43 protein-coding genes (1 of these 43 cut by a window edge) are annotated in these 46,706 nt (G+C 63.4%); 19 read left to right on the top strand and 24 right to left on the bottom strand.

Going from position 1 to position 46,706, the window contains the following annotated elements:
- From ACODSK_RS13855 to ACODSK_RS13845, 3 genes are all read left to right on the top strand, one after another.
- On the top strand, positions 1-184 hold a 184-nt coding region (locus tag ACODSK_RS13855; RefSeq protein ID WP_489016791.1), incomplete at its 5' end, for a hypothetical protein.
- 134 nt (positions 185-318) lie between these two features.
- On the top strand, positions 319-1,395 hold the full coding sequence (locus tag ACODSK_RS13850; RefSeq protein ID WP_489016789.1) for a diguanylate cyclase: 1,077 nt from the start codon (positions 319-321) through the stop codon (positions 1,393-1,395).
- Positions 1,396-1,449: 54 nt separating this feature from the next.
- Complete coding sequence (locus tag ACODSK_RS13845) at positions 1,450-4,008, top strand: bifunctional diguanylate cyclase/phosphodiesterase (RefSeq protein ID WP_489016787.1); 2,559 nt, start codon at positions 1,450-1,452, stop codon at positions 4,006-4,008.
- A 3-nt stretch (positions 4,009-4,011) separates the two neighbouring features.
- Here the strand turns inward: ACODSK_RS13845 and ACODSK_RS13840 are convergent, their stop codons facing one another.
- Positions 4,012-4,335 (bottom strand): DUF2025 family protein, encoded by a 324-nt coding sequence (locus tag ACODSK_RS13840; protein WP_489016785.1) that lies wholly within the window; start codon positions 4,333-4,335, stop codon positions 4,012-4,014.
- Positions 4,336-4,536: 201 nt separating this feature from the next.
- Here ACODSK_RS13840 and ACODSK_RS13835 point away from each other — a divergent pair, with 201 nt between their 5' ends.
- Positions 4,537-5,751, top strand: coding sequence for a GAF domain-containing sensor histidine kinase (locus ACODSK_RS13835; protein WP_489016783.1), 1,215 nt, complete (start codon positions 4,537-4,539; stop codon positions 5,749-5,751).
- On the opposite strand, the gene ACODSK_RS13830 is transcribed toward ACODSK_RS13835, so the two are convergent.
- Positions 5,690-6,607: a LysR family transcriptional regulator gene (locus ACODSK_RS13830; RefSeq protein ID WP_489016781.1), complete on the bottom strand. Its 918-nt coding sequence runs from the start codon at positions 6,605-6,607 to the stop codon at positions 5,690-5,692. The genes ACODSK_RS13835 and ACODSK_RS13830 overlap by 62 nt on opposite strands.
- A 122-nt stretch (positions 6,608-6,729) precedes the next feature.
- Here ACODSK_RS13830 and ACODSK_RS13825 point away from each other — a divergent pair, with 122 nt between their 5' ends.
- The gene (locus ACODSK_RS13825; protein WP_489016780.1) at positions 6,730-7,488 is read left to right on the top strand and encodes an SDR family NAD(P)-dependent oxidoreductase; all 759 of its coding nucleotides are present in this window, start codon (positions 6,730-6,732) and stop codon (positions 7,486-7,488) included.
- Here the strand turns inward: ACODSK_RS13825 and ACODSK_RS13820 are convergent.
- Positions 7,485-8,276, bottom strand: a complete 792-nt coding sequence (locus ACODSK_RS13820; protein WP_489016778.1) for a LysR family transcriptional regulator — start codon at positions 8,274-8,276, stop codon at positions 7,485-7,487. The genes ACODSK_RS13825 and ACODSK_RS13820 overlap by 4 nt on opposite strands.
- 100 nt (positions 8,277-8,376) lie before the next feature.
- Here ACODSK_RS13820 and ACODSK_RS13815 point away from each other — a divergent pair, with 100 nt between their 5' ends.
- Positions 8,377-9,105, top strand: coding sequence for an SDR family oxidoreductase (locus ACODSK_RS13815; protein ID WP_489016776.1), 729 nt, complete (start codon positions 8,377-8,379; stop codon positions 9,103-9,105).
- Here ACODSK_RS13815 and ACODSK_RS13810 read toward each other — a convergent pair.
- From ACODSK_RS13810 to ACODSK_RS13785, 6 genes are all read right to left on the bottom strand, one after another.
- On the bottom strand, positions 9,102-9,965 hold the full coding sequence (locus ACODSK_RS13810; protein WP_489016774.1) for an efflux RND transporter periplasmic adaptor subunit: 864 nt from the start codon (positions 9,963-9,965) through the stop codon (positions 9,102-9,104). The two genes, ACODSK_RS13815 and ACODSK_RS13810, sit on opposite strands and share 4 nt — an antisense overlap.
- Before the next feature lie 11 nt (positions 9,966-9,976).
- Positions 9,977-10,174, bottom strand: a complete 198-nt coding sequence (locus tag ACODSK_RS13805) for a DUF1656 domain-containing protein (RefSeq protein ID WP_489016773.1) — start codon at positions 10,172-10,174, stop codon at positions 9,977-9,979.
- Positions 10,161-12,149: an FUSC family protein gene (locus tag ACODSK_RS13800; RefSeq protein ID WP_489016771.1), complete on the bottom strand. Its 1,989-nt coding sequence runs from the start codon at positions 12,147-12,149 to the stop codon at positions 10,161-10,163. The genes ACODSK_RS13805 and ACODSK_RS13800 overlap by 14 nt, the downstream gene beginning before the upstream one ends.
- A 210-nt stretch (positions 12,150-12,359) precedes the next feature.
- Positions 12,360-12,476, bottom strand: a complete 117-nt coding sequence (gene ccoM, locus ACODSK_RS13795) for a cytochrome c oxidase subunit CcoM (protein WP_489016769.1) — start codon at positions 12,474-12,476, stop codon at positions 12,360-12,362.
- Between the two features lie 134 nt (positions 12,477-12,610).
- Complete coding sequence (locus ACODSK_RS13790) at positions 12,611-12,781, bottom strand: hypothetical protein (protein ID WP_489016768.1); 171 nt, start codon at positions 12,779-12,781, stop codon at positions 12,611-12,613.
- Positions 12,782-12,851: 70 nt separating this feature from the next.
- Positions 12,852-13,196, bottom strand: a complete 345-nt coding sequence (locus ACODSK_RS13785) for an aspartate-semialdehyde dehydrogenase (protein ID WP_489016766.1) — start codon at positions 13,194-13,196, stop codon at positions 12,852-12,854.
- Positions 13,197-13,406: 210 nt separating this feature from the next.
- Here ACODSK_RS13785 and rapA point away from each other — a divergent pair, with 210 nt between their 5' ends.
- Complete coding sequence (gene rapA / locus ACODSK_RS13780) at positions 13,407-16,256, top strand: RNA polymerase-associated protein RapA (RefSeq protein WP_489016764.1); 2,850 nt, start codon at positions 13,407-13,409, stop codon at positions 16,254-16,256.
- 114 nt (positions 16,257-16,370) lie between these two features.
- On the opposite strand, the gene ACODSK_RS13775 is transcribed toward rapA, so the two are convergent.
- A complete protein-coding gene (locus tag ACODSK_RS13775; protein WP_489016762.1) occupies positions 16,371-17,726 on the bottom strand; it encodes a spinster family MFS transporter in 1,356 nt (451 codons plus the stop codon).
- A 280-nt stretch (positions 17,727-18,006) separates the two neighbouring features.
- Between ACODSK_RS13775 and ACODSK_RS13770 the strand changes: the two genes are divergently transcribed.
- A complete protein-coding gene (locus ACODSK_RS13770; RefSeq protein ID WP_489016760.1) occupies positions 18,007-20,265 on the top strand; it encodes a putative bifunctional diguanylate cyclase/phosphodiesterase in 2,259 nt (752 codons plus the stop codon).
- Here the strand turns inward: ACODSK_RS13770 and ACODSK_RS13765 are convergent.
- Positions 20,165-21,055 (bottom strand): NAD(P)-dependent oxidoreductase, encoded by an 891-nt coding sequence (locus ACODSK_RS13765; protein WP_489016759.1) that lies wholly within the window; start codon positions 21,053-21,055, stop codon positions 20,165-20,167. The two genes, ACODSK_RS13770 and ACODSK_RS13765, sit on opposite strands and share 101 nt — an antisense overlap.
- A gap of 195 nt (positions 21,056-21,250) precedes the next feature.
- Between ACODSK_RS13765 and ACODSK_RS13760 the strand changes: the two genes are divergently transcribed.
- Positions 21,251-23,434 (top strand): hypothetical protein, encoded by a 2,184-nt coding sequence (locus tag ACODSK_RS13760; protein ID WP_489016758.1) that lies wholly within the window; start codon positions 21,251-21,253, stop codon positions 23,432-23,434.
- A gap of 190 nt (positions 23,435-23,624) precedes the next feature.
- Here ACODSK_RS13760 and ACODSK_RS13755 read toward each other — a convergent pair whose 3' ends face one another.
- Entirely contained in the window at positions 23,625-23,930 is a 306-nt protein-coding gene (locus ACODSK_RS13755; protein WP_489016756.1) for a DUF2288 domain-containing protein, read from the bottom strand.
- Between the two features lie 364 nt (positions 23,931-24,294).
- On the opposite strand from ACODSK_RS13755, the gene ACODSK_RS13750 reads away from it, so the two are divergent.
- The 5 genes from ACODSK_RS13750 (at position 24,295) to ACODSK_RS13730 (ending at position 29,281) form a co-directional block, all read left to right on the top strand.
- On the top strand, positions 24,295-25,410 hold the full coding sequence (locus tag ACODSK_RS13750) for a branched-chain amino acid ABC transporter substrate-binding protein (RefSeq protein ID WP_489016755.1): 1,116 nt from the start codon (positions 24,295-24,297) through the stop codon (positions 25,408-25,410).
- Between the two features lie 228 nt (positions 25,411-25,638).
- Positions 25,639-26,562, top strand: coding sequence for a high-affinity branched-chain amino acid ABC transporter permease LivH (livH, locus tag ACODSK_RS13745; protein ID WP_075804495.1), 924 nt, complete (start codon positions 25,639-25,641; stop codon positions 26,560-26,562).
- Positions 26,559-27,815 carry a high-affinity branched-chain amino acid ABC transporter permease LivM gene (locus ACODSK_RS13740; RefSeq protein WP_489016753.1) on the top strand — a complete coding sequence of 419 codons (1,257 nt, stop codon included), beginning with the start codon at positions 26,559-26,561 and terminating at the stop codon, positions 27,813-27,815. The genes livH and ACODSK_RS13740 overlap by 4 nt, the downstream gene beginning before the upstream one ends.
- Positions 27,812-28,579, top strand: a complete 768-nt coding sequence (gene livG, locus ACODSK_RS13735) for a high-affinity branched-chain amino acid ABC transporter ATP-binding protein LivG (protein ID WP_489016751.1) — start codon at positions 27,812-27,814, stop codon at positions 28,577-28,579. Before ACODSK_RS13740 ends, livG begins: the two co-directional genes overlap by 4 nt.
- On the top strand, positions 28,580-29,281 hold the full coding sequence (locus ACODSK_RS13730; RefSeq protein WP_489016749.1) for an ABC transporter ATP-binding protein: 702 nt from the start codon (positions 28,580-28,582) through the stop codon (positions 29,279-29,281).
- Positions 29,282-29,320: 39 nt separating this feature from the next.
- On the opposite strand, the gene ACODSK_RS13725 is transcribed toward ACODSK_RS13730, so the two are convergent.
- Positions 29,321-30,208, bottom strand: coding sequence for a halovibrin HvnA (locus tag ACODSK_RS13725; RefSeq protein ID WP_489016748.1), 888 nt, complete (start codon positions 30,206-30,208; stop codon positions 29,321-29,323).
- Between the two features lie 221 nt (positions 30,209-30,429).
- On the opposite strand from ACODSK_RS13725, the gene ACODSK_RS13720 reads away from it, so the two are divergent.
- Together ACODSK_RS13720 and ACODSK_RS13715 are read left to right on the top strand one after the other, a co-directional pair.
- Entirely contained in the window at positions 30,430-31,110 is a 681-nt protein-coding gene (locus tag ACODSK_RS13720) for a COG3650 family protein (RefSeq protein WP_489016746.1), read from the top strand.
- Between the two features lie 106 nt (positions 31,111-31,216).
- On the top strand, positions 31,217-32,833 hold the full coding sequence (locus ACODSK_RS13715; RefSeq protein ID WP_489016745.1) for an NAD(P)/FAD-dependent oxidoreductase: 1,617 nt from the start codon (positions 31,217-31,219) through the stop codon (positions 32,831-32,833).
- Positions 32,834-32,944: 111 nt separating this feature from the next.
- Here ACODSK_RS13715 and ACODSK_RS13710 read toward each other — a convergent pair whose 3' ends face one another.
- The gene (locus ACODSK_RS13710) at positions 32,945-34,039 is read right to left on the bottom strand and encodes a PLP-dependent cysteine synthase family protein (RefSeq protein ID WP_489016743.1); all 1,095 of its coding nucleotides are present in this window, start codon (positions 34,037-34,039) and stop codon (positions 32,945-32,947) included.
- Between the two features lie 206 nt (positions 34,040-34,245).
- Between ACODSK_RS13710 and nhaA the strand changes: the two genes are divergently transcribed.
- Complete coding sequence (nhaA, locus tag ACODSK_RS13705; RefSeq protein WP_489016742.1) at positions 34,246-35,430, top strand: Na+/H+ antiporter NhaA; 1,185 nt, start codon at positions 34,246-34,248, stop codon at positions 35,428-35,430.
- 62 nt (positions 35,431-35,492) lie between these two features.
- Here the strand turns inward: nhaA and ACODSK_RS13700 are convergent, their stop codons facing one another.
- Positions 35,493-35,957 (bottom strand): outer membrane lipoprotein, encoded by a 465-nt coding sequence (locus tag ACODSK_RS13700; protein WP_489016740.1) that lies wholly within the window; start codon positions 35,955-35,957, stop codon positions 35,493-35,495.
- 146 nt (positions 35,958-36,103) lie between these two features.
- Here ACODSK_RS13700 and ACODSK_RS13695 point away from each other — a divergent pair, with 146 nt between their 5' ends.
- Positions 36,104-36,340 carry a hypothetical protein gene (locus tag ACODSK_RS13695; RefSeq protein WP_489016738.1) on the top strand — a complete coding sequence of 79 codons (237 nt, stop codon included), beginning with the start codon at positions 36,104-36,106 and terminating at the stop codon, positions 36,338-36,340.
- On the opposite strand, the gene pdxH is transcribed toward ACODSK_RS13695, so the two are convergent.
- The 5 genes from pdxH to dinG form a co-directional block, all read right to left on the bottom strand.
- A complete protein-coding gene (pdxH, locus tag ACODSK_RS13690; protein ID WP_489016736.1) occupies positions 36,337-36,984 on the bottom strand; it encodes a pyridoxamine 5'-phosphate oxidase in 648 nt (215 codons plus the stop codon). The genes ACODSK_RS13695 and pdxH overlap by 4 nt on opposite strands.
- Before the next feature lie 19 nt (positions 36,985-37,003).
- Positions 37,004-38,008 carry an OmpA family protein gene (locus ACODSK_RS13685; protein ID WP_489016734.1) on the bottom strand — a complete coding sequence of 335 codons (1,005 nt, stop codon included), beginning with the start codon at positions 38,006-38,008 and terminating at the stop codon, positions 37,004-37,006.
- 87 nt (positions 38,009-38,095) lie between these two features.
- Positions 38,096-39,241, bottom strand: a complete 1,146-nt coding sequence (locus tag ACODSK_RS13680) for a serine hydrolase domain-containing protein (protein WP_489016731.1) — start codon at positions 39,239-39,241, stop codon at positions 38,096-38,098.
- Positions 39,242-39,486: 245 nt separating this feature from the next.
- Positions 39,487-41,730, bottom strand: a complete 2,244-nt coding sequence (locus tag ACODSK_RS13675; RefSeq protein ID WP_489016729.1) for a beta-galactosidase — start codon at positions 41,728-41,730, stop codon at positions 39,487-39,489.
- 169 nt (positions 41,731-41,899) lie between these two features.
- Positions 41,900-44,044, bottom strand: a complete 2,145-nt coding sequence (gene dinG, locus ACODSK_RS13670) for an ATP-dependent DNA helicase DinG (RefSeq protein ID WP_489016728.1) — start codon at positions 44,042-44,044, stop codon at positions 41,900-41,902.
- 99 nt (positions 44,045-44,143) lie between these two features.
- On the opposite strand from dinG, the gene ACODSK_RS13665 reads away from it, so the two are divergent.
- Entirely contained in the window at positions 44,144-44,608 is a 465-nt protein-coding gene (locus ACODSK_RS13665; RefSeq protein ID WP_489016726.1) for a CopD family protein, read from the top strand.
- An 86-nt stretch (positions 44,609-44,694) separates the two neighbouring features.
- Here ACODSK_RS13665 and ACODSK_RS13660 read toward each other — a convergent pair whose 3' ends face one another.
- The 4 genes from ACODSK_RS13660 to ACODSK_RS13645 form a co-directional block, all read right to left on the bottom strand.
- Positions 44,695-45,453, bottom strand: a complete 759-nt coding sequence (locus ACODSK_RS13660) for a collagen-like protein (protein WP_489016725.1) — start codon at positions 45,451-45,453, stop codon at positions 44,695-44,697.
- A complete protein-coding gene (locus tag ACODSK_RS13655; protein ID WP_489016723.1) occupies positions 45,446-45,721 on the bottom strand; it encodes a DUF1145 domain-containing protein in 276 nt (91 codons plus the stop codon). Before ACODSK_RS13655 ends, ACODSK_RS13660 begins: the two co-directional genes overlap by 8 nt.
- 55 nt (positions 45,722-45,776) lie before the next feature.
- The gene (locus ACODSK_RS13650) at positions 45,777-46,496 is read right to left on the bottom strand and encodes a PA1041 family peptidoglycan-binding anchor lipoprotein (RefSeq protein WP_489016722.1); all 720 of its coding nucleotides are present in this window, start codon (positions 46,494-46,496) and stop codon (positions 45,777-45,779) included.
- Positions 46,497-46,586: 90 nt separating this feature from the next.
- Positions 46,587-46,706 carry the 3' portion of a PA1041 family peptidoglycan-binding anchor lipoprotein gene (locus tag ACODSK_RS13645; protein WP_489016721.1) on the bottom strand. It continues 582 nt past the right edge of the window, so only the last 120 of its 702 coding nucleotides appear in the window; its start codon lies beyond the right edge, outside the window; its stop codon occupies positions 46,587-46,589.

The following is a 46,706-nucleotide window of genomic DNA, read 5'->3' as shown; positions in this document are numbered from 1 at the left end:
GTCAAGCGTTTATTTTGAAGTCTTTCAGAATTTCTCGTTCAACTTCAAACACTTGCTTCAGCTACATCAGCGTTTGCTCGCTGTGTGGGGGCGCATTCTACAGAACCAAAAACACCCGTCAAGCGAATATTTCGAAAATTTTCAAAAGCTTGCCACTTTCGTTCCCGGCACCTTCTCTGCATGAAAAACCCTTCTTTATAAGCAAGCGTCCGGATCACCCATCAAATGGCTCGCAAGGTCATTCTTGAGAACTGTGCGATTGCTCAACAATACTCACCGTTTTATGCGATAAACGGCGCCCCTGGAAAAACGAACACCATGATGGATAACAAACGAGGCAAGGGACTTTCATTCGTCAGGAGGATCCATGCGCCACGCACCATTGGCATGGGCATCGGCTTGCTTGGCGTTTACGCGGGCATGCTGCCTCTCGATCCACCCACCTGGGTGTGGATCGTCATGTTCTTCAACGGCCTGGCTTGGCCCCACGTCGCCTATCTCATCGGACTCCGTTCCCGCTCGCCCTACCAGACCGAGCAACGCAGCCTGCTGATCGATTCCATCACCGGCGGTTTCTGGGCCGCCGCCATGCAGTTCAACCCGCTGCCGAGCATCACCATCCTGTCGATGATGACCATGAACAACGTCACCGCTGGCGGCCAGCGCCTGTTCCTGCGTGGCTTGCTTGCCCAGATCAGCGGCATCCTGCTCGGCATGGCGGTATTCGGCCCGGGCTTGCAGTTGGTCAGCACCACCCAGCAGGTCTACGCCTGCCTGCCCATGCTGACCCTTTACCCCCTGGCTCTGGGCTGGGTCTGCTATCGCCTGGCCATCCAGCTCTCCGAACACAAGCGCAGCCTCAGTGCCCTGAGCCGTACCGACAGCCTGACCGGCCTACTCAACCACGGTTCCTGGAAGGACCTGCTGCAACTCAAGTTCCAGACCTGCCAGCAACAACGTCGCAGTGCGGTGATCGCGATCATCGATGTCGATCACTTCAAGCGCATCAACGATACCTACGGTCACGTGGTTGGCGACGCCGTACTGCGCCACCTGAGCAAGGAACTGAAGATCAATCTGCGCGAAGACGACCTGGCCGGCCGCTACGGTGGCGACGAGTTCTGCGTGATCCTCCCGGACACCAGCCTTGCCCAGGCCGGGCGAATCATGGAGCGCCTGCGCGAACGGGTCGCCGCCTACCGCGACACATCACTGCCGGAATTGCGCATCAGCCTAAGCATCGGCCTGGCCCTGTGCCGCAGTGACTTCGACGACCCGGTTGCCTGGCTCAACGAGGCCGACCGCGCCCTCTACAGCGCCAAGAACAACGGCCGCGACCAGGTCAATTTCGCCGACAGCGACAGCGCAACCGCGAGAGTCGCCTATCCTGAGTGAAGTTCGCCCGCGGGGCAGGCTCGCGGTGCGCATTCCAACAGGACCGGCACGCTCATGGACAGCACCGCCAGCTCGCGCCCTCGCTTGCATGCTCGCAAGCTGATCACGGGGATTGCCCTGCTGTTTACGTTGGCCTGCATGATCGCGCTCGGCGCACTGTTCAATATCGCCGGACAACTGAACGAGAACGCCAGCCAGAAAAGCATCTTCTATGCCGACAAGGCCCTGCAACAGCGACTCGAAGCCTCGCGTCAGTTCCTTTCCAGCTATGCGGTATGGAATGCGGCCTACCAGCATCTGCACGGCGAGGTCGACAAGCAGTGGGCCTATATAGAAAAGAACGTCGGCGAATCGCTATACACCGCCAGCGGTTATGAAGGCGTCTTCGTCGTCGACGACCGGCGCACCAAATACGCACTGTTCAAGGGCCAGCCCAGCGAAGCGCCGATCTCCAGCTACATCGATGCCCCGATACAACCCATTCTCGAGCAAGCACGCGCCCTTGCCCCCCAACGCGGACAATCGAGTCGCTACGTCTTGTTCAACGGCTGGCCAGCGGTGCTCACGGCTGCAGCAATCAGGCCGGATGACGAAGTACTGGGCATCGACCCGCAAACCACCTCGGTGATGCTGTTCATCGACCAGTTGACTCAGCCCAAGCTGGACAAACTGGCCGACGACGCCGGCCTTGAGGGCCTGCACATCACCAAGGCCAACGGCGGCAACGTGCAATTGCCACTCGACACGCTCGGCTACAACCTGCAATGGACCGCTCCACGCCCCGGCGACCAACTGCTCTGGGGCGTACTCCCGCCCTTGCTTGGCGCCATGCTGCTGCTGGCACTGCTGATGGTCTGGTTCTTCCGCTACGCCCTGCGCACTTCGCAAGAAATAGACGACAACCTCATCGACCTGCAAGCCAGCAACCAGGCCCTGGAGGCAAGTGAGCAGCGTTTTCGCGCAGTAGCGGAAGCTGCCTCCGACTGGATCTGGGAAACCGACCGACAACACCGCCTGACCTATCTGTCGCAACGTTTCGTCGATGTCACCGGCTACAAGACACATGACTGGCTCGGCCAACCACTGAATCTGCTGCTCGCATGCGACACCACTCCCCTCGGCGCCTGGCTCGACGACCTCGATGAAAGCAGCGGCCAACAGGCCGCCCACCTGCGCTGCGCCTACCACGACCAGCACAACCTGTTGCGTTTCTGCCGGCTGTCGGCACGCCCCATCCATGCCAAGGGCCAACGCATCGGTTTTCGCGGCACCGCCAGCGATATCACCGACGAAGTCGCCGCCCATGCCCATATCCAGCACCTGTCGATGCACGACGCCCTGACCGGCCTGGCCAACCGCAACAAACTGTCGCGGTTTCTCGAACAGGCCTTGCTCAAGGGCGAGCAGGCCGCGCCCCTGACCCTGATCCTGCTCGACCTCGACAGTTTCAAGCCGATCAACGACTCCCTCGGCCATGCCGCTGGCGACGCAGTCCTGCTGGAAATCGCCGCCCGCCTGCGCGAAACCACCCGCGACGGTGATCTGGTCGCCCGCCTCGGCGGCGACGAGTTCGTCCTGGTCATCGCCAACATGGACAACCGCAAGGAAATCGACCGTTTCTGTGCGCGACTCATCGACAGCCTGCATCAGCCAATTCCGTACGAAGATCACAGCCTGCATGTCGGTGCCAGCCTCGGAATCGCCCAGACCCGCCTGCAGGGCTACGATGCCGGCGAACTGATCCGCTGCGCCGATATCGCTCTCTATCAAGCCAAGGCCGAGGGCAAGAACACCTGGCGCTACTTCTCGGTGGAAATGAACCAGCAGATCCAGTACCGCCGCCAATTGGAGAACGATTTGCGCCGGGCCGTGAAGCAGCAGGAGTTCGTCCTGCATTTCCAGCCGCGCTATCGCCTGCAAAGCCTGGAGATCGTCTCGGTCGAAACCCTGGTGCGCTGGCAGCATCCGGTCGAAGGCCTGCTGGGCCCGGACACCTTCATCCCCCTGGCGGAGCAGACCGACCTGATCGTCCCCCTGGGCCTCTGGGTCCTGCGCAACGCCTGCGAAATTGCCCGCGACTGGCCTGCCCCCCTGCTGGTCTCGGTCAACCTGTCGCCCGCACAGTTCTCCCGCAGCGACGTGGTCGCCGATGTCCGGCAGATCCTCGTGGAAACCGGCTTCCCGGCGCAGCGCCTGGAACTGGAAATCACCGAGAACGTCATGCTCAACGATATAGAGGGCGCACTGGGCACCATGAATGCCCTCAAGGAGCTCGGCGTGCGCCTGAACATGGATGACTTCGGCACCGGCTACTCGTCCCTCGGCTACCTGCGCACCTATCCGTTCGACAGCATCAAGATCGACAAGCGCTTCGTCGCCGGCCTCAGCAGCGACAGCAATGACCGCGCCGTGGTCCAGGCGATCATCAACCTGGGCAAGGCCATGGGCCTGACGGTCACTGCCGAAGGGGTCGAGACCGAGCAGCAACTGCGTGCCCTGGGCATGGAGCAGTGCCATGAAGTCCAGGGCTTCTACCTGAGCCGGCCATTGGAACGCGATGATTTCGAAGCCCTGCTGCGCGCCCACCGCAGCCAGGACGGCCAGGCCGGTTGAGACTCAGGCCAGGCGCCGCCGTTGCGCCTTGATTTCCGGCAGATCACGCCGCCGCTGATACACCCGCAACGGCTCGCTGACGTTCAGTCGGTCGTCGACGTTCTGTTCCAGCAACACATCGATCAGCTCGCGGCTCAAGGTCATGACCTCGCCCTCGCCGTTCTGCCAGACGAATTCGCTGCTGGGGGTGATGCTGTCGTCGGCCACGTCCATGCCGAACGAGTCTTCGCTGAAACGCACGATGTGTTTGCCGAGCTTGCGATGGAAACCGACGAAGCCCTTGAGCTGGTCGGCGGCGGCGCAGATGTCCTGGGAAGTGATGTGCATGTCAAACCTCGCTGAAAACATCCAGGTGGATGCTGGTCAAAAGGGATTGGCACGCAAGAGAGTGGGCGCTCTTCTGAGGTGAACGCTCGAATTCCGAAAGATTACTGGAAATTGCCTACCGCTGGTGCGGAAATTTCTGCCAAGCCACCCAGGCTCGCTACACTGGGAACCCATCTCGGCGTTTCGGTACCCGTTTTTCAGATGAGCAAAGCCGCACTTTCAGACAGCGCTACCATCGGCCGGATCAACGTGATTCCGGCGATTCTGCAAGTCATCAGCGAAACCACCGGCCTGCGCTTCGCCGCAGTAGCGCGGGTGACCGAAGCGCGCTGGACCGCCCTGGCAGTACTCGACACCTTCGGCTTCGGAGTCGCGGTCGGTGGCGAACTGGATGCCGCCACCACGCTGTGCAACGAGATCCGCGCAGCGCAGCACACCATCGTGATCGACCATGCCAGCCAGGACGAGGCCTACCGCGATCACCCCACCCCACGCCTGTACGGTTTCGAAAGCTACATCGCCGTGCCGGTGTTTCGCAGCGACGGCAGCTTCTTCGGCACCATCTGCGCCCTCGATCCCCTGCCCCGCGCCCTCAAGGGCAGCGCCATCCAACCCATGATGGAAGCCTTCGCCCGTCTGCTGTCGATCCAGATCGAAAGCGAGGAAAGCGCCCAGCGCACCGAGATTGCCCTGGAAAAGGAACGGCAGATCGCCGGCCTGCGGGAAAAATTCATCGCCGTGCTCGGACACGACCTGCGCAACCCGCTGTTCGCCATCACCGCCGGCGCCGAACTGCTGAGCAAGCGCCTGACCGACGAACGCTCACGGACCATCGCCGAGCACATCCTCACCTCCGGCCACCGCGCCACCCAACTGGTGCGCGACGTGCTGGACTTTGCCCGCGGCCGTCTCGGCGATGGCATTCCTCTGAACATCCAGCCCTGCCCCGACCTCGATCAGGCCCTGCGCCATGTCGCCGGGGAATTGCAGCGGGTCCATCCTTCGCGCCGGATCGAACTGGATATTGGCGACCTTTCCACCCTGAGCTGCGACCGTGAACGGGTCTGCCAGGTGCTGTCCAACCTGATCGCCAACGCCCTGCAACATGGCGACGAACAAGGGCTCATCCGCATTTCGGCGAAGATCGCCGACGACCAGTTCATCCTCGCCGTACACAACACCGGTGCCCCCATCGCCCCGGCGATCATGGCGCAGATGTTCGAACCCTTCTCCCACCCGGCCTCGGATGCACCGCAAGTCGGACTCGGCCTCGGTCTGTACATCGCCAAGCAGATTGCCCTGGCCCATGGCGGCTACATGGACGTGCAATCCTCCGCCACCGCCGGAACCCTGTTCAGCCTGCACCTGCCACTGGATCAAGCTGCTCTGCCAACAGGCCGGCCAGCCAGTCCATGAACAGCCGCACCCGTGGTGGCAGATAACGCTGGCGGGCATACAGCAGCGATATCGGCATTGCCTCCGGCACATGCTCGGGCAGGAATGCTTGCAGACGACCAGCCTTGAGATAGTCACGCACGCCGATCAACGGGGCCTGGATGATGCCGAGTCCGGCCAACCCGGCGCTCTCGTAGGCATCGGTATTGTTCGCGGTGATCGCGCCGGACATTGCCACGAAGCGTGTCTCCTCACCGTCCAGATACTCGAAACCGGCGCTGCGCGTACCCAGGTTCTGCACGTAATGGACCAGTTGATGGTCTTGCAGATCAGCCAATGAAGTCGGCGTGCCATAGCGCTGGAGATAGGCCGGACTGGCGCAGTTGACCACCGCCAACCGCCCCAGCGGCCGTGCCACCACATCCAGGTCGCCGAGCCCGCCGATGCGCAGCACGCAGTCGAAGCCTTCGCGCAACAGGTCGACCTGACGATCGGTACAACTTACCTCCAGTACCAGCCCGGGATGCCGGGCCAGGAACTCCGGCAGGCGCGGCAGGATGATGCGCCGCGCCATGCGTGTCGGCAGATCGACCCGCAGACAGCCGCTCAGGTCGGCGGGATCGGCGCGGAACAGTCCCTCGATTTCCTCCAGGCGCGACAGCAGCTCTTTACTACGCTCGTACAGTTGCAGGCCGTCCTGGGTCGCCTGTACCCGCCGCGTCGAGCGGTTGAACAGCCGCGCGCCCAATTGACCCTCAAGAGTACGGATGTGCTCCGACACGGTCGAACGCGGCAACCCCAGTTGCTCGGCGGCCAGAGTGAAGCTGGCCAGTTCGTTGACCCGGATGAAGGTTCGCAGCAGTTCCGGCTTGAGCATGTCGGGAAGCCATTTGTTCGGAATAAGCGAACAGTATTTCCGAAAGCCACTGATTTATCAGCAATCAAGCGACCAATAGACTTCGCTCCACGTCATCACCATCCACCGCAGAGGTAGCGCACATGTCCCGCAAGATCGCACTTATCACCGGCGCCAGCCGTGGCCTGGGCAAGAACGCCGCGGAGCACCTGGCCGCCCAGGGCTTCGACATCATCGGCACCTATCACAGCAAGGCCGGCGAGGCCCAGACCCTGGCCGGCACCCTGCAACGCTCCGGCGCCCGGGCCGCCATGCTGCAACTGGATGTCGGCAACAGCGCCAGCTTCGAGGCCTTTGCCGACGCCTTGAAAGACACCCTGAAGCGCGACTTCGGCCGCGAGCAACTGGATGTACTGGTGAACAACGCCGGGATCGGCATCAACGTGCCCTTTGCCGAAACCAGCGAGGCACAGTTCGACCAGTTGCTGAATATCCAGCTCAAGGGGCCGTTCTTCCTGACCCAACGCCTACTGCCGCTGATCGCCGATCAAGGCCGGATCATCAATATCTCCACCGGACTGACCCGCTTCGCCCTGCCCGGCTTTGCCGCCTATGCGGCGATGAAGGGCGCCATGGAAGTACTGACCCGCTACCAGGCCAAGGAGCTGGGCCAGCGTGGAATCCGCGTGAACATCCTCGCCCCGGGCGCCATCGAAACCGACTTCGGCGGCGGCGTGGTACGCGACAACCATGAAATGAATGCAGGGATCGCCAGCAATACCGCGCTGGGCCGGGTCGGCCTGCCGGACGATATCGGCGCTGCCATTGCGGTCCTGGCCAGCGACGGTGCCGGCTGGGTCACCGGTCAGCGCCTGGAAGTGTCCGGCGGTATGTTCCTCTAAGCCTGAGCCGGCTCGCCCAACGCCACCTGCAACTGCGCAAGCGCCGGCAGTTGCAGGGCCTGGGCGGCGTAGCACAAGCCGACCCGGCGCTTCAGCGCCGCCCCCTGGGCAGGTCGCCACTGCACGCCGGGATGTCGCTCCACCAGCGATTGCGGCAACAACGCCTGCCCCAGGCCAGCCGCCACCATATAGACCGCCTGTTGCAGGGTCGCCGCCTGCCCGGCCGGATCCTGTCCGGCCTCGCCATAGAAACCGAGCAACCGCTGGTGCGACGCATCCTGCGGACAGGTAATCCAGCGCTGTACGCTCCCCACCGCCGGCAAGGCCAGGACGAAGGGCTCCTCCCACAACGCCAGGAACAGCTCGTCTTCGCAGCACAGCGTCTCGACCCCGAGTCGCGCATCACCGGCACAACCTTCGAGCAAGCTCAGTTGCAGCTGCGGCAACGCCGCACTGGCCATACGGATAAAGGACTCCACCTGACTCGCGGCGATATCCACTTCGATGCCCAATTGCAATGCCACCTGCTGCCGCCCCTCGACGAACTGCCGGCTCAGCGCCTCGGCCTCGGCTACCATCCGTTGGGCCTGTGGATACAGCACCCGCGCCTGCTCGCTGACTTCGACGCCCCGGGCCTGGCGCAGAAAGAGTTCGACGCCGAGCTCTTCTTCCAGTTGGCGGATGGTCACCGATAGCGAGGGCTGGGCCACATGCAGGCGCTGTGCAGCGAGGGTGATATTGCGTTCTTCGAAGACCGCGATGAACGCCTTCAGGTGTCGTATATCCATAGTTTTTTCCGATTCCAGCTAGCGGAATAAGCCGTTTCTCAAGACTTTTCGGGCTCAATAGAATTGAGCCATTCAAATCGATTATGCCTTGGAGGTCATCATGAGCAAGCCCCTGATCATCATCACCGGTGCCAGTTCCGGTATCGGCGAAGCCTGCGCCCGTCTGTTCTCGGCCGCCGGTCACCCCCTCCTGTTGCTGGCCCGCCGTCTGGAACGGATGCAGGCCCTGCAATTGCCGAACACCCTGTGCCGCGCCGTGGATATCCGCGACCGCCAGTCTTTTGCCGAGGCGGTCAAGGATGCAGAGGCACAGTTCGGTCCCGCCGATGCGCTGATCAACAACGCCGGCGTCATGCTCCTGGGCCATATCCAGGAACAGGATCCGGAGCAATGGGAGCGCATGCTGGACATCAACGTGAAGGGCCTGCTCAACGGCATCCACCTGCTGGTGGGCGGCATGATCGAGCGCCAGCACGGCACCCTGATCAATGTCAGCTCGGTGGCCGGGCGCAAGACCTTCCCCAACCACGTCGCCTATGTCGGCACCAAGTTCGCCGTGCACGGGATTTCGGAAAACCTGCGCGAAGAGCTGTCGCCGCATAACGTCCGGGTCGTCACCATCGCCCCCGGCGCAGTGGAGACCGAACTGCTCGGCCACACCACCGACAACGACATCAAGCAGGGTTATGAAGCCTGGAAGCGCGACGATATGGGTGGCCAGGTGCTCAAGGCTGACGACGTGGCAGCGGCAATCGCCTACGCCTACCAGCAGCCGCAATACGTGTGCATCCGCGAGATCGTCCTCGCCGCGACCCGGCAGCAGCCTTAATCGGCGCCCTCCTCGACCTGCACGCTGGCGGTCATGCCGGCGCTCAGGTTGACCCCTTGCGGCACCTGGTCGAGGCTGATACGCACCGGGATGCGCTGGGCCAGGCGCACCCAGTTGAAGGTCGGCTCGACTTCGGCAAGCAACTGGCTGTCGGGGTTGGCGTTACGGTCGGTGATCCCGCGGCTGATGCTCTGCACATGACCTTTCATCGGTTCGCCGGCACTCATCAACCAGATCTTCACCGGCGCGCCGACCTTGATCCGCGGCAGCTTGGTCTCTTCGAAATAGGCCTGGACATAGAAGGTCGAATCGTCCACCAGGGCCATCACCGGTTGCCCGGCATTCACATAGTTGCCCTCGGCCAGCCGCAGGTTGGTGACATGCCCGTCCCGTGGCGCCACAACCTTGCTGCGCGCCAGGTTGAGCGCCGCCAGCCGTGCATCGGCCTGGGCCTGGCGCAATTCGCCACGGGCCACGGCGGCGCCAATCTGGGCGTTTTCCCGCAGTTCGGCACTGATCGCCTGAGGCCCGAGGGCGGCGCGGCGGGCGGCTTCGTGCTCGCGCAGGCGCAACTGCTGCTGGCGGGTTTCGGCAACGGCATTGGCCTTGTCCACGGCGGCCTCGAAGCGGTCGCTGTCGATCGCCATCAACGGCTCCCCGGCCTTCACCGCCTGGTTGTCCTTGACCTTCAACTCACGCACCCAGCCGGACACATCCGGGGCGACGATCACTACATCGGCGCGGATCTTCGCGTCGCGGGTCCAGGGGGTGAGCATGTAGTACTGCCACAGGCGGGTGCCGGCGAAGATGGCCACGGCCACCAGGCACAGGGTCAGGGCGATACGCACGGTGGTACGCATGAACGAACTCCTCAAAGGTACAGCGTGACCAAAGTCAGCACACAGACGAACAGGGCGCAGTCGAACAGCGCCTCATGCCAGATCCAGCGGCCCAGCGGGGTCAGGCGCAAGACCAGGCGCAGCAGCCCGGTCAGCAACAGCGCCAGCAACACATAGATCAGGAACGGACTGAGCAGCACTCCGCCCAGTGCCCACTCACGCAAGCCCATGCAGATCCTCCAGGCGGCGGCACCAGCGGCCCCAGCTCTTTTGCAGTTGCAGAACCGCGCCTACCGCCAGGCGCAGCGCATCGCTGGCCGGTTGTTGCTGCAGGGCGGCGATAAAGGTTTCGCTGGCGGCGTCCAGGCGCTGCTCGCGGCCCGGCCCCGGGCCGCGAGCCAGCACGTCCTGCAACTGCTGCAGGTACTCGCGCTCGGCAGGTTCGACCGGCGCCTGGGCAATCGCCAGGCACATGCGCAGGTGCAGCAGCTCGTCGCCCATGTCCAGGCCGTGCAGGCCATCGTCCCAGCGCCCGCGCTCGTGTTCCGGCAGCGCCGTGTAATGCCGCGCCAGTTGCAGCAGGCGGTCGGCCATGCGCCCGCCGAACCAGGTTTCCGCGCCACGCAGATCACGCCGGGTCAGGCGTACCAGATCGTTCTGGGTCGCGGCGCGCAAGCGGCGGCCATGCCAGGCCGGATTGCGCAGGACCAGCAACTTGAAGGCCAGCACCGCCGCCGCCACGCCCATGAGCATGGCCTGGGCATTGTTGAGAAAGCTTTCGACGCTGAACACCATGTTGTTCAACGGCGCCACCAGCACGATGAAGTGCAGGCAATAGGAAGTAGCAGTGGCGCCGATCCGAGGGTTGGCCATACCCAGGGCGCCGAAGAACAGCGGCACGCCCATGCCCAGGCACAACAGGGCAAAGCTGCTCCACTGCGGCAGCAGGATCTGCCCGACAAGGAAGGCCACCGGCAGCGCCAGGAGAATCCCGCGCAGGAAACTCATGCCGATCTGCGCGCCATTTTCGCGACTGGCGAACAGGCTGCAGACCACGCAGGTCAGCACCAGCCCGCCCGGTGCCGCCGCCCAGGCGGTGGCCAGCCAGAACACCGCCATGGCAAGAAATGCCAGGGCACTGCGCGAGCCGAACAGCAGGCCCAGGGGAATATCGCGGTGCACGGCCAGGCTGTCGGGCAGGTCCGCCGGCGCCTTGCCCTCCTCCACCGCATGCAAGGCGCGGGTCGCAGCAGCGGCGTTGTCCAGCAGCAGTGTCATGCGCGCCAGGCAATAGTGCTCGGCGGCGCTGTCGCGCAGATCGAGTGCGGCTTGCCAGGTGCGCTCGCGCAGCGCTTGCAAGCGCTCGCTGTCGGGATCGGCCAGAGCGGCGCGCAGCTCATCCAGCCAGGGTTGCAGGTGCGCCGCTTCGCGGTCGTCCAGTTGCCGCCACTGGCGCCGTACCGAACGGGCGATGCGCAGCAGCACCAGCAATTTCTGGCTCAAGCCACGAATGGCCCGGGCCCGCTCACGCCCCAGGCGGCCTTCGAACCAGGCGTGTTCGCGCTGGGCGTCGACGGCAACGATACGGCCGAGGATCTCCACCAGGCTCTTGCGCCCCTCTTCATCGCCACCCAGGGTCGCGCTGGCCGCCAGCAAGCCACTGAGCCAGGCCTGGCGGGCCTGCACCGCCAGTTGCCGCTCGACCCGCAACGGCCAGAGCAACGCACTGCTCAGGGTGGCGCAGACAATCCCGAGACTGATCTCGGTGCAGCGCGCCACCGCCTGGTCGAATACCTGGAGCGGATGACTGATCGCCGGCAGGGCAATGATCGCCACCGTGTAGCCGGCCAGCACGAAGGCATAGGCCCAGGCGCTGCGCAACAGGGTCGAGCAGGCGGTACACAGGCCCAGCCATAGCGCCAGGCAGATCAGGAACAGCCAGGGCGTCTGGGCGAACACGGCAATGAACAGCACCGACATCAGTGTCCCGACCAGGGTCCCGAGCAAGCGTGCCAGGCCCTTCTGCAAGACCATGCCGGACAGCGGCTGAGCGACGATAAAGGCGGTCATCAAGGCCCAGGCCGGCTGCTCCAGGCCCCAGCGCAGCGCCAGCCACAAGGCCAGCCCGCCACCAAGCAAGGTCTTGATGGCGAACTGCAAAGCGGCTTTATCGGGCGCGAACAGCGCGTGCAGGGTGATGGGCACGAAAGTGAACCTGGAGGTGATGGAGTTAACGATAGACAGCGCGTGGAAAAGCAAGACAGCCAAATTATTAGCTAGCTAACTATCTTTAGTCCAGTTTCTTTTTTCGATGCGGCTGGAGCGCCAGTTGGCGGGGGTGGAGAAAATCCAGGCAAAAAAAGGGGCGACCGAAGTCGCCCTAAATGCCTTGCGTGCTCGTTGTATCGGGAAGGATCAGCGGTCTTTGCGCTTTTGCGAGTCCTTCCAGATGAAAATTCCGAAACCGGCGAAGAAAACAAACATCAATCCGACCGTGACGACGCCAGCGACAACCACATTATCGAAGAACATGTCGGCCTCCATTTGCCTGTGCCTGTCCGATGGATGAACAGTAGCGAATGTGCCGGGAGGGAAAATTGACCGAGGTCAATAGCGCCCTGAGCGGGCGCCGGAGGCGGGTGCAGGCTTGACCTGCATCAAGATTTTCAGCGCTTGCCGGGTTTGCCCTTGGGCTTTTTCTTCGACTTTTTCGCGGAGCCGATCGGCATGGCCTGCTCGAAGGCCTTGCGCACTTCGTTCAGACGCTTGTCATTGAGGTCATGGATGCGGCGGGCGCGCTCGGCGCCGAAATCGATCAGGTTGTCGTCTTGGCTCATGGTCGGGCTCGGAAGGCGGACAGCGGAGCGCTCATCATGAAGGCTCGCGCCGGTGCTGCAAAGTCCTGCATCAGACTTCGATATCCACCAGCAGACCCTGGCGGTTCTCGCCTCCCATCAGCGGGGCGACCGGCACGGTCTGGTCGGCATTGAGGTCATCGCCCGGCAGCGGCAGGTAGGGGTCGTCGCCCTGCTCCTCGGCGGCCTGCTGCCCGCCGTGCTGGCCCTGGCGGCGGCGCTGCTCCTCGCGCAGCAGCACGGCGGCCTGCTCCGGATCGCGGTGCTTGAGGTCGATGGCACCTTCGCTGGAAGACGGCTGGGTGGGCACCACGGGCTTGATGTCCGGGGTCGGCTTGACCGGATCCATTTGCTGGGTGATGGGGGCGGCACTCAGTGGAATCAGCGGTGGCAGCATGGCGATCGGTCTCCTGTCACCCGTTCTATCGGCTCGATGTCTCTATGCTTGAGGCTTGGACCGGCTTCCCCGGGCAATGTTGCACGACGCCCGAAGCGCTCGACGGACGGGGCGACATGTCCGCTCGGCCGCCGGATGGCCGGAAACTTTGGTCTGAAAGGCCGCTATCCGTTAAGATAGCCAGCTTTTTCATGGCGGGAGTCAGGCAGTATGGCGCAGCAGTATCAACCGGGACAACGCTGGATCAGCGACAGCGAAGCCGAGCTGGGTCTGGGTACCGTTCTGGCACAGGATGGCCGCTTGTTGACCGTGCTCTACCCGGCCACTGGCGATACCCGCCAGTACTCCCTGCGCAACGCCCCGCTGACCCGGGTGCGTTTCTCTCCGGGTGACCAGATCACCCATTTCGAGGGCTGGAAACTGACCGTCCGCGAAGTCGAGTCGATCGACGGCGGGCTGCTGGTCTATCACGGTCTCGACGCGCAGAACCAGCCGCGCACCCTGCCGGAAACCCAGCTCTCCAACTTCATCCAGTTCCGTCTGGCCAGCGACCGGCTGTTCGCCGGGCAGATCGACCCGCTGTCCTGGTTCTCCCTGCGCTACAACACCCTGGAGCACACCAGTCGCCAACTGCAATCGTCGCTGTGGGGCCTGGGCGGCGTGCGTGCGCAACCCATCGCGCACCAGTTGCACATCGCCCGTGAAGTGGCCGACCGCATCGCGCCACGGGTTCTCCTGGCCGACGAAGTGGGCCTGGGCAAGACCATCGAGGCCGGCCTGGTGATCCATCGCCAGCTGCTCTCCGGCCGCGCCAGCCGCGTGCTGATCCTGGTCCCGGAAAACCTCCAGCACCAGTGGCTGGTAGAGATGCGCCGCCGCTTCAACCTGCAGGTCGCCCTGTTCGATGCCGATCGCTTCATCGAGAGCGACGCCAGCAACCCGTTCGAAGACGCGCAGCTGGCACTGGTCGCCCTGGAGTGGCTGACCGAGGACGAGAAGGCCCAGGACGCACTGTTCGCCGCCGGCTGGGACCTGCTGGTGGTCGACGAGGCGCATCACCTGGTCTGGCACGAAGACCAGGTCAGCCCTGAATACGCGCTGGTCGAGCAACTCGCCGAAGTCATCCCCGGCGTCCTGCTGCTCACCGCCACCCCGGAACAGCTCGGCCAGGACAGCCACTTCGCCCGTCTGCGCCTGCTCGACCCGAACCGTTTCCACGACCTGGCCGCCTTCCGCGCCGAGAGCGAGCACTATCGCCCGGTGGCCGAAGCGGTCCAGGAACTGCTCGACAATGGCCGCCTGTCGGACAAGGCCCACGCCACCATCCAGGGCTTCCTCGGTGCCGAGGGCGAAGCCCTGCTGGCCGCCGTCAGCGATGGCGACAGCCAGGCCAGCGCCCGCCTGATCCGCGAGCTGCTCGACCGCCACGGCACCGGCCGCGTGCTGTTCCGCAACACCCGCGCAGCCGTCCAGGGCTTCCCGCAGCGTCAGTTGCACGCCTATCCCCTGCCCTGCCCGGACCAGTACATGGAACTGCCGGTAGGCGAACACGCCGACCTGTACCCGGAAGTCAGCTTCCAGGCCCAGGGCGATAGCGATGAAGAAAACCGCTGGTGGCGCTTCGACCCGCGGGTCGACTGGCTGATCGATACCCTGAAGATGCTCAAGCGGGTCAAGGTGCTGGTCATCTGCGCCCACGCCGAAACCGCCATGGACCTGGAAGACGCCCTGCGCGTGCGCTCCGGCATTCCGGCCACGGTGTTCCACGAAGGCATGAGCATCCTTGAGCGCGACCGCGCTGCTGCCTACTTCGCCGACGAGGAATTCGGCGCCCAGGTGCTGATCTGCTCGGAAATCGGCAGTGAAGGCCGTAACTTCCAGTTCGCTCATCATCTGGTGCTGTTCGACCTGCCGGCACACCCGGACCTGCTGGAACAGCGCATCGGCCGTCTCGACCGGATCGGCCAGAAGCACACCATCGAACTGCACGTGCCGCACCTGCAAAACAGCCCGCAGGAACGCCTGTTCCAGTGGTACGACCAGGCGCTCAACGCCTTCCTCGCCACCTGCCCGACCGGCAACGCCCTGCAGCTCCAGTTCGGCCCGCGCCTGCTGCCGCTGCTGGAAGACACCGACGACAGCCAGTGGCAAGCGCTGATCGCCGAGGCCCGTAGCGAGCGCGAGCGCCTCGAATCCGAGCTGCACAGCGGCCGCGACCGCCTGCTGGAACTCAACTCCGGCGGTGCCGGCGAAGGCCAGGCGCTGGTCGAAGCGATCCTCGAACAGGACGACCAGTTCGCCCTGCCGATCTACATGGAAACCCTGTTCGACGCCTTTGGCATCGACAGCGAGGACCATTCGGAAAACGCCCTGATCCTCAAGCCGAGCGAGAAGATGCTCGACGCCAGCTTCCCGCTGGGCGACGACGAAGGCGTGACCATCACCTACGACCGCGACCAGGCCCTGTCCCGCGAGGACATGCAGTTCCTGACCTGGGAGCATCCGATGGTGCAGGGCGGTATGGACCTGGTCCTCAGCGGCTCGATGGGCAACACCGCCGTCGCGCTGATCAAGAACAAGGCGCTCAAGCCGGGCACCGTGCTGCTGGAGCTGCTCTATGTCAGCGAAGTGGTCGCGCCGCGCTCGCTGCAACTGGGTCGCTACCTGCCGCCGGCAGCGCTGCGCTGCCTGCTGGATGCCAATGGCAACGACCTGGCCCCGCGGGTCGCCTTCGAAACCCTCAACGACCAGTTGGAAAGCGTGCCGAAAGCCAGCGCCAACAAGTTCATCCAGGCCCAGCGCGACGTGCTGGCGCCGAAGATCAACGCGGGCGAAGCCAAGGTCATGCCGCGTCATGAAGAGCGCGTGGCCGAGGCGCAACGGCGCCTGGCGGCGGAAACCGATGAAGAGCTGGCGCGCCTGACTGCATTGCAGGCGGTCAACCCGACGGTGCGTGACAGCGAGATCGTGGCGCTGCGCAAACTGCGCGAGGATGGGCTGGCGATGCTGGACAAGGCAGCGCTGCGTCTTGAAGCGATCCGGGTGCTGGTAGCCGGCTAACTCCAGCACACCTTGGACTCTGTGGGAGCTGGCTTGCCAGCGATGACTTTGGTGAATTCACCATCGCAATCGCTGGCAAGCCAGCTCCCACAAGTTTTGCAGTGGTCAATCTCTCTATAGTGCTTCGGCAGCCTTGCCCGCCTCAGCAGCCCCCTCCTCCACCATCCCCGCCTTCATCTTCTCCGCATCCCGGGCAAAGGTCCGCGCCGCCAGCAGCAGGAACACCAGGGTCGCCAGCAAAGCCACCGGGATCAGCCCCATGGCGTTATGCAGCCCCACCGCCTTGAACGCTTCGGTCATCTCGGCGCTGCCCGCCTCAAGCATCGCCACCTGGGCGTAATGATCGGAAAGTGTCCCGACCACCAACGGCCCGAGCCCCCCGCCCAGCAGATACAGCCCGGCAAAGAACAAGGCCATGGCCGTTGCCCGCAGACGCGGCTGCACCACGTCCTGGATCGCGGTGTAGACGCAGGTATAGAAGTTGTAGGCAAACAGCCAGCCGATCCCGAACAGAGCGACGAACACGCCGATCTCGACCCGCCCCAGATACAGCGCCAGGCCCGTGCCCACGGTCGCCACCAGCATGCTGAACGCGCCGAACAGCAAGCGCCCGCCCGGCAGACGCTGGTGGATCTTGTCGGCAACCCAGCCGCCCAGGGTCAGGCCGATCAACCCGGTCACCCCGACGATCACCCCGGTGGCCACTGCCGCCTGCTGCAATGGCAAGGCAAAGAAGCGCTGCAACATCGGCACCATGAACGAGTTGCAGGCATAGGTGGCGAAGTTGTACGCCAGCCCGGCCAGCACCAGCCAGCCGAAGGTAGGAATGCTCAGCACCCGGCGCAGCGGCCGGTCCAACGGCACCTGGGACGAAGCCACCACTTCCGCCGCACCCCGCGCCGGTTCACGGATCATGAACATGAACACCGCCAGCAGCAGCCCCGGCACCGCTGCGATGAAGAACGGCGCGCGCCAGCTACCGAAGTACTGGACCATCGCGCCGATGGTGAAGAATGCCAGCAGCAACCCCAGCGGCAGGCCGAGCATGAAGATGCCCATGGCCCGGGCACGGCGCTCGGCGGGAAACAGGTCGCCGATCAGCGAGTTGGCCGCCGGCGCATAGCTGGCCTCGCCAATCCCCACGCCCATGCGCACCAGAAGGAAACTCCAGAAGCTGCCGACCATGCCGTTGACCGCGGTCAGCCCGCTCCACACGGTCAGGCCCCAACCCATCACCTTGCGCCGCGAACCGGTATCGGCCAGACGCCCCAATGGCAGGCCGGCGATCGCATAGACCAGGGTGAAAGCGGTACCGATCAGGCCGATCTGCATATCGCTCAGGTGCCATTCCAGGCGAATCGGCTCGATGACGATGGCGGGAATGGTGCGATCGAAGAAGTTGAACAGGTTGGCCAGGAACAGCAGGAACAAAATGCGCCAGGCATTGGCCGCTTGGGTAGGGCTGTGCATCGGTCGGTCCCCTCGTTGTTTTTATCGGCGCGTGCTGCACGCCGGACAAAATCTAGAGGGCAATATCCGACCTGTCTGCGATCATCCACGAGATTGATGGCGGGTAATTGTAACCATTTGCAGCGTTATAACCGCTGGCGATTAAGGTCATTACCGAATCATTGAAATCAATCTGCCATTAATGCCGATGGCCCTACTCGGCCTTTCTATACTCAATGCCAAAAGAGTCTCCAGGCGGTTTGGGGACGAGTGCAAACTCGGCTGAACTGAGAGGCGCGCTATGGAATGGCTGCACATGATGCTTGCCGAGCACCCGGCGGGCCATTTTGCTCTGGCGGCGCGGCACAACCCTTGGCTGATCCTCCTCGCCTACCTGGTGATGTGCGCCGGCAGCTTCGCCACCCTGGATATCATCGAACGCATCGGCGACGCCGAGCAGGCCAGTGCCAGGCGGCGCTGGAAGATGCTCGGGGCCTGTTGCCTGGCCTGCAGCGTCTGGGCCATGCACTACATCGGCATGCTCGCCTTCGAAACCTCGCTGGAAGTCCACTACGACATGTTCCTCACCGGCGTGTCGCTGCTGATCATGCTGTTCGCCGCCCTCGGTGCCATGAGCTTTCTCGGCCAGGCCCATCCCGGCACCCGCAACTACACCCTGGCCGCCCTGTGCATCGCTGCCGGCGTGGGGATCATGCATTACACCGGCATGGCCGCCATGCGCAGCAACGCCCAGCAGCATTACGATCCGACCCTGGTGCTGGCTTCGGTGGTGGTGGCGCTGTTCGCCGCGCTGCTGCCGATGCTGATGGCCCGCCATCTGCGCCAGGGCAATGTCACCCATCCGCAACTGTTCAAATACAGCGCCGCCCTGCTCATGGCCGGCGGCATCATCAGCACCCACTACGTCGGCATGCATGCGCTGACCCTGATCCTGCCCGGCGGTGCCTCGCCGCAGATCGTGGTCACCGACAACAGCCTGCAACTGAGCCTGACCATCGCCGTGATCACCCTGCTGATCAGCGGCAGTTGCATCAGTGCGGCGCTGTCGGACAAGAAGCTGCAAAGCAAGGAACAGGACCTGCGCCGGGTCAATACCCTGCTCAGCCAGCTCGACCAGGCCCGGGTCTCCCTGCAACAGGCGGCGCACTACGACGCCCTGACCAACCTGATCAACCGCCGCGGCTTCAACCAGATCTTCGCCGAGCGCCTGGCCGAACGCGTCCAGTTGGGCGGCATGCTCGGGGTGATGTTCCTCGATATCGACCATTTCAAGCGGATCAACGACAGCCTCGGCCACGATGCCGGCGACCAGTTGCTCAAGGCCATTGCCCACCTGATCAGCGCGGCCACCCGCACCCAGGACGTGGTTGCCCGCCTCGGCGGCGACGAGTTCTGCATCCTCTTCAACCTGAACAGCGCCGAAGAAGCCCGTGGCCTGGCCCAGCGCATCCTCAACAAGGTCCGCGAGCCCATCGACCTGGCCGGGCGGCGCATGGTCATGACCACCAGCATCGGCATCAGTCTCTACCCCACCGACGGCAATACCTGCGACGAACTGCTCAAGCACGCCGACCTTGCGCTCTACCAATCCAAGGGTGGCGGGCGCAACAAGGCCAACTTCTTCAGCGACAACCTGAAGACCCGCGCCACCCTGGAACTGCAACTGGAAGAGGAATTGCGCATCGCCCTGCAGGAAGATCGCGGCCTGCGCCTGCATTACCAGCCGATCTACGAACTGGCCAGCGGCAAGGTCAGCAAGCTCGAAGCGCTGGTTCGCTGGCAGCATCCGCAACACGGCCTGCTCAGCCCCGACCGCTTCATCGGCATCGCCGAGACCAACGGCCTGATCGCCGAGCTGGACCTGTGGGTGCTGCGCCGGGCCTGCCAGGACCTGGCGCAACTGAGCCAGCACGGCTTCAGCGAACTGAAGGTGACGGTCAACTGCTCCGCCCTGACCCTGGGCCGCGACGAGCTGGCCAAGGAAGTCGAGGACGCACTGCACGGGGCCGGACTGCCGGCCTGGCGCCTGGAGCTGGAGGTCACCGAGAACGCGTTGATGGCCAATATCCACAGCACCATCGCCCTGCTGCGGCGCATCCGCGAGCAAGGCGTGTCGCTGTCGATCGACGACTTCGGCACCGGCTATTCATCCCTGGCCTACCTCAAGCGCCTGCCCCTGGACACCCTGAAGATCGATCGCTCGTTCATCCAGGATGTCCCTCACTCACGGGCGGACAACAATATCGTCCAGGCCATCATGGTCATGGCCCACACCCTGCACCTGAAGGTCATCACCGAGGGCGTGGAAACCGAAGAGCAGTACGACTTTCTCCAGCGCCTGGGCTGTGACGCCATCCAGGGCTACCTGCTCAGCCGGCCGGTGCCCATGGAAGACCTGCGCGCGGTGCTGGAAAGCCTCAACCATCGCGAAGAACGCCTTATGGCTTGCTGCGATACAGATCAATCAGCGTCGCTGGATCTTTTTCCAGATAGCCCTGACTGCCATGCAGGCGCATCAACTGCGCCGCGAGGCCGCTGACCGGGGTCGCCGAGCCCTGCTCGCGGGAGAATTTCACCGCGGTGTCGAGATCCTTGAGCAAGGTCCGCACATGCCATTTGACCGGTTCGAAGCGGCTTTCGGCCATCTGCGGGGCGAGGATCTGCAACGGCTTCGAATCGGCGAAACCACCGGCCAGGGCCTCGGCGATCAGGCTCGCGTCCACCCCGGACTGCTCCGCCAGGGCCACCACTTCGGCAATCACCAGAGCATTGCAGGCGACGATCATCTGGTTGCAGGCCTTGGTCACCTGCCCCGCGCCCACGCCGCCCATATGGGTAACCCGCTGCCCCAGTGACAACAGCGCCGGACGCACCCGTTCGAGATCCGCCGCCTCGCCACCGACCATGATCGCCAGGGTCCCCGCCTCGGCGCCGGGGGTACCGCCGGACACCGGGGTATCCAGCCAGCCCATTCCAGTCCCGGCCTTCAACTGCGCGGCCATCTCCCGGGTGGCGGTGGGTTCGAGGCTGGAGAAGTCCACCAGCAACTGGCCAGGGCGGGCCTTGCTGGCGATACCGTCGCTGCCGAACACCACCTCACGTACCACCGAAGTGTCGGCCAGGCACAGCATCACCACGTCGGCGGCCTCGCACAGTTCGCCCGGGGTCGCGACCTGACGGGCACCGGCGGCCACCAGGGGTGCGCATTTGTCCGGCGAACGGTTCCACACCGTCAGTTCATGACCCGCCGCCAGCAGGCGACGGCACATGGGCAACCCCATCAGGCCGATACCGGCGAACCCCAGGGACAAAGGCAGTGAATGGCTCATCTACAGCTCCAACAGTTAAAGAAGTTGACGGATCGGACGATTCAGAAAACGGCGCGACAGGAAAACCCCTAGTTTTTATAAGGCAAACCCTGATCGCTTACGCCGGAGACGCACTGATACAGTCGCGAAACTTTCCAGGGATGGCTCAATGATATCGACTGTTGAATAGCCTTCCCCCCAGGCACATGGCGCAAAATGACCTCCAAGAATACTCCTGCCAACGTGATTTCCGAGCTGCTTTCAGCCACCGCGCCCACTTCCTATGGGGCCCGCAGCTATTACAGCCAGCCAACCCTAAGCCCGCAGCAATACCTGTACTTCACCGAACCCGACACCCAGCGCATCCTCGACAACCTCGATGGCCTGCGCGACCTGGTGTTTCCGCCGAGCCTGCATGTCGAGGACGACGCCCAGTTGCGGCTCGACCAGCAGTTCCCCTCGGTGTGCCTGATCGGCCTCGGTCGCTGCGGCTCGAACATCGCCCTGGATGTCGCCGAACTGGTCTACAACGCACGGACCTTCTACCTCAACGAATTCAATAGCGACGACCGCGCCGGCAACGACCCGACCTACAACCCGGCGCGCTGGATCCGCAACAACCTGCGCCTGGTCCAGGCCAAGAGCGCCAAGCCGGTGTTCCTGGTGGAGCCGCTGGTGATGCTCGGCGACCTGGACAAGGACATCGCCGGACGCATCCGTTTCTCGCGCAAGGGCGAGAAAAGCGGCTTCCTGCGCGACTACAGCAAGATGAAGATCATGGACCTGTCCGAGGTCCACGCCGGTGGCGCCGGTAACGCGCCGATCCTCGGCCAGTACCTGGCGAAGATCATCCTCAACAAGGAAACCCACCGTTTCTCCAGTGCCGACTGGAAACTGATCCACTCGTACCTGATCGATTCCTGCGGGATCAAGGCCAACCAGTCGCGGCTGTACTTCTATATCTTCAGCGCCGGCGGCGGTACCGGCTCGGGCATGGCCTCGGAGTTCGGCCTGGCCCAGCAGTTCTCGTACATGAACAAGACCTTCGACACCAAGCCGGCCGACGAGCAGGATGGCGAAGCAGGGCACTCGTTCGTCTTCGAGCCGATCTTCACCAGTGGCATCTGCGTGCTGCCGAACATTTCCGACCACCGCAGCGAAATGTCCGAGGCGTTGCACATCAACGCCGGTCGCCTGCTGTGCAAATACCTGTCGGAAGAATGGGACTTCTCCTACAACTTCGACAATGAAGACAGCAGCGAAGCCAGCGTCATGGGCAGGATCCGCCCGTGGAACGCGATGATGCTGATCTCCAACGACATCATGCGCTACGCCGAAGAAAGCGATGACGGCAACATCCAGAACATCGACGTCAACGCCATGGAGAAGCACGCCAACCAGTACATCTCCCAGCAGATCTTCAACATCCTTACCGCCCAGGCGGTGACCACCGACTACGACCAGAACTACTTCCGGCGCGCCGGCATCGATATCGGCGAGACCATCCGCCTCGATGCCAACGACCTGTTCATGAGCCTGGCCGGCCCGGTGGCGATCGCCTATGCCGAGTCGGTGGTGCCGGAGACCCCTGGGCAGAGTTCGGAAAAAGGCTTCAAGGTGTTCGAGAAGGAGGCGCCGCGGCTGGATATCGACGACCTGTTCTTCCGCTCCATCGACCTGCCGCACTTCAACAAGGACACCCAGGCCATCGAAGGCATCAGCCTGCTGCCGATCGAATCCAAGCGCTACCGCGCGGCCCTGGAGCAGTACCGCAGTTCCGGCTGCGACGCCGCGGCGCTGCATGACCTGCACTTCTTCAAGAACTGCTCGTCGGTGGTGTCGATCGTCTCCCTGCCCAAGGACTACAAGCTGTCCTACATGGACCTGAACCGGCTCAAGACTCACCTCAACAGCCTGTTCCCCAACACCACGCTGAAGCGCTATGCCCTGGTGATCGGCGCCTCGGCCAACCTGTCGCTGACCACCCTGATCGCCAAGAGCCCGTGCCTGTCGGACGACTTCCTGACCCTGATCGTGGCCTTTATCAAGCGCTGCTTCGCCAAGACGCCCTACCGCTTCGACGACACCCTGGACAACGCGATCCTCGAATTCATCATGCAAGAGGACTTCGAGGAGGAACGCATCGACGAGTTGCTCAGCGAATTCGAAAACCCGGCGAAGATCCTCGATACCAACTGGTATGCGATCAAACCGATGTACGAGAAGAAATATCGCGAACTGATCAACGACAAGAGCAAGTTCGTCTCGATCAACGATATTCGCTTGTCGCGGGAGTGCGTGAAGAAAGCGGTGAAATACTTGCGCGAGATTTATCGCCACCGTATCGGCAAGACCAAGGTCATTTCCCTTAATAGCCATACCGGCAAAGTCGACTATTGAGTCCGATTGTCGAACAAGAAGGGCGACCATCAGGGTCGCCCTTCTTGTTCATGCCCATTTCCATTCTTGGTAACTGTTACCGCACCCAAGTGGCTCACCAGGCACTGTTACCAACCGTCACCCTGCCTGATTGACCTCGCGCACCAAAATGGACTCGCTGTGCGTTTTTACGCACCGTTTTTGCACCAGCTCAGACCGACGGCCGAACCTGAATCACGATGAACGGTTGTACCACTACCGCCCAGATCTCTGGCTCGCGGCTCTGAAGGTCGAGGGCCTGCTCCGAACTGACCGGCCCGACAGTGCCAGCATCACGCCACTGCGCGAAGGTTTCACTGCGGTTTTCCGCCATCGCCTGTGCGACTTCGATCAGGTCCAGGGACGGGTCGACCCAAATCAGGTCACCCTTTGCCCAAAAACGCTCCAGGGCTTTCCACTCGATTACCGCCGTCTCGCCGAGCAATTTGGCATAGAGGGTGCTTGGTTCATCAGTCATGGGTTTCACCAAAAATAATCAGGTCACTTGAAAGGCCGGTATTTTTGCAGAAAAACCCAGTTTCAAATAAGTAATTGGTCGACAGGTTCAAGGAAGCCAAACGTTTCCGGGAACTTCCGGACATTCAGAAGACGCTTTTTTGTAACTTTATGTCGATCAGGCGACACCCCCGGTTTTTGCTTCGGCGGGCCTGCTTTTCAAGCGATCAAGCAGCGCTCTACACTGTACCGGTACAGTTGCCAGGGCATTCACCGGGGATGAAACCGGAAAGCGGGCCGCGATACGGCGTAGCCGTACCGGGTCTGTCGGGTCCTCTGCCATGGCGCAAGGACGATAAAAATTACAACAGAATGAGTGGAGCACTATGAGTAAAGTTTCCAAGCTGTTCGCCGCGATGGTTCTGGCCGGCGTCGCCAGCCATTCCTTCGCCGCCGATACCATCAAGATCGGCATCGCCGGCCCGAAGACCGGTCCGGTGACGCAATACGGTGACATGCAGTTCATCGGTGCCAAGCAAGCCATCAAGGACATCAACGCCGCTGGCGGTGTCGACGGCAAGATGCTCGAAGCCAAGGAATACGACGACGCCTGCGACCCTAAACAGGCCGTGGCAGTCGCCAACAAAGTGGTCAACGACGGCGTCAAGTTCGTCATCGGCCACCTCTGCTCCAGCTCCACCCAGCCAGCGTCCGACATCTACGAAGACGAAGGCGTGATCATGATCACCCCGGCTGCCACCAGCCCGGAAATCACCGCGCGCGGCTACAAGCTGATCTTCCGCACCATCGGCCTGGACAGCGCCCAGGGCCCTGCCGCCGGCAACTACATCGCCGACCACGTCAAGCCGAAGGTCGTCGCGGTCCTGCACGACAAGCAGCAGTACGGTGAAGGCATCGCCACCGCGGTCAAGTCGACCCTGGAAGGCAAAGGCACCAAGGTTGCCGTCTTCGAAGGCCTGAACGCTGGTGACAAGGACTTCTCCTCGATCATCCAGAAGCTCAAGCAGAACAACGTCGACTTCGTCTACTACGGCGGCTACCACCCGGAGCTGGGCCTGATCCTGCGCCAGGCGAAGGAAAAAGGCCTGAACGCCAAGTTCATGGGTCCGGAAGGCGTCGGCAACGACTCCATCTCGCAGATCGCCCAGAACGCTTCCGAAGGCCTGCTGGTAACCCTGCCGAAGTCCTTCGACGCCGATCCTGAGAACAAGAAGATCGTCGACGCCATCAAGGCCGACGGCAAGGATCCAAGCGGTCCGTTCGTGTTCCCGGCCTACTCGGCTGTCGAGCTGATCGCCCAGGGCATCAAGAAAGCCGGTAGCGAAGACACCGACAAGGTGGCCGCGGCCATCCACGCCGGCACCTTCAAGACCCCGACCGGCGAACTGTCCTACGACGAAAAAGGCGACCTGAAGGACTTCAAGTTCGTTGTCTACGAATGGCATTTCGGCAAACCGAAAACCGAAGTTTCCCCTCAGTAACACCGTCTGATACATGACCGAAAAGCCCACTGTGCGAGCAGTGGGCTTTGTTTTACGAGGTTCATGGACCTGTTTCCCGCGATCCGGGATCAGGTTCACCTGAAAATCTTAAAACCGTCACCAGCGGTTCCCTGGCAACGCATGCGCCGAAGTGGCCCAAGACCGCAAGGCCATGCCGGGTACCCACCCGCCAGCGAAATGCATATTCAGGTTTTTAGGAGCGCTGTAATGCCTGAGATCTATCACTTCTTCCAACAGCTGGTTAATGGCCTGACCATTGGCAGCACCTATGCCTTGATAGCCATTGGCTACACAATGGTTTACGGCATCATTGGAATGATCAACTTCGCCCACGGCGAGGTGTACATGATTGGTTCCTACGTGGCCTTCATCGTCCTTGCCGGACTGGCCATGATGGGTATCCACTCGCTGCCGCTGCTGATGACCGCCGCGTTCATCGCGACGATCGTCGTTACCAGTGCCTACGGCTACAGTATCGAACGGGTCGCCTACCGGCCGTTGCGCAACAGCAACCGCCTGATCCCGCTGATCTCCGCCATCGGCATGTCGATTTTCCTGCAGAACACCGTACTGCTTTCCCAGGACTCCAAGGACAAATCCATTCCCAACCTGATTCCGGGGAGCATCTCCTTCGGCCCGGGTGGCGCGGAAGAAGTCCTGATTTCCTACATGCAGATCCTGGTCTTCGTGGTCACCCTGATCGCCATGACCGGCCTCACCCTGTTCATCTCCCGCTCGCGTCTGGGCCGGGCCTGCCGGGCCTGCGCCGAAGACATCAAGATGGCCAACCTGCTGGGGATCAACACCAACAACATCATCGCCCTGACCTTCGTCATCGGTGCCGCCCTGGCGGCCGTGGCTGCAGTGCTGCTGAGCATGCAGTACGGCGTGATCAACCCCAACGCCGGCTTCCTGGTGGGCCTGAAGGCCTTCACCGCGGCAGTCCTCGGCGGCATCGGCAGCATTCCGGGCGCCATGCTCGGTGGCCTGGTGCTGGGTGTGGCCGAAGCCTTCGGCGCTGACATCTTCGGCGACCAGTACAAGGACGTCGTGGCGTTCGGCCTGCTGGTACTCGTTCTGTTGTTCCGTCCGACCGGCATCCTCGGCCGTCCGGAGGTTGAGAAAGTATGAACAGACATCTCAAATCGGCGTTCTTCAGCGCCCTGCTGGTCTGGGCCGTGGCTTTCCCGGTTCTCGGCCTGAAACTCAGCATCGTCGGCATCAACCTGGAAGTGCACGGCCAGGGCCCCTTCACCCTCGGCGTGATCGCCCTGTGTTCGGTGCTGATGTTCCTGCGTGTGCTGTTCGACAAGCAGTGGAGCGCGGTCATGCGCTCGCGCAGCGGCGGTCCGTTGATTCCGCCAAAGGTCGGCAACTGGCTGACCCTGCCGAAGACCCAGCGCTACATCATCATCGGCCTGATCGTCGCGGCCCTGATCTGGCCGTTCTTCGGCTCCCGCGGCGCGGTCGACATCGCCACCCTGATCCTGATCTACGTCCTGCTCGGCCTCGGCCTGAACATCGTGGTCGGCCTGGCTGGCCTGCTCGACCTCGGCTACGTCGGCTTCTATGCCGTCGGCGCCTACAGCTACGCGATGCTGTCGCACTACTTCGGCCTGAGCTTCTGGGTCTGCCTGCCGATCGCCGGCCTGATGGCTGCCACCTTCGGCTTCCTGCTGGGCTTCCCGGTGCTGCGCCTGCGCGGTGACTACCTGGCCATCGTGACCCTCGGCTTCGGTGAGATCATCCGCCTGTTCCTGCGCAACCTGACCGAATGGACCGGCGGCCCCAACGGCATCAGCAACATCGAGAAGCCGACCTTCTTCGGCCTGACCTTCGAACGCAAGGCCGCCGAAGGGATGCAGACCTTCCACGAGTTCTTCGGGCTGGAATACAACTCGATCAACAAGGTGATCTTCCTCTACCTGGTGGCCCTGCTCCTCGCCCTGCTGGCGCTGTTCGTCATCAACCGCCTGCTGCGCATGCCGATCGGGCGTGCCTGGGAAGCGCTGCGTGAAGACGAGATCGCCTGCCGTGCTCTGGGCCTGAACCCCACCGTGATCAAGCTTTCGGCATTCACCCTGGGTGCCTGCTTCGCCGGTTTCGCCGGCAGCTTCTTCGCCGCTCGCCAGGGTCTGGTGACCCCGGAATCCTTCACCTTCATCGAATCGGCGATCATCCTCGCCATCGTCGTCCTCGGCGGCATGGGCTCGCAACTGGGCGTGATCCTCGCGGCCATCGTGATGATCCTGCTGCCCGAACTGATGCGTGACTTCAGCGAGTACCGCATGCTGATGTTCGGCGCCCTGATGGTGTTGATGATGATCTGGCGTCCGCAGGGCCTGCTGCCTATGCAACGTCCACATATGGAGCTGCGTCGATGAGCCGCGAAATTCTGCAAGTCAGCGGCCTGAGCATGCGCTTCGGCGGCTTGTTGGCGGTCAACGGCGTAGGCCTGACCGTCAAGGAAAAACAGGTGGTTGCCCTGATCGGCCCGAACGGCGCCGGCAAGACCACGGTGTTCAACTGCCTGACCGGCTTCTACAAGCCCAGCGGCGGCACCATCCTCCTGGATGGCCAGCCGATCCAGGGCCTGGCCGGCCATCAGATCGCCCGCAAGGGTGTGGTGCGGACCTTCCAGAACGTGCGCCTGTTCAAGGAAATGACCGCGCTGGAAAACCTGCTGATCGCCCAGCACCGCCACCTCAACACCAACTTCTTCGCCGGTCTGTTCAAGACCCCGGCCTTCCGCCGCAGCGAGCGCGAAGCCATGGAGCGCGCCCAGTACTGGCTGGAAAAGGTCAACCTGACCGAGTTCGCCAACCGTACCGCCGGGACCCTGGCCTACGGTCAGCAACGCCGCCTGGAAATCGCCCGCTGCATGATGACCCAACCGCGGATCATCATGCTCGACGAGCCCGCCGCCGGCCTCAACCCCAAGGAAACCGAGGACCTCAAGGCGCTGATCGGCTACCTGCGCGAGTCGCACAACGTCACGGTGCTGCTGATCGAGCACGACATGAAACTGGTCATGAGCATTTCCGACCATATCGTGGTGATCAACCAGGGCACGCCCCTGGCCGACGGCACGCCGGAACAGATCCGCGACAACCCTGATGTGATCAAAGCCTACCTGGGGGAAGCGTAAATGCTGCAGTTCAAAGACGTTTCCACCTTCTATGGCAAGATCCAGGCACTGCACTCGGTCAACGTGGAAATCAACCAGGGCGAGATCGTCACCCTGATCGGCGCCAACGGTGCCGGCAAGTCGACCTTGCTGATGACTCTCTGCGGCTCGCCGCAGGCCCATAGCGGCAGCATCAAGTACCTGGGCGAAGAGCTGGTCGGCCAGCCGTCGTCGCACATCATGCGCAAGAGCATCGCCGTGGTTCCGGAAGGCCGCCGCGTGTTCTCGCGCCTGACCGTCGAGGAAAACCTGGCCATGGGCGGGTTCTTCACCGACAAGGGCGACTATCAGGCGCAACTGGACAAGGTCCTGCAGCTCTTCCCGCGTCTCAAGGAGCGCTACAGTCAGCGCGGCGGCACCATGTCCGGCGGCGAGCAGCAAATGCTCGCCATCGGTCGCGCGCTGATGAGCAAGCCCAAGCTGCTGCTGCTCGACGAGCCGTCGCTGGGCCTGGCGCCGATCATCATCCAGCAGATCTTCGACATCATCGAACAACTGCGCCGCGATGGCGTGACGGTGTTCCTGGTGGAACAGAACGCCAACCAGGCGCTGAAGATCGCCGACCGGGCCTATGTTCTGGAGAACGGGCACGTGGTGATGCAAGGCACGGGTGAAGCGCTCCTGACCGATCCGAAGGTACGCGACGCCTACCTCGGCGGTTGATCCAAAAAAGGGCCGAATGGCCCTTTTTTCATATCAGGGTCAAAGCCTGTCGTCGCCCGGCACATATTCGAAAGCTGCATCCTCAGCCGGTGTGCTTGGCAGGTTGAGCTTGATCAGCGGAAGCATGATTCCAGTCTTGCCCAGGAAATTACGCCGGTCCTTTATCGCACTCTCCAACCCTTTGGCATCCGTGTAGAAGAACGCCTCGATCGGCAATGTCTTGCCTAGCCCGCTTCCCCATGTTTTCAACACCAGTTCATTGTGCTGAGTGAATCGCTTGTCACTGGGCGCCCCCATGCTCCGGGCCTTCAATCCTGAATAGAAGGCCGGTCCGGCGAGAATATTGCGATCATCACGAACGTTGAACGAACATAACCGGCTATTGCTTTGATTCTGGGCGCTATAGAGGCTGAGCCATTGTTCGGCAGTGGTTATGTCCTGATCTTCGCATGGCCTGCTGGAGGCATTGTTGTCGGAGTAAATACCACAGCGTTCGCCTGAGCGGTTATCCGAATATCCATCGATCGGGAAAAGACAAAGCACATCGGGGTCGAGCTTGTCGGCTGGCGCGCCGAAGATCGAATAAAGGATGTACCCATTGCCAAGATGCCAGGCAAGTCTTGAAAACTTGCTGTCCTTGCGCAGGTAGCTGAAGGATTGTCCACCCAGTTCTATCGAATTGGGACTGGGATCCCAGGAGTCATAGTCGGGGCTGTAGGTGGTGATTCGCAGGATCACGCCAGAGCAGAGGAACGCAGGCTTGGAAAGTGATCCGCAGTTCCCGCGGGTGTCCGCATAACGTGCGTTCAACTTTTCAGCTACAGATTGGCCGCTGTAAATCGCCGAACCATAGCGTTCTAAAGGTCCCTCGGCTGTTTGGCAGGCCACAAGTAGAAAACTCAGTAACAGGCAAAGTCCCATCCTCATAATTGCCTCCAAGCTCATTCGAATAGCGCTGGAACACGAAACAACCTGCGGAGGAGAATAAGCCTCGATTTCTCGCTGAAACAACTGATAAAAATATCAGGTCCCTTGCAAGGCCCGATAATCAATACGCCCTGCCCAACCCCGACGAACTTCACTTGTTATCTCTTGGATACGCCGGTAATTTCGCGGGTTTTCGACTGAAGTGACACCGGAGTTTCGCCATGTCTTTCACCCGTACATTCCTGGTTGCTTTCTTGCTGCCGCTGTTCGCCGGCTGTCAGTTGCTCGCCGACCAGCCGGAAACCACCAGCGTCTCCACCGCCGGCATGACCCGCCTGCAAGGCGAGCTCAGCGCCGCCAACGGCCAGTTGCTGTTCAAACCCTGCAGCGAAAGCCGCCGCTTCGTGATCCAGGACAGCGGCAACACCGGCCTGCTCCAGGAAGCTGCCACCCTCGCCGCCACCCCGGGCGTGCTGTTCGCCGACCTGCGCGGCACCCTCTCTGCGACCAAAAGCAACGGCGCCGACGGCCAGTTCAACGTGCACCAGCTGTACCGCGTCGATCACTCGGCCAGCGCCTGCAGCGACCCCAACTTCAAGCGCCTGACCCTACGCGCCGCCGGGCACGAACCGTTCTGGAACCTCAATGTCAGTGGCCAGGGCATGGTCCTCAATCGCCCCGAACAGCCACCGCTGGCCCTGCCCTATCTGGAAGAGCAGATGCCTGGCGGCGGCATCAGCGTGAGCAGCGAGGCCAATGGGCAGAAGGTCGAGCTGTGGCTGGCTCCGCAACGCTGCGTCGACAGCGCTACCGGGGGGGTGAGCCATCTGACTGCGCAACTGCGCATCGATGGACAGACCATGCAGGGCTGCGGCTACTACGGTGGGTCGCGCAACGACTGACCACCGGCCCCCATTCAATCCGCCTCCCCAGCCGGCGAAACCTTTATACTCCCCCGTTTGTATAAAGCCGCCGGCCCCTCCCATGGCCGGGATACTGGACCCTGTCATGCTACGAATCACCGAACTGAAGCTGCCGCTGGATCATTCCGACGAGGCCCTGCGCGAAGCCATCGTGCAGCGCCTGGACATCGCCGATGCCGATCTGCTCGACTTCACCATCTTCAAGCGCAGCTACGACGCGCGGAAGAAGAACACCGAACTGCTGTTCATCTACGCCATCGACCTGAATGTCCGCGACGAAGCCGCGGTGCTGGCCAGGTTCGCCGACGACCATAACGTCGGCATCGCCCCGGACGTCAGCTACAAGCCGGTAGGCGTGGCCCCCGAGGGCGGCCTGGCCGAGCGGCCGATCGTGGTCGGCTTCGGCCCCTGCGGGATCTTCGCCGGGCTGATCCTGGCCCAGGCCGGCCTGCGTCCGATCGTGCTGGAACGCGGCAAGGAAGTGCGCCAGCGCACCAAGGACACCTGGGGCCTGTGGCGCAAGAGCGTGCTCAACCCCGAGTCCAACGTGCAGTTCGGCGAAGGCGGCGCCGGGACCTTCTCCGACGGCAAGCTGTACAGCCAGATCAAGGACCCGAAACACTACGGCCGCAAGGTTCTGCACGAGTTCGTCAAGGCCGGCGCGCCGGACGAGATTCTCTACGTCAGCAAACCGCACATCGGCACCTTCCGCCTGACCGGCATGGTCGAGAACATCCGCGAGGAAATCATCGCCCTGGGCGGTGAAGTGCGCTTCGAGCACAAGGTCACCGACCTGCTGATGGAAGACGGCCAGCTCAACGGCGTGGTGCTGCACAACGGTGAAGAGCTGCATTCGCGCCATGTGGTCCTGGCCCTCGGCCACAGTGCCCGCGACACCTTCCGCATGCTCCACGGCAAGGGCGTGTTCATGGAGGCCAAGCCGTTCTCCATCGGTTTCCGCATCGAGCACCCGCAATCGCTGATCGACAAGGCACGCCTGGGCAAGTACGCCGGCCATCCGAAACTTGGCGCCGCCGACTACAAGCTCGTGCATCACGCCAAGAACGGTCGCTCGGTGTACAGCTTCTGCATGTGCCCGGGCGGTACCGTGGTCGCGGCCACCAGCGAACCAGGTCGTGTCGTCACCAACGGCATGAGCCAGTACTCGCGTAACGAGCGCAATGCCAACTCCGGCATCGTCGTCGGCATTACCCCGGAGCAGGATTACCCGGGCGGCCCGCTGGCCGGTATCGAGCTGCAGGAGCGCCTGGAAGAGCTCGCCTATGTACTGGGTGGCAGCAACTACCAGGCACCGGCGCAGTTGGTCGGCGATTTCGTTGCAGGACGTCCGTCCACCGCCCTGGGCAGCGTCGAACCGTCGTACAAGCCGGGCATCAACCTCGGCGACCTGGCGCCGAGCCTGCCGGACTTCGCCATCGAGGCGCTGCGCGAAGCGATCCCGGCCTTCGACCGGCAGATCAAGGGCTACAGCCTGCACGACGCGGTGCTGACCGGGATCGAAACCCGCACCTCGTCGCCGCTGCGCATCACCCGTGACGAGACGCTGCAGAGCCTGAACCTGAAGGGCCTGTTCCCCGCAGGTGAAGGGGCGGGTTATGCCGGGGGGATTCTCTCGGCCGGGGTCGATGGCATTCGCATCGCCGAAGCCGTGGCCAGGAGCATGCTCGGGATTTCCGAGTAGGGTTCAAGGGCCTCATCGCTGGCAATGCCAGCTCCCACAGGTACTGTGCATGCAGATCCTTGTGGGAGCCGGCGTTGCCGGCGATGAGGCCGTCAGCAACACCACGGAACCTCAGATCCCTTCGCGCAACACCGTCTCCGGCAACGCCTGCCCCTGCTCCACACACCCCGCCACCGCCTTGATCAACGGCTCCAGCACATACCCCTGCTGTCCCAACCACTGCTCATCGTAGTAAGTGGTCGCATAGCGCTCGCCGCTATCACAGAGGATCGCTACGATCGACCCCGACTCCCCTGCCGCCTGCATATGCAGCGCCGCCTGCAAGGCACCGACCAGATTGGTCCCGCTCGACCCGCCAACCCTCCGCCCCAGACGCCTTGCCAGATAGTGCATGGCCGCCAGGGACAGTGCATCCGGCACCTTGACCATGGCGTCGATCACCGCCGGCAAGAACGAAGCCTCGACCCGCGGCCGGCCGATCCCTTCGACCCGCGACCCACAATCCAGACGCAGCGAGCGGTCACCGGTTCGATAACAATCGAAGAACACCGAACGCTCGGCATCAGCGCACAGCACCCGGGTCGCATGGCGGCGATAACGGACATAGCGGCCCAGGGTCGCCGTGGTACCACCGGTCCCCGGGCTGGAAATCAGCCAGGCCGGCTCGGCATGCCGCTCGAAGTGCATCTGGCTGAAGATCGACTCGGCGATATTGTTGTTGGCCCGCCAGTCGGTGGCGCGCTCGGCGTAGGTGAACTGGTCCATGAAATGCCCACCGCTCTCCCGCGCCAGACGCTCGGATTCGGCGTAGATCTGCGTCGGGTCCTGCACCAGGTGCGGCTTGCCACCATAGAACTCGATCTGCGCGATTTTCTCCCGCGACGTGGTCGCCGGCATCACCGCAATAAAGGGCAGGCCAAGCAGACGGGCGAAGTACGCCTCGGAAATCGCCGTCGAACCGCTGGATGCCTCGATCACCGGTGCACCAGGGCGCAGCCAGCCATTGCACAGGGCATAGAGAAACAGCGAGCGCGCCAGACGATGCTTGAGGCTGCCGGTGGGGTGGCTGGATTCGTCCTTGAAATACAGGTCGATCTGCGGGAAGCCAGGCATGGGCAAGGGAATCAGATGGGTATCGGCGCTGCGCTGGAAATCGGCCTCGATGATGCGGATCGCTTCACGGACCCAGGTGCGGTGATGATTCATGAACAGTTCCCAAAGGTAGAAAGCAAACGACGCCAGGAGCGGCTAACGTCCATTTAGGCAGATTCCTACACCACTGCCAGAAAAGCCCGATAGACAAGAAAGTCCTGAAACAGCTTATAACAAAAAAGAATATTATTATCTTTTTAAGGAATATCACAACCGGTTAGGGTGTTCGACCTTTTTGCCAACCCGATGGAGGAGCTACCTTGCCTCTTCGTAGCACATTCACCCGCTTCTTCCAGCTCGAGGCCGCCAGCGGTCTGCTGCTGATCGCCGCCGCAGTACTGGCCCTGATCGTCAACAACTCACCACTGTCCTGGCTGTACAACGGACTGCTGGAAGTCCCGGTCGCCGTGCAGATCGGCGCGCTGAGCATCGCCAAGCCACTGCTGCTGTGGATCAACGACGGGCTGATGGCCCTGTTCTTCCTGCTGATCGGCCTGGAGGTCAAGCGCGAACTGGTCGAAGGCCATCTGTCCAAGCCCTCCCAGGTGGTCCTGCCCGGCGCTGCCGCACTGGGCGGCATGCTGGTACCGGCGCTGATCTACTGGTTCCTCAACCGCGACAACCCCGCCGCCATCGCCGGCTGGGCCATCCCCACCGCCACCGACATCGCCTTTGCCCTCGGCGTGCTGGCCCTGCTCGGCAAGCGCGTACCGGTTTCGCTCAAGCTGTTCCTGATGACCCTGGCCATCATCGACGACCTCGGCGCGATCATCATCATCGCCCTGTTCTACTCCGGCGCCCTGTCGACGATTTCGCTGATGCTGGCGGCAGCCTGCATCGCCGCATTGGTCGCGATGAACCGCTTCGGCGTGGTCAAGCTCGGGCCCTACCTGGTGGTCGGGCTGATCCTCTGGGTCTGCGTGCTGAAAAGCGGCGTGCACGCCACCCTGGCCGGGGTCACCCTGGCCCTGTGCATTCCGCTGCGCACGCGCAACGCCGAGAGCTCACCGCTGCTTAGCCTGGAACACGCCCTGCACCCCTGGGTGGCCTACGGCATCCTGCCGCTGTTCGCCTTTGCCAACGCCGGCGTGTCGCTGGCCGGGGTGACCCTGGAAAGCTTCACCCACGCCGTGCCCCTGGGCATCGCCGCCGGCCTGCTGCTGGGCAAGGCCATCGGTGTATTCGGCCTGACCTGGATGGCGGTCAAGCTGGGTCTGGCCGCCCTGCCCGCTGGCGCCAACTGGGGGCAGATCCTCGGCGTGGCGATCCTCTGCGGCATCGGCTTCACCATGAGCCTGTTCGTCGGTTCCCTGGCCTTCGTGCCCGGGGTCAGCGAATACGTAGGCATGGACCGCATGGGCATTCTCACCGGCTCGTTCCTTGCGGCGATCATCGGTTATGCCATCACCGCCCTCTCCAGCCCGAAGCAGGCTGCCAACGGATAACCGGCAGGCAATAAAAAACCCCGAGTGGCGCAAGCCAGCTCGGGGTTTTCTTTGTCGCCAGTTCAGTGAGTGACGCGACTGGTGCCATCGACCGTCATGATCCGCACGCGCTCGCCGACCCGGAAAATCTCGTTTTCCTGAACCTGCTGCACATAGGCACGCATACTGCCGTCGTCTTCACGCACGGTAATTTCCACGCCCTGGGTACGGGTCAGGCCTTCTTCGGCGGCAGAACCTGCCAGGCCACCAGCAACGGCACCGATCACCGCAGTGATGATGCTGCCGCGACCACCACCGATGGCACTACCGGCAACCCCACCGACGATCGCACCGGCGCCACCGCCGATCGGCGTCTTGGTGCCCTCGATCTTGACCGGACGCAGGGATTCGATGGTACCCATGCGTACGGTCTGCACACGCCGCGCCTCGTCACGGGAATAGGAGTCGCCGGACAGGTTCGAGGCACAACCGCCCAGCAGCAGCGACATCGTGGCGAACGATGCAACCAGCAGTACAGATTTACGCATAGGAATTATCTCCTTAAGACAGGTGCTCATTAGACTGCGCGCGTTGACGACTGTCACGACATGCAACAGATAAAATTGCTTCCATTCAGCTTCGGTACAGACAGCGCACCCCGAACGGGTCGCAAGACTTGGCTTACAGGATAGACATGGATTACTTGATCATCGCCATCACCACCCTCGCCGGCCTGTATTTCCACGCGTGGCTATACGTACGGATCAGGCGCTGGACGGACCGCGACCTGGCCTTGTCGTTCGCCGGAAAGGACCAGGACAAGCGCGCGTTCATGCTGCAAAGGCTGGATGCCGCAAGGGCACAGAAGGTCAAGCGCAAGGAATTGGCGGCCTGGCTGGAGCGCGAGGCCGCCGGGTACAACGCGGGTTAAGGCGCCAGTCGCTCGCGCGACCAGTTGCCCTCTTGCAAGCGGTAGTTCAAGCGGTCATGCAGGCGGCTGGCACGCCCCTGCCAGAACTCGATGCGCTCCGGCAGCAGACGATAGCCACCCCAGTGCTCGGGGCAATGCGGCTGGGTGTCACTGAAACGCTGCTCGGTAGCCTTGAGCAGGTCTTCCAGTTCACCACGATCAGCGATCACCCGACTCTGCGGCGAGGCCCAGGCCCCCAGGCGACTGCCCAGCGGACGCACCTGGAAATAGGCGTCCGACTCTTGAGGCGACACCTTCACCACCCGCCCCTCGATCCGCACCTGACGCTCCAGCGCCGGCCAGAAAAAGGTCATGGCGGCGAACGGATTGGCCTGCAGATGCTGGCCCTTGGCACTTTCGTAGTTGGTGAAGAAGGTAAAACCCTGCTCGTCCAGGCCCTTGAGCAACAGGACCCGGCAATGCGGCCGGCCGTCGGCATCGACGGTGGCCAGGGTCATGGCGTTGGCTTCCACCGGGGCCTGCTCGGTTTTCACCGCATCGGCGAACCATTGGTGGAACAGGGCGAACGGCTCGGCCGGGGCCTGGGCTTCGGCCAGGCCGTCACGGGTGTAGTCACGGCGCATATCTGCCAGTGTCTGGGTCATCTACAGCGTTCCTTGAGGATCAGTTGGTCTTCGCAGGGCTGTTGTTGGCTGCCACCTTCTTGGCGGCAGGCTCGGCTTTTTTCGCAGCCGGTTTGGCTGGAGCCGCTTTTTTCGAGGCTGCGGCCGCTTTCGCCGGAGCCGCTTTCTTCGCGGTAGTGGCCTTGGCCGGCGCTTTGGCAGCGGCCTTGGCGGCCGGTTTTGCCGCAGGCTTGGCAGCGGCGGCCGGCTTGGCATCCTGTACCGCGACCAGCTCGGCCGGGCTTGGGGTCGGCTGCTGGTACTTGGCAACCAGCGCAACCATGGTGGCTTGCGGGGTCAGGATCATTTCCACGCGGCGGTTCAGCGAACGGCCCTGGGCACTGTCGTTGGCCGCACGCGGAGCGACCGAGCCCATACCGCGCAGGTTCAGGCGATCACGCTGCAGGCCGCTGAGACGAAAGATCGCCGAGACCGATGCAGCACGCTCCAGGCTGAGTTTCTGGTTGGCGGCGGCGGCACCGCTGCTGTCGGCATGGCCGAGGATCAGCACGGCGGTTTTCTGGTCGGTTTCGATCAGCTTGGCGACCTTGGTGATCGGGCCGAGGCTGATCGGCAGGAGCATGGCCGGACGGTCCGGGTTGTAGCCGCTGTCCACCGGCAGGGTCACTACCAGCACGTCCTCACGGCGCTCCAGTTCCAGCTTGCTGTCCTTGATCGCTTCGCGCACGCGCGGTTCGTAGCTGTCCAGCCAGGCCTGGGTGGCCTTGACGTCGATCTTCGGTACGGCGGCGGTCTTTTCCGCAGCCTTGTCGTCGCTGCCACTGAACGGCCACCACCAGCTACCACCTTCGGATTTGGCGTCGGCCTTGGCCTCGGACTTGGCCACCTTCTCCTGTACCGCTTCCTTCACTTCCTGATCGGCCACCTTGTCCGAGCCGAAGGGCCACCAGCCGTGGCCGCTGTCCGCGGCATCTTTCTGCGGGTTCTGGGCGCAGCCGGTGATGGCCAGGCACAGGGCAAGAGCTAAGGTTTTATGTGAAGACATCAGCGATACACCATGAAAATGAAAGAAAAATACAAATGAACTGGTTGCAGAATAGCCAACGGCGCCCCTGAGTACAGAGGCACCCGATCAAAGGCAGTCGGCGAGTACCCGCACCAGTTTCTGCGCGCGCGGGTCCATGAGGATGTAAGGGCCGAGGGTATTGGTGACGAAACCGAAGGCGACGTCATGTTCCGGATCGGCAAAGCCTACCGAACCACCCGCCCCCGGATGGCCGAAGGCCCGGGCGCCGAGACCGAAGGTGGCATTGGCCACCTCGGGCTGGTCGAGCATGCAGCCAAGGCCGAAACGGGTCTGGGTCAGCAGGGTCCGGTCGTCGCCGAGACTGTGCTCCCGGGTCAGTTCGTCGAGCAGTTCCGACTCCAGCAGGCTGCCGTCCAGCAGCCCGGCATAGAACCCGGCCAGGCTGCGGGCATTGCCATGGCCATTGGCCGCAGGTTGCTGCATGCGCCGCCACTCGGGCTTGTTGGTGCTGGTGAGGATCGCCGGCGGATTGGTGAAGGCCCGGGTCGACAGGGCCTGGGGCTCGGTCATGGTGACCTTGAGCAGACGCTGCGCCGCCGCGTCACCGAGATTGCCCTTGCCCCGGGCGATATGGGCGACACGGTGGAATTCCGCGTCGTCCAGGCCGATATGGAAATCCAGGCCCAGCGGCCGCGCGGTACGGGCAACAATGGACTCTCCCGGCCCGCGGCCATCGGCGCGGCGGATCAGTTCGCCGACCAGCCAGCCATAGGTGATCGCCGCGTAGCCATGGGCGCTGCCCGGCGTCCACCAGGGCGTTTCGGCGGCCAGGGTGTCGACCATGGTCTGCCAGTCGTACAGGGCTTCGGCGGGGAGCAATTCGCGGATCGCCGGCAAACCGGCGCGATGGCTGAGCAGTTGGCGCAGGGTCACCGACTCCTTGCCGGCCTGGGCGAACTCGGGCCAGTAGCGGGCCACCGGCACGTCCAGCTGCAGCTTGCCCTCGCCCACCAGTTGCAGGGCGGTGACCGCCGCGAAGGTCTTGGTGCAGGAGAACAGGTTGGCGATGGTGTCGCTGTGCCAGGCCTCATGCCCGTCCTTGTCGGCGGTGCCAGCCCAAAGGTCGACTACCGTCTCGCCGCCGACCTGGATGCACAAGGCCGCGCCACGTTCCTGGGGATCATTGAAAAGAGCCTCGAAGGCCTCGCGTACCGCCTCGAACCTGAGCTCGAAATGACCCTGGATCTGCACCCGGAAACTCCCCTGCAACCTGTCTGAAAAGTGGCGTGCATTGTTTCAGCACACGAAGGATTTTGGAACAGACACGGGTCGGACAATGACCACTATTCATTTAGTCGACACAGTCTCTGTGGGAGTCGACCCAGCCTTTCAGGCTGCGCTCTCACGCAGAGAACAGGTCTAAAAGCGACGCGGACCCTGTGGGAGCTGCGGTTCGGCGTTCCGACTTGCCAGCTCCCACAGGTTGAATCAACCAGTCATTTGCTCGCCTCACCTTCAGGCTTGTGCGCCGCCCCGACGATCAGCTTCTCGACCTGCAGGTTGGCCTTGCGCGCCTGGTCGATGAATCCCTGGTACGGCACATCGGTGATGCCCACCAGGCCGAAGTGGCCGTTTTCGCCATCGAGCAGGCGGCCGCTGGCCGGCTGGTCGAAGAACTGGAACCAGTGCACGCCGACGATCGCCGGCTCCTCCAGCGCTGCCTTGAGGAAAGCGGCATAGGCCGGACCACGGTCCTCCTCACGGGCCACTTCCATCGGCCCGGGCCAGAACGGGCCGCGGTCGCGGGAGCCGAAGTGGAATTCGGACACCAGCACCGGCTTGTCCAGCGCACGCAACTGGGCGAAGTCATAGCCGTCCTGGGGCTTGGGCGTATAGAAGTTGAAGCTCAGCACATCGCAATACTGGGCGCAGGCGGCCACCGCTTCCGGGGTGGTCACGGCGAAGCGCCCGCCCAGCAGCAGATGGTTGGGCGCATGCCATTTCAGGGCATCGGAGATGGTCTTGAAGTAGGCATCGGCGAACGAACGCTGGAAGTGCTTGAAGTCTTCCTCGATCTCCGGGTGCTCCGGGCTAGGCAGCGGCGGCTCGAAGCCCGGGTCCTCCATCAGTTCCCAGGCGGTCAGCTGGATGCCCCAGGCCTTGGACAGGCCTTCCTGGTTGCGGTACTTGTCGCGCAGTTGCTTGAGGAAGGCACGCTTGGCCGGCACGTCGGTGGTCAGGCGCAGGGTGCCGTAGGCCAGGCCGTAGCGCGACTTCGGATCGTCGCCGGGGGCGGCCCAGGCCAGTTCGTTGTCGGCGAAATAGCCGATCAGGAACGGATCGTCACGGTGATCCCGCGCAGCGATGGCCACGGCACGTTCGGTGGCCATGGCGAAACGCGGGTCGAACGGATCGGGCATGGCGCCCCACCAGTCCATGCCGGTGCTGATGCTGGCGTAGTCGCCGACGATGGCCAGCGGCAGGGTGTAGGGCACGCGCTCGGCCTGTTCCAGGCTCGGTTCGCTCCAGTTGCCGAGGGTGTTGAAGCCCCAGGCCTGCAGGCGGTCGAGGGTGTGGCCCTGCCAGCGGGCGGCGTCGAGGGCGACGGGCGGACAGGCCTTGGCCTCTTCCATCGATGCCGTGCACGGTTTGCCGTAGGCCCGCTCCAGGTTGGCGGCGTAGAAATCGAACCAGCGCCCCTGGTTGAAGTTGCGCCCCCTGGACGAGGCGTTGCCGTCGTTGTTGTTGCCTTCGCCATAGAACGCCGCCAGCGCCGAGTCGGCTTTCGGCAGATCGCTGAACATGCCTTCGCGGCCAGCGACATAGGTACGGCCCGGCTCGTCATTCACCGCATTGACGCCCAGGGAATAGAACGGATGGCCTTCCGGCGTCACCAGGTACCAGCGGCCGTCACGCTTGACCGTGCGGAAGAAGCCCTTGGCATCGAAGGTCTGCCCGCCAGTCCAGCCGCCGAAGCGGTCCAGCGGCTGCTTCTGGCGTTCGGCCAGCCAGGTCTTGAGCTGTTGCTGCTCCTTGCCGGCCGCCGCCTTGAGTTGCTCGTCGCTGCCAACCTTCTCCGGCCAGCGCCCGCGGCTGAACTGGCCGTAGCCATCGATCAGCCCGCTGTACGCGGCCTGTTGCAGGCGTTCGTCGTCCTGCAGGTTGATCCGCTCGACCAGCACGCTCTGGGCAACATTGGGCTGGTTCATCGACAGGCTGAGGGACTTGACCTGGCTCAGGTCCAGTTCGCCGCTGCTGCTGGCGACGACCAGGCGCTGGCCTTCGAAGGTCCACGGCATGGGTGGACCGGCGCGCATGCCCTGGCTCAGCGGTGAGCTGGCCTGCAGCGGAATCACCACGGTCTGCGCCGGACCGGCGGGCAGGTCGATGCGGCTGGTCAGGACCTTGCCGTCAGCGCTCTCGATCGTGACATTGACGGTCAAGGCCCAGTCCATGCCGCTTTGCAGGCGCAGGGTCAGGGTCTTCTGCGCCGACCAGTCCCAGACACCGGTCTGCGGGCTCATTTGCAGGCGGGGTCGCGACACCGGGTTGAACACCACCCGCCGCAATACCTCGCCCTCGGCCGTCTGTTCCGCGTTGTACTGCGGCAGGCTGGCATCCTCGGTCGCCACGTTGACCACCGAGGTCGGGCGCACGAAGTTGAACAGCGTCTGTTGGGCAGCCAGCAAGGGTTGGCTGAGCAACAGCAGGAAGGCAGCGGGAAGGGTACGGCGCAACATGGGGCTGGAGTTCTCCTTGAGGGGCCTTTGCAGGCCTTGGTTCCGGTGATAGACAGCGGCAAGTGCAAAAGATTTTAGGGCCCTATCGCCGGCAAGCCGGCTCCCACAGGTTCAGCGGTGCACCCGGTCCCTGTGGGAGCTGGCTTGCCAGCGATGAGGCCCTCCAGAGCTACGAAATTTCCCGCCGGAACGGCGGCAGCGCATTGAGAATAGCCTTGCCATAGCGCTGGGTGACCACCCGCCGATCCAGCAAGGTGATGGTGCCGCGATCCTGCTCGGTACGCAGCAGGCGCCCGCAGGCCTGGATCAGCTTCAAGGACGCATCCGGCACGGAAATCTCCATGAACGGATTGCCGCCGCGCGCCTCGATCCACTCGGCCAGCGCCGCCTCGACCGGGTCATCCGGCACGGCAAAGGGGATCTTGGCAATTACCACGTGCTCGCAGTAGGCCCCCGGCAGGTCGACACCCTCGGCGAAACTGGCCAGGCCGAACAGCACGCTGGACTCGCCGTCATCGACCCGCGCCTTGTGCTTGTTGAGAGTCTCCTGCTTGGACAGGTTGCCCTGGATGAACACCTGCCGGCGCCAATCGCGGTCGAGGCCGTCGAACACGTCCTGCATCTGCTTGCGCGAGGAAAACAGCACCAGCGAGCCCCGCGAGCCTTCCACCAGTTCCGGCAGGTCGCGGATGATCGCCGCAGTGTGGGCGGCGGCATCCCGCGGGTCGGCGCGCAGGTCGGGCACCCGCAGGACCCCGGCGTCGGTGTGATGGAACGGGCTCGGCACCACGGCGGTGACCGCCGCCTTGGGCAAGCCGGAGCGCATGCGGAAACGGTCGAAGGTGCCCAGCGCGGTCAGGGTCGCAGAGGTCACCAGGGCACCGTGGGCGACATTCCACAGATTGCGCCGGAGCATCTCGGCGGCAAGGATCGGGCTGGCATTGACCTCGATATCGAACAGCGCCCCGCTTTCCGCCAGGGTCAGCCAGCGCGCCATGGGCGGGCTATCCTCCGGATCTTCGACGGTGAACGCGGTCCACAGCTCCCAGTTGCTTGTAGCGCGGGTCAGCAAGGTGCCGAACAGCGGGTACCACTCCTCGGCCTGGTGGCTGGCAATACCGATGTTGACCTCGCCGTCCATGCCTTCCTTGAGCAGGTCGGCCAGGCGGGTGAACAGGTCGTTGAGCCGGGCGAAGCCCTTCTTCAGCTCGATGCCGATCTCGCGGATATGCTCCGGGACCACCCCGCCGACGAAGCGGTAGCGCGGCCGGTCGCGGCCTTCGGCGTCCTCGCCGGGACGGAAGTCGGCCACCTGCTCGCAGGCGGCGAACATGAATTGCTGCTGTTCCTTGATCTCCCGGGCCAGCTCCGGGACCTGCTCGATGTACTTGCCCAGATCGCCCGGCAATGGGTGCTGGGCCAGCAGCTTGGTCAGGTTCCTGGCGGTCTGCTCCAGCCAGTCGGCGGTGGAGCGCAGGCGGCTGTAGTGGGCGAAGTGGCCGATGGCCTTGTCCGGCAGGTGATGGCCTTCGTCGAACACATAGATAGTGTCGCGTGGGTCAGGCAGCACCGCGCCGCCGCCCAGGGCCAGGTCGGCGAGAACCATGTCGTGGTTGGTGACGATCACATCGACCTTGCCCATGCCTTCACGGGCCTTGTAGAAGGTGCACTGGCCGAAGTTCGGGCAGTGGCGGCCGGTGCACTGGCTATGGTCGGTGGTCACCCGCGCCCAGTCCTGGTCTTCCAGGGCGGTGGGCCAGCTGTCGCGGTCGCCGTCCCAGCGATTGCCGGCGAGCTTCTCGATCATGCTGTTGAACAGCTTCTGGCTGGCCTCGTCCACCTCGATCTTGAAGCCTTCTTCCTCGAACAGCTGGGCCGTGGCGCTTTGCGCGTGGCCTTCCTGCAACAGCAGGTCGAGCTTGGACAGGCACAGGTAGCGGCCGCGGCCCTTGGCCAGGGCAAAGCTGAAGTTCAGACCGCTGTTGCGCATCAGGTCCGGCAGGTCCTTGAACACGATCTGTTCCTGCAGGGCGACGGTGGCGGTGGCGATCACCAGGCGCTTGCCGGCCGCCTTGGCCGCCGGGATCGAGGCGAGGCTGTAGGCCACGGTCTTGCCGGTACCGGTGCCGGCCTCCACCGCCACCACTGCCGGGTCGCCGCTACGGCGGCCTTCGTCATCGCAGTCGATGTCGCCGAGCACCTTGGCGACTTCGGCGATCATCAGGCGCTGGCCATAGCGTGGCTTGAGGCTCTTGGCTTCGAGGAAACGCGAATAGGCGCCCTGAATCTGGGACTTGAGTTCGTTGCTGATCATGGTCTCGGGCGCCAGCGAAAGGCTGGATATATTTTCAGTGTTTCGAGTGAGCGGGCTATCATACCCGCCAATTGCCCTTTGCGCTGAATGGAGTGCCCGATGACCGCCTTCGCCCTGCCTTATAGCCTGCATGTCCTGGCCGCCCTGGTCTGGGTCGGCGGCATGTTCTTCGCCTGGATGGTCCTGCGTCCGGCGGCCGCCACGGTGCTGGAAGGCCCGGCCCGCCTGCAATTGTGGCTGGAAGTGTTCTCGCGGTTCTTCAGTTGGGTATGGATCGCGATCCTGGTGCTGGTGGTCAGTGGTGTCGGCATGTTGCACATGCACTTCGGCACCCTCGACACCGCGCCGCGCCATGTACAGATGATGATCGGCGGCGGAATCGCCATGTTCGCCCTGTTCATGCGTATCCAGAGCCTGCTGCTGCCGGAAATGCGCAAGGCAGTGGAAGCTGGGGATTGGGCCGCCGGGGCGGCGGTGCTGGGCAGGATCAGGAAGATGGTGGGGATCAATCTGCTGCTGGGGATTGCCGTGGTGCTGGTGGCGGCAACCCGCCTTTCATTTTGACCGTGACGGCCTCATCGCCGGCAACGCCGGCTCCCACTGTGGGAGCCGGCGTTGCCGGCGATGAGGCCCTAAAAAACAAAGAAGCTTCAGAGCCGCTGAACGCTCAACTCCCCTTCAGCCCCCGCCATCCCGGGCTGCCCGACCACCCCGGGCTTGCCATTGGCACCGGCCTCGGTGCGGTACACCAGACAGCCCTTGCTCGCGCCACCCTTGCCGGCCTTGCCTGCTGCTCCCGGCGCTCCCGGCGCACCACCTTCGAGACGAACCTTGATCTGCTCCGCCGGATAGTCCGCCGGCAACGCCAGGCGTACCCGACCGCCCGCCGAACCATCATGCCCATCGCCGCCGTTGTCGCCATTGGCGCCACGGCTGGCCGAACCCCAGGTGCAACCACCGGCCTCGCCGTTGGCACCATCCAGCCCGACGTAACCCGGTGCACCCTTGCCGCCACGGGCATCGATGGATAGCAGCGGCGCCTGCAGATGCTGCAGACGCAGGTCCAGGTTGCGCCCCGGGCTGGCCGCCCGCTCATAAGTGCCGGCCATGCCGGTCGCGGTGATCAGGCTGCCTTCGGCCAACTGCGCCCGCCCCACCTCGATGCGCAAGCCATCCTGCGCCGGTACCACGGAAATCCGCGCATCGCGCCCCAGTTGCAGTTGATCGACCTTCAGTTCCACCAGGCTGGCCGGCAGGATCAGGGTGGCCGAATCCGCGACGTCAAGGCGCTCCAGGTGGACGGTACTGGCCTTGCTCGCCAGGCGCAGCACCGAATGCGGCTCCACGCTCAGGGAATCGGCCAGGGCCAGCGGGCAGAACATCGCGGTCAACAGCAACAGCTTACGCATGCGGTACTTCCTTGCGCGGTGCGGGGATGGAAAGGATATGGAAGATGCCCACCAGAAGGATCTGCAACCGGTCGAACCAACGGTGGCTGCGCTCACGCAGGCGACCGTTATAGAACAGCACTTCCAGCAGGTGCAAGCCCAGCAGGGCAGCGCCCGTCAGGTTGATCAACTGGTGGAACGGCTTCTCCGCCGGCATCGACAGGTTCATCAGCACCACCCACCAGAACAGCACGGTCAGCGCCTTGAACAGGCCCAGCAGTTTCATCATCGGTCCTCCCTCCTGTCGGCGGCCCGCAGTCAGCACGGGCCGCCTGCCTGCCGGTTCAATTCAGGTGCAGTTCGACCCGGCGGTTCTGCGCGCGTCCCTCGTCGCTTTCGTTGTCGGCCACCGGCTCGCTTTCACCGCGCCCCATGCTGCTGACCTTCTGCGGCGAGATGCCGTTGTTGATCAGGTAGGTGGCAACGCTGCCCGCGCGACGCTCGGACAGACCCTGGTTATAGGCGTCGGTACCCTTGCTGTCGGTATGCCCGACCACCCGGATGCTGCGCACCTGCGGGTTGCCCAGCTTGTCCAGCAGGCCATGCAATTGCTGCTGGGCAGCTGCGGTCAGTTCGGCGGAGTCGAAGGCGAAGAGCACGTTGCCCTGGTCGCTGAGGGTGATCACCTCCTGCACCGGCTCCGGCTCGGCGACTTTCTGCGACGGCGGATACTGCGGCAGTGGACAGCCGTTATTGCCCACCGGGGTATTCGCAGGCGTATCCGGGCAGGTGTCGCGACGGTCGAAGACCCCATCACCGTCTTCGTCACCATCCTGGGCAAAACAGATCAAGCCACCGGCGATTGCACCCGCCGCCGCGCCACCGCCGGCCCAGGCCGAGCTTTCGATGGCGCCGAGGCCGCCACCGACCAGCCCGCCAAGCAGGCTGCAGATCGGCCAGGTACGCTGGTTGAGCGGCGCACTGCCGTCGCTGTGGGTTGCACATCCTGAGAGAAGACCGGCCGCCAACAACACGGGAATCGCGGCCTTGATAAGTGCGGTCATGGGGAAATGCCTCCTGTGTTACCGGCTATTACCGGCACACAGGAGTAAAGACCGGCCCGTGGCACTTCTCAAGCCACGGGCCGTGAAGCGTCAACGCTGGATGCGGATCTCGGTCCGACGGTTCTGCGCACGGCCTTCGGCGGTCTTGTTGTCGGCGACCGGCTGGCTTTCACCCGCACCGCTGACCGAAACGAAGTAGCCCTGTGGCAC

The sequence above is a fragment of the Pseudomonas sp. FG98 genome (assembly GCF_057808595.1).
The sequence above is the reverse complement of the archived record's forward strand: the minus strand, read 5'-3'. Positions and strand labels throughout refer to the sequence as shown.

Coding starts and splice junctions, on each gene's coding strand:
- ACODSK_RS13765 (WP_489016759.1), bottom strand. CDS start 21,055: ATGAGCCATTCACTGCCTTTGTCCCTGGGGTTCGCCGGTATCGGCCTG.
- ACODSK_RS13695 (WP_489016738.1), top strand. CDS start 36,104: ATGGATTACTTGATCATCGCCATCACCACCCTCGCCGGCCTGTATTTC.
- ACODSK_RS13675 (WP_489016729.1), bottom strand. CDS start 41,730: ATGTTGCGCCGTACCCTTCCCGCTGCCTTCCTGCTGTTGCTCAGCCAA.
- ACODSK_RS13740 (WP_489016753.1), top strand. CDS start 26,559: ATGAACAGACATCTCAAATCGGCGTTCTTCAGCGCCCTGCTGGTCTGG.
- ACODSK_RS13725 (WP_489016748.1), bottom strand. CDS start 30,208: ATGAGGATGGGACTTTGCCTGTTACTGAGTTTTCTACTTGTGGCCTGC.
- pdxH (WP_489016736.1), bottom strand. CDS start 36,984: ATGACCCAGACACTGGCAGATATGCGCCGTGACTACACCCGTGACGGC.
- ACODSK_RS13785 (WP_489016766.1), bottom strand. CDS start 13,196: ATGCTGCCACCGCTGATTCCACTGAGTGCCGCCCCCATCACCCAGCAA.
- ACODSK_RS13805 (WP_489016773.1), bottom strand. CDS start 10,174: ATGGGCTTGCGTGAGTGGGCACTGGGCGGAGTGCTGCTCAGTCCGTTC.
- dinG (WP_489016728.1), bottom strand. CDS start 44,044: ATGATCAGCAACGAACTCAAGTCCCAGATTCAGGGCGCCTATTCGCGT.
- ACODSK_RS13715 (WP_489016745.1), top strand. CDS start 31,217: ATGCTACGAATCACCGAACTGAAGCTGCCGCTGGATCATTCCGACGAG.
- ACODSK_RS13775 (WP_489016762.1), bottom strand. CDS start 17,726: ATGCACAGCCCTACCCAAGCGGCCAATGCCTGGCGCATTTTGTTCCTG.
- ACODSK_RS13815 (WP_489016776.1), top strand. CDS start 8,377: ATGAGCAAGCCCCTGATCATCATCACCGGTGCCAGTTCCGGTATCGGC.
- ACODSK_RS13820 (WP_489016778.1), bottom strand. CDS start 8,276: ATGGATATACGACACCTGAAGGCGTTCATCGCGGTCTTCGAAGAACGC.
- rapA (WP_489016764.1), top strand. CDS start 13,407: ATGGCGCAGCAGTATCAACCGGGACAACGCTGGATCAGCGACAGCGAA.
- ACODSK_RS13650 (WP_489016722.1), bottom strand. CDS start 46,496: ATGACCGCACTTATCAAGGCCGCGATTCCCGTGTTGTTGGCGGCCGGT.
- ACODSK_RS13810 (WP_489016774.1), bottom strand. CDS start 9,965: ATGCGTACCACCGTGCGTATCGCCCTGACCCTGTGCCTGGTGGCCGTG.
- ACODSK_RS13840 (WP_489016785.1), bottom strand. CDS start 4,335: ATGCACATCACTTCCCAGGACATCTGCGCCGCCGCCGACCAGCTCAAG.
- ACODSK_RS13825 (WP_489016780.1), top strand. CDS start 6,730: ATGTCCCGCAAGATCGCACTTATCACCGGCGCCAGCCGTGGCCTGGGC.
- ACODSK_RS13655 (WP_489016723.1), bottom strand. CDS start 45,721: ATGATGAAACTGCTGGGCCTGTTCAAGGCGCTGACCGTGCTGTTCTGG.
- ACODSK_RS13835 (WP_489016783.1), top strand. CDS start 4,537: ATGAGCAAAGCCGCACTTTCAGACAGCGCTACCATCGGCCGGATCAAC.
- ACODSK_RS13730 (WP_489016749.1), top strand. CDS start 28,580: ATGCTGCAGTTCAAAGACGTTTCCACCTTCTATGGCAAGATCCAGGCA.
- livH (WP_075804495.1), top strand. CDS start 25,639: ATGCCTGAGATCTATCACTTCTTCCAACAGCTGGTTAATGGCCTGACC.
- ACODSK_RS13660 (WP_489016725.1), bottom strand. CDS start 45,453: ATGCGTAAGCTGTTGCTGTTGACCGCGATGTTCTGCCCGCTGGCCCTG.
- ACODSK_RS13830 (WP_489016781.1), bottom strand. CDS start 6,607: ATGCTCAAGCCGGAACTGCTGCGAACCTTCATCCGGGTCAACGAACTG.
- ACODSK_RS13755 (WP_489016756.1), bottom strand. CDS start 23,930: ATGACTGATGAACCAAGCACCCTCTATGCCAAATTGCTCGGCGAGACG.
- ACODSK_RS13750 (WP_489016755.1), top strand. CDS start 24,295: ATGAGTAAAGTTTCCAAGCTGTTCGCCGCGATGGTTCTGGCCGGCGTC.
- ACODSK_RS13850 (WP_489016789.1), top strand. CDS start 319: ATGATGGATAACAAACGAGGCAAGGGACTTTCATTCGTCAGGAGGATC.
- ACODSK_RS13790 (WP_489016768.1), bottom strand. CDS start 12,781: ATGAGCCAAGACGACAACCTGATCGATTTCGGCGCCGAGCGCGCCCGC.
- ACODSK_RS13665 (WP_489016726.1), top strand. CDS start 44,144: ATGACCGCCTTCGCCCTGCCTTATAGCCTGCATGTCCTGGCCGCCCTG.
- ACODSK_RS13760 (WP_489016758.1), top strand. CDS start 21,251: ATGACCTCCAAGAATACTCCTGCCAACGTGATTTCCGAGCTGCTTTCA.
- ACODSK_RS13700 (WP_489016740.1), bottom strand. CDS start 35,957: ATGCGTAAATCTGTACTGCTGGTTGCATCGTTCGCCACGATGTCGCTG.
- ACODSK_RS13720 (WP_489016746.1), top strand. CDS start 30,430: ATGTCTTTCACCCGTACATTCCTGGTTGCTTTCTTGCTGCCGCTGTTC.
- ACODSK_RS13710 (WP_489016743.1), bottom strand. CDS start 34,039: ATGAATCATCACCGCACCTGGGTCCGTGAAGCGATCCGCATCATCGAG.
- ACODSK_RS13685 (WP_489016734.1), bottom strand. CDS start 38,008: ATGTCTTCACATAAAACCTTAGCTCTTGCCCTGTGCCTGGCCATCACC.
- livG (WP_489016751.1), top strand. CDS start 27,812: ATGAGCCGCGAAATTCTGCAAGTCAGCGGCCTGAGCATGCGCTTCGGC.
- ccoM (WP_489016769.1), bottom strand. CDS start 12,476: ATGTTCTTCGATAATGTGGTTGTCGCTGGCGTCGTCACGGTCGGATTG.
- ACODSK_RS13845 (WP_489016787.1), top strand. CDS start 1,450: ATGGACAGCACCGCCAGCTCGCGCCCTCGCTTGCATGCTCGCAAGCTG.
- ACODSK_RS13770 (WP_489016760.1), top strand. CDS start 18,007: ATGGAATGGCTGCACATGATGCTTGCCGAGCACCCGGCGGGCCATTTT.